60 protein-coding genes, 1 pseudogene and 2 other annotated features (2 of these 63 cut by a window edge) are annotated in these 57,671 nt (G+C 37.2%); of the genes and pseudogenes, 45 read left to right on the top strand and 16 right to left on the bottom strand.

Going from position 1 to position 57,671, the window contains the following annotated elements; translation table 11 throughout:
• Positions 1-838 carry the 3' portion of a helix-turn-helix transcriptional regulator gene (locus BLS02_RS15145; protein WP_092493853.1) on the top strand. Its footprint begins 128 nt before the window's first position, so 838 of the gene's 966 nt are visible here — the last part of the coding sequence; the start codon falls outside the window, past its left edge; it ends in the stop codon at positions 836-838.
• Positions 839-939: 101 nt separating this feature from the next.
• On the top strand, positions 940-1,422 hold the full coding sequence (locus tag BLS02_RS15150) for a DinB family protein (protein WP_092493854.1): 483 nt from the start codon (positions 940-942) through the stop codon (positions 1,420-1,422).
• A gap of 19 nt (positions 1,423-1,441) precedes the next feature.
• Here the strand turns inward: BLS02_RS15150 and BLS02_RS15155 are convergent, their stop codons facing one another.
• Positions 1,442-2,434 (bottom strand): DUF3231 family protein, encoded by a 993-nt coding sequence (locus BLS02_RS15155; RefSeq protein WP_175476861.1) that lies wholly within the window; start codon positions 2,432-2,434, stop codon positions 1,442-1,444.
• A 202-nt stretch (positions 2,435-2,636) separates the two neighbouring features.
• Here BLS02_RS15155 and BLS02_RS15160 point away from each other — a divergent pair, with 202 nt between their 5' ends.
• The 8 genes from BLS02_RS15160 (at position 2,637) to BLS02_RS15195 (ending at position 10,444) form a co-directional block, all read left to right on the top strand.
• Entirely contained in the window at positions 2,637-3,173 is a 537-nt protein-coding gene (locus BLS02_RS15160) for a sigma-70 family RNA polymerase sigma factor (protein ID WP_092493856.1), read from the top strand.
• Positions 3,166-3,810 carry a hypothetical protein gene (locus tag BLS02_RS15165; protein WP_092493857.1) on the top strand — a complete coding sequence of 215 codons (645 nt, stop codon included), beginning with the start codon at positions 3,166-3,168 and terminating at the stop codon, positions 3,808-3,810. Before BLS02_RS15160 ends, BLS02_RS15165 begins: the two co-directional genes overlap by 8 nt.
• 87 nt (positions 3,811-3,897) lie before the next feature.
• Positions 3,898-4,290 carry a hypothetical protein gene (locus BLS02_RS15170; RefSeq protein ID WP_092493858.1) on the top strand — a complete coding sequence of 131 codons (393 nt, stop codon included), beginning with the start codon at positions 3,898-3,900 and terminating at the stop codon, positions 4,288-4,290.
• Positions 4,291-4,341: 51 nt separating this feature from the next.
• Positions 4,342-4,542, top strand: a complete 201-nt coding sequence (locus BLS02_RS15175; RefSeq protein WP_425445168.1) for a PspC domain-containing protein — start codon at positions 4,342-4,344, stop codon at positions 4,540-4,542.
• Between the two features lie 114 nt (positions 4,543-4,656).
• The gene (locus tag BLS02_RS15180) at positions 4,657-5,193 is read left to right on the top strand and encodes a GNAT family N-acetyltransferase (protein ID WP_092493860.1); all 537 of its coding nucleotides are present in this window, start codon (positions 4,657-4,659) and stop codon (positions 5,191-5,193) included.
• Positions 5,194-5,921: 728 nt separating this feature from the next.
• Positions 5,922-6,620 carry an ABC transporter ATP-binding protein gene (locus tag BLS02_RS15185; protein ID WP_092493861.1) on the top strand — a complete coding sequence of 233 codons (699 nt, stop codon included), beginning with the start codon at positions 5,922-5,924 and terminating at the stop codon, positions 6,618-6,620.
• Positions 6,613-9,825 carry an ABC transporter permease gene (locus BLS02_RS15190; RefSeq protein WP_092493862.1) on the top strand — a complete coding sequence of 1,071 codons (3,213 nt, stop codon included), beginning with the start codon at positions 6,613-6,615 and terminating at the stop codon, positions 9,823-9,825. The genes BLS02_RS15185 and BLS02_RS15190 overlap by 8 nt, the downstream gene beginning before the upstream one ends.
• A gap of 178 nt (positions 9,826-10,003) precedes the next feature.
• Positions 10,004-10,444, top strand: coding sequence for a GNAT family N-acetyltransferase (locus tag BLS02_RS15195; RefSeq protein ID WP_092493863.1), 441 nt, complete (start codon positions 10,004-10,006; stop codon positions 10,442-10,444).
• A gap of 342 nt (positions 10,445-10,786) precedes the next feature.
• Here the strand turns inward: BLS02_RS15195 and BLS02_RS15200 are convergent, their stop codons facing one another.
• Positions 10,787-11,272: a ferritin-like domain-containing protein gene (locus tag BLS02_RS15200; RefSeq protein ID WP_092493864.1), complete on the bottom strand. Its 486-nt coding sequence runs from the start codon at positions 11,270-11,272 to the stop codon at positions 10,787-10,789.
• A 248-nt stretch (positions 11,273-11,520) separates the two neighbouring features.
• On the opposite strand from BLS02_RS15200, the gene BLS02_RS15205 reads away from it, so the two are divergent.
• Positions 11,521-12,444, top strand: a complete 924-nt coding sequence (locus BLS02_RS15205) for an MBL fold metallo-hydrolase (protein WP_092493865.1) — start codon at positions 11,521-11,523, stop codon at positions 12,442-12,444.
• A gap of 45 nt (positions 12,445-12,489) precedes the next feature.
• Here the strand turns inward: BLS02_RS15205 and BLS02_RS15210 are convergent, their stop codons facing one another.
• Positions 12,490-13,329, bottom strand: coding sequence for a YitT family protein (locus BLS02_RS15210; RefSeq protein WP_092493866.1), 840 nt, complete (start codon positions 13,327-13,329; stop codon positions 12,490-12,492).
• A 198-nt stretch (positions 13,330-13,527) separates the two neighbouring features.
• Between BLS02_RS15210 and sspO the strand changes: the two genes are divergently transcribed.
• From sspO to BLS02_RS19025, 8 genes are all read left to right on the top strand, one after another.
• Positions 13,528-13,677 (top strand): small acid-soluble spore protein O, encoded by a 150-nt coding sequence (sspO, locus tag BLS02_RS15215; protein ID WP_092493867.1) that lies wholly within the window; start codon positions 13,528-13,530, stop codon positions 13,675-13,677.
• A 61-nt stretch (positions 13,678-13,738) separates the two neighbouring features.
• Positions 13,739-14,398 (top strand): reverse transcriptase-like protein, encoded by a 660-nt coding sequence (locus BLS02_RS15220; RefSeq protein WP_092493868.1) that lies wholly within the window; start codon positions 13,739-13,741, stop codon positions 14,396-14,398.
• A gap of 238 nt (positions 14,399-14,636) precedes the next feature.
• A complete protein-coding gene (locus tag BLS02_RS15225) occupies positions 14,637-15,851 on the top strand; it encodes an EAL domain-containing protein (protein ID WP_092493869.1) in 1,215 nt (404 codons plus the stop codon).
• A 246-nt stretch (positions 15,852-16,097) separates the two neighbouring features.
• Positions 16,098-17,288, top strand: coding sequence for an HD-GYP domain-containing protein (locus BLS02_RS15230; protein WP_092493870.1), 1,191 nt, complete (start codon positions 16,098-16,100; stop codon positions 17,286-17,288).
• A 155-nt stretch (positions 17,289-17,443) separates the two neighbouring features.
• Positions 17,444-18,628, top strand: a complete 1,185-nt coding sequence (locus tag BLS02_RS15235) for a peptidase (RefSeq protein ID WP_092493871.1) — start codon at positions 17,444-17,446, stop codon at positions 18,626-18,628.
• A gap of 23 nt (positions 18,629-18,651) precedes the next feature.
• Complete coding sequence (locus tag BLS02_RS15240; protein WP_092493872.1) at positions 18,652-18,954, top strand: DUF3892 domain-containing protein; 303 nt, start codon at positions 18,652-18,654, stop codon at positions 18,952-18,954.
• Between the two features lie 453 nt (positions 18,955-19,407).
• Positions 19,408-20,316 carry a homoserine O-acetyltransferase MetA gene (gene metA, locus BLS02_RS15245; RefSeq protein WP_092493873.1) on the top strand — a complete coding sequence of 303 codons (909 nt, stop codon included), beginning with the start codon at positions 19,408-19,410 and terminating at the stop codon, positions 20,314-20,316.
• 127 nt (positions 20,317-20,443) lie between these two features.
• Positions 20,444-20,587: a hypothetical protein gene (locus BLS02_RS19025; RefSeq protein ID WP_175476862.1), complete on the top strand. Its 144-nt coding sequence runs from the start codon at positions 20,444-20,446 to the stop codon at positions 20,585-20,587.
• 51 nt (positions 20,588-20,638) lie between these two features.
• On the opposite strand, the gene BLS02_RS15250 is transcribed toward BLS02_RS19025, so the two are convergent.
• The 3 genes from BLS02_RS15250 to BLS02_RS19030 all read right to left on the bottom strand — a co-directional run bounded on the left by BLS02_RS15250 (position 20,639) and on the right by BLS02_RS19030 (position 22,441).
• On the bottom strand, positions 20,639-21,685 hold the full coding sequence (locus BLS02_RS15250; protein ID WP_092493874.1) for an FUSC family protein: 1,047 nt from the start codon (positions 21,683-21,685) through the stop codon (positions 20,639-20,641).
• 176 nt (positions 21,686-21,861) lie between these two features.
• Positions 21,862-22,227 carry a DUF1360 domain-containing protein gene (locus tag BLS02_RS15255; RefSeq protein WP_092493875.1) on the bottom strand — a complete coding sequence of 122 codons (366 nt, stop codon included), beginning with the start codon at positions 22,225-22,227 and terminating at the stop codon, positions 21,862-21,864.
• 58 nt (positions 22,228-22,285) lie between these two features.
• Positions 22,286-22,441: a hypothetical protein gene (locus tag BLS02_RS19030; RefSeq protein ID WP_175559505.1), complete on the bottom strand. Its 156-nt coding sequence runs from the start codon at positions 22,439-22,441 to the stop codon at positions 22,286-22,288.
• Positions 22,442-22,660: 219 nt separating this feature from the next.
• Here BLS02_RS19030 and BLS02_RS15260 point away from each other — a divergent pair, with 219 nt between their 5' ends.
• Positions 22,661-24,436 (top strand): Xaa-Pro dipeptidyl-peptidase, encoded by a 1,776-nt coding sequence (locus tag BLS02_RS15260; RefSeq protein WP_092493876.1) that lies wholly within the window; start codon positions 22,661-22,663, stop codon positions 24,434-24,436.
• 109 nt (positions 24,437-24,545) lie between these two features.
• On the opposite strand, the gene BLS02_RS15265 is transcribed toward BLS02_RS15260, so the two are convergent.
• Both BLS02_RS15265 and BLS02_RS15270 read right to left on the bottom strand, forming a co-directional pair.
• A complete protein-coding gene (locus BLS02_RS15265) occupies positions 24,546-26,471 on the bottom strand; it encodes a vWA domain-containing protein (RefSeq protein WP_092493877.1) in 1,926 nt (641 codons plus the stop codon).
• A gap of 44 nt (positions 26,472-26,515) precedes the next feature.
• Positions 26,516-27,391, bottom strand: coding sequence for an AAA family ATPase (locus BLS02_RS15270; protein ID WP_092493878.1), 876 nt, complete (start codon positions 27,389-27,391; stop codon positions 26,516-26,518).
• A gap of 101 nt (positions 27,392-27,492) precedes the next feature.
• Here BLS02_RS15270 and BLS02_RS15275 point away from each other — a divergent pair, with 101 nt between their 5' ends.
• Positions 27,493-27,900 (top strand): hypothetical protein, encoded by a 408-nt coding sequence (locus tag BLS02_RS15275; RefSeq protein WP_092493879.1) that lies wholly within the window; start codon positions 27,493-27,495, stop codon positions 27,898-27,900.
• Between the two features lie 287 nt (positions 27,901-28,187).
• A complete protein-coding gene (locus tag BLS02_RS19035) occupies positions 28,188-28,346 on the top strand; it encodes a hypothetical protein (RefSeq protein ID WP_175559506.1) in 159 nt (52 codons plus the stop codon).
• A gap of 296 nt (positions 28,347-28,642) precedes the next feature.
• On the opposite strand, the gene helD is transcribed toward BLS02_RS19035, so the two are convergent.
• Entirely contained in the window at positions 28,643-30,928 is a 2,286-nt protein-coding gene (gene helD, locus BLS02_RS15280) for an RNA polymerase recycling motor HelD (RefSeq protein WP_092493880.1), read from the bottom strand.
• A gap of 410 nt (positions 30,929-31,338) precedes the next feature.
• Here helD and BLS02_RS15285 point away from each other — a divergent pair, with 410 nt between their 5' ends.
• The 17 genes and pseudogenes from BLS02_RS15285 to BLS02_RS15355 all read left to right on the top strand — a co-directional run bounded on the left by BLS02_RS15285 (position 31,339) and on the right by BLS02_RS15355 (position 45,722).
• Complete coding sequence (locus BLS02_RS15285) at positions 31,339-32,070, top strand: gamma-glutamyl-gamma-aminobutyrate hydrolase family protein (RefSeq protein ID WP_092493881.1); 732 nt, start codon at positions 31,339-31,341, stop codon at positions 32,068-32,070.
• Between the two features lie 48 nt (positions 32,071-32,118).
• Positions 32,119-32,754 (top strand): hypothetical protein, encoded by a 636-nt coding sequence (locus BLS02_RS15290; RefSeq protein ID WP_254788787.1) that lies wholly within the window; start codon positions 32,119-32,121, stop codon positions 32,752-32,754.
• Between the two features lie 110 nt (positions 32,755-32,864).
• The gene (locus BLS02_RS15295) at positions 32,865-33,077 is read left to right on the top strand and encodes a hypothetical protein (protein WP_245736151.1); all 213 of its coding nucleotides are present in this window, start codon (positions 32,865-32,867) and stop codon (positions 33,075-33,077) included.
• Between the two features lie 174 nt (positions 33,078-33,251).
• Complete coding sequence (locus BLS02_RS15300) at positions 33,252-34,424, top strand: iron-containing alcohol dehydrogenase (protein ID WP_092493882.1); 1,173 nt, start codon at positions 33,252-33,254, stop codon at positions 34,422-34,424.
• Between the two features lie 18 nt (positions 34,425-34,442).
• On the top strand, positions 34,443-34,841 hold the full coding sequence (locus BLS02_RS15305; RefSeq protein ID WP_092493883.1) for an acyl-CoA thioesterase: 399 nt from the start codon (positions 34,443-34,445) through the stop codon (positions 34,839-34,841).
• Between the two features lie 37 nt (positions 34,842-34,878).
• Positions 34,879-35,025 (top strand): hypothetical protein, encoded by a 147-nt coding sequence (locus tag BLS02_RS19450; RefSeq protein WP_368073027.1) that lies wholly within the window; start codon positions 34,879-34,881, stop codon positions 35,023-35,025.
• Positions 34,997-35,566 (top strand): annotated as a pseudogene (locus BLS02_RS15310) (GNAT family N-acetyltransferase). Before BLS02_RS19450 ends, BLS02_RS15310 begins: the two are co-directional and overlap by 29 nt.
• Before the next feature lie 529 nt (positions 35,567-36,095).
• Positions 36,096-37,154, top strand: coding sequence for an LLM class flavin-dependent oxidoreductase (locus tag BLS02_RS15315; protein ID WP_092493884.1), 1,059 nt, complete (start codon positions 36,096-36,098; stop codon positions 37,152-37,154).
• Positions 37,155-37,166: 12 nt separating this feature from the next.
• Entirely contained in the window at positions 37,167-37,733 is a 567-nt protein-coding gene (locus BLS02_RS15320; RefSeq protein ID WP_092493885.1) for an NADPH-dependent FMN reductase, read from the top strand.
• 621 nt (positions 37,734-38,354) lie between these two features.
• Positions 38,355-38,627: a hypothetical protein gene (locus BLS02_RS15325; RefSeq protein WP_092493886.1), complete on the top strand. Its 273-nt coding sequence runs from the start codon at positions 38,355-38,357 to the stop codon at positions 38,625-38,627.
• 249 nt (positions 38,628-38,876) lie between these two features.
• Entirely contained in the window at positions 38,877-39,095 is a 219-nt protein-coding gene (locus BLS02_RS15330) for an SHOCT domain-containing protein (RefSeq protein WP_092493887.1), read from the top strand.
• Positions 39,096-39,100: 5 nt separating this feature from the next.
• Positions 39,101-39,706, top strand: a complete 606-nt coding sequence (locus BLS02_RS15335) for a class I SAM-dependent methyltransferase (RefSeq protein ID WP_092493888.1) — start codon at positions 39,101-39,103, stop codon at positions 39,704-39,706.
• Positions 39,707-39,746: 40 nt separating this feature from the next.
• Positions 39,747-40,652 (top strand): F510_1955 family glycosylhydrolase, encoded by a 906-nt coding sequence (locus BLS02_RS15340; RefSeq protein ID WP_092493889.1) that lies wholly within the window; start codon positions 39,747-39,749, stop codon positions 40,650-40,652.
• A 44-nt stretch (positions 40,653-40,696) separates the two neighbouring features.
• Positions 40,697-42,085 carry a sensor histidine kinase gene (locus BLS02_RS15345; protein WP_092493890.1) on the top strand — a complete coding sequence of 463 codons (1,389 nt, stop codon included), beginning with the start codon at positions 40,697-40,699 and terminating at the stop codon, positions 42,083-42,085.
• Positions 42,078-42,749 carry a response regulator transcription factor gene (locus BLS02_RS15350; RefSeq protein ID WP_092493891.1) on the top strand — a complete coding sequence of 224 codons (672 nt, stop codon included), beginning with the start codon at positions 42,078-42,080 and terminating at the stop codon, positions 42,747-42,749. The genes BLS02_RS15345 and BLS02_RS15350 overlap by 8 nt, the downstream gene beginning before the upstream one ends.
• Before the next feature lie 87 nt (positions 42,750-42,836).
• On the top strand, positions 42,837-42,998 hold the full coding sequence (locus tag BLS02_RS19040) for a hypothetical protein (protein WP_175559507.1): 162 nt from the start codon (positions 42,837-42,839) through the stop codon (positions 42,996-42,998).
• Between the two features lie 645 nt (positions 42,999-43,643).
• Positions 43,644-45,722, top strand: coding sequence for a heavy metal translocating P-type ATPase (locus tag BLS02_RS15355; RefSeq protein WP_092493892.1), 2,079 nt, complete (start codon positions 43,644-43,646; stop codon positions 45,720-45,722).
• A gap of 81 nt (positions 45,723-45,803) precedes the next feature.
• Here the strand turns inward: BLS02_RS15355 and BLS02_RS15360 are convergent, their stop codons facing one another.
• The 3 genes from BLS02_RS15360 to BLS02_RS15370 form a co-directional block, all read right to left on the bottom strand.
• Positions 45,804-46,220, bottom strand: coding sequence for a hypothetical protein (locus BLS02_RS15360; protein WP_092493893.1), 417 nt, complete (start codon positions 46,218-46,220; stop codon positions 45,804-45,806).
• 71 nt (positions 46,221-46,291) lie between these two features.
• Positions 46,292-46,672: a cupredoxin domain-containing protein gene (locus BLS02_RS15365; RefSeq protein ID WP_092493894.1), complete on the bottom strand. Its 381-nt coding sequence runs from the start codon at positions 46,670-46,672 to the stop codon at positions 46,292-46,294.
• A 207-nt stretch (positions 46,673-46,879) separates the two neighbouring features.
• Positions 46,880-47,113, bottom strand: a complete 234-nt coding sequence (locus tag BLS02_RS15370; protein WP_092493895.1) for an SPOR domain-containing protein — start codon at positions 47,111-47,113, stop codon at positions 46,880-46,882.
• 265 nt (positions 47,114-47,378) lie between these two features.
• Between BLS02_RS15370 and BLS02_RS15375 the strand changes: the two genes are divergently transcribed.
• Positions 47,379-48,140 carry an SDR family oxidoreductase gene (locus BLS02_RS15375; RefSeq protein WP_092493896.1) on the top strand — a complete coding sequence of 254 codons (762 nt, stop codon included), beginning with the start codon at positions 47,379-47,381 and terminating at the stop codon, positions 48,138-48,140.
• A 74-nt stretch (positions 48,141-48,214) separates the two neighbouring features.
• Here BLS02_RS15375 and BLS02_RS15380 read toward each other — a convergent pair whose 3' ends face one another.
• Complete coding sequence (locus tag BLS02_RS15380; RefSeq protein ID WP_092493897.1) at positions 48,215-49,099, bottom strand: GNAT family N-acetyltransferase; 885 nt, start codon at positions 49,097-49,099, stop codon at positions 48,215-48,217.
• A gap of 346 nt (positions 49,100-49,445) precedes the next feature.
• Positions 49,446-49,675: a binding site (T-box leader), on the top strand.
• Positions 49,676-49,723: 48 nt separating this feature from the next.
• Positions 49,724-49,958: a binding site (T-box leader), on the top strand.
• Positions 49,959-50,080: 122 nt separating this feature from the next.
• Here BLS02_RS15380 and BLS02_RS15385 point away from each other — a divergent pair.
• From BLS02_RS15385 to BLS02_RS15400, 4 genes are all read left to right on the top strand, one after another.
• Positions 50,081-51,157 carry a bifunctional 3-deoxy-7-phosphoheptulonate synthase/chorismate mutase gene (locus BLS02_RS15385; protein ID WP_092493898.1) on the top strand — a complete coding sequence of 359 codons (1,077 nt, stop codon included), beginning with the start codon at positions 50,081-50,083 and terminating at the stop codon, positions 51,155-51,157.
• A 245-nt stretch (positions 51,158-51,402) separates the two neighbouring features.
• Positions 51,403-52,179, top strand: a complete 777-nt coding sequence (locus BLS02_RS15390; protein WP_092493899.1) for a transporter substrate-binding domain-containing protein — start codon at positions 51,403-51,405, stop codon at positions 52,177-52,179.
• 164 nt (positions 52,180-52,343) lie between these two features.
• Positions 52,344-53,009: an amino acid ABC transporter permease gene (locus BLS02_RS15395; protein ID WP_092493900.1), complete on the top strand. Its 666-nt coding sequence runs from the start codon at positions 52,344-52,346 to the stop codon at positions 53,007-53,009.
• Positions 53,010-53,732, top strand: a complete 723-nt coding sequence (locus BLS02_RS15400) for an amino acid ABC transporter ATP-binding protein (protein WP_092493901.1) — start codon at positions 53,010-53,012, stop codon at positions 53,730-53,732. It begins immediately after the preceding gene.
• A gap of 54 nt (positions 53,733-53,786) precedes the next feature.
• Here the strand turns inward: BLS02_RS15400 and BLS02_RS15405 are convergent, their stop codons facing one another.
• The 3 genes from BLS02_RS15405 to BLS02_RS15415 all read right to left on the bottom strand — a co-directional run bounded on the left by BLS02_RS15405 (position 53,787) and on the right by BLS02_RS15415 (position 57,041).
• Positions 53,787-55,241: a Na+/H+ antiporter NhaC family protein gene (locus tag BLS02_RS15405; RefSeq protein ID WP_092493902.1), complete on the bottom strand. Its 1,455-nt coding sequence runs from the start codon at positions 55,239-55,241 to the stop codon at positions 53,787-53,789.
• A gap of 801 nt (positions 55,242-56,042) precedes the next feature.
• Positions 56,043-56,390: a four-helix bundle copper-binding protein gene (locus tag BLS02_RS15410; RefSeq protein ID WP_092493903.1), complete on the bottom strand. Its 348-nt coding sequence runs from the start codon at positions 56,388-56,390 to the stop codon at positions 56,043-56,045.
• Positions 56,391-56,579: 189 nt separating this feature from the next.
• Positions 56,580-57,041 (bottom strand): divergent PAP2 family protein, encoded by a 462-nt coding sequence (locus BLS02_RS15415; RefSeq protein WP_092493904.1) that lies wholly within the window; start codon positions 57,039-57,041, stop codon positions 56,580-56,582.
• A gap of 226 nt (positions 57,042-57,267) precedes the next feature.
• Between BLS02_RS15415 and guaC the strand changes: the two genes are divergently transcribed.
• A protein-coding gene (gene guaC, locus BLS02_RS15420) for a GMP reductase (protein WP_092493905.1) crosses the window boundary here: on the top strand, positions 57,268-57,671 show its 5' end (the start). 580 nt of this gene lie beyond the right edge of the window; 404 of the gene's 984 nt are visible here — the first part of the coding sequence; it begins with the start codon at positions 57,268-57,270; its stop codon lies off the right edge, out of view.

Here is a 57,671-nt window from a genome sequence, read left to right on the forward strand (position 1 = left end):
TGTTGCAGGAATACCAGTATTTTCTGAAAGAGGAAAAGCAGGTGGATGGCGACTTATTGATGAGTGGAAAAATAAACTGAGCTGGTTAACAGAAAAAGAGATTATATCTTTATTCCTGCCAGCTTCTGAAAAAGTTCTATCAGACTTAAATCTGAATATATCAACAGAAGAGATGAAACAAAAATTATTGTTATCTGTACCTAATCATGTAAGGCAGAATGCTGCCAACTTATGGGAACGCATATATATCGACACAGATACATGGCATGGTTCACAACAAAGTATAGGATCTATGAAGTTTATCCAACAAGCAGTTATGGAAAATAAAAAAGTAACAATGGAATATAAAAAAGCGGATAATGAAATGAAAACTTACATGATAAATCCACTTGGTTTAGTCTTAAAAGGAAGTACGTGGTATGTAATAGCTATTAATTCTCAAAATTCATATCGAAATTTCAGGCTATCACGTATTATAAATTTCACCGTATTGGAAGAGTCATTTACTAGGCCCGGCGGATTTATCTTGTCACAATACTGGAAAGAATCCAAGAAAGCGTTTATTCAAAATTTGCCTGCGTATCAAGTGGAGGTAGAAGTATCTCGACAGATCATTAACCGCATTATGTTTACGGGCCGTTTTGTTAGACACTTACACGAATCAACGAAGCAGCCAAACAGTAAATGGGTACAGTTAAGTCTTGAATTTCCGACTGAAGAAGAAGCTGTTAATTTCATTCTGGGGTTTGGCAATCAAATTAGGGTTCATTCACCGGTGCATTTACAGAGCATATTAGCAAAAAAAGCAAATGACATTTTGGAGCTCTACAATAGTTAGGGTCTGCAGATTTAATAAAGGAGTTTCTAAAGATAAACCGAATTAATATAAAGGTGGCTAATTATATATTCTAACCCAAAATTGCAGAAGGAGTGAAAGGGATGTCACATGTAAAAGATATTTTATTAAATCAGTTTTTAGAAAACGTAAATGACCCTAGCTGGTACCGCCCATTTACAGAATCAGTTGAAGGTTTGACAGAAGAAGAAGCATTTTGGAAGCCTAATGAAGATTGTCATAGCATTGCTGAAATTGTACAACACATTATCTACTGGAATGAAACATGGCAAACTAGGTTTGATAAATCTGATGTTAAAGCTGTTCCTTCTATAGAAAACGATAAAAGCTTTATCATCTCAGAAAATCAAACCTTTGATAATCTTAGAAACCGTTTGATAGAGGTTTTGATAAAATGGCAAGATTTCCTGACTGAAGAAAATGTAGAAAACAATGTGAAAGGATTTCCAGTCACTGCAAAGTGGTGGGAGTTACTCGGAAATGCAACAACACATAACGCCTATCACATTGGCCAAATTATTTATATACGGAAGCTGCAAAAAAGCTGGAAACGTAAAAATAAGTAGATCAGTTTATGCAAATTTTTTATATTTTTCTTCTTCTATCTACCGCCTGTGGTGGTTCCTCCAGCCAAGCGTGTTTAATGGTGATATTTGCGCCGTCTTCACCGTATTCTAAGCTTTCACCTAACACTCGCATGTAGTGGGAACCCAGGTCACGCCTTTGAGCGGAAGCCAATGATTGTCCATAATAACCAACACCTGCTTGTGTAGTTCCAGCAACTTCATACATCAATAATTTATCTGAAAAAGGAGAAACTGTTGTTTCTTCAATATTAGAAGACCAAATCATGGATGAAGGCAAATCTTCCTCCGTTAAAACAGAGTTGAAAACCTTTATGTGCTTCTCTGCAATATCAGCACCGCGACGCATATATTCCCGCACTTCTTTAGCCTTGGCAACTTGACTGAAACCTATTAGCAATGCGTGACCAATAGCATTACGTTGTATATTAAAAAACAATTGGTCAATTTCAATTGCGGTTAAAGGTCTACGGTTTCCCAGCCAACCTGTTAAGAAATTTTGTCTTTCTATTGTATCGACCGTTTTTGGTACTGGAATGAATGGTGATCTTGCATAGATTCCTTTTGAGAGCATTAAGTCTGTTGTTTCATTATAAATTTGTTCAGAAGTATCTATACATTGTGTGAAAAAGTCCCGTATATCAGAACGAGTTGAATGAGTCAGTCCCATGGTATAGGAAGTTAAGTTCATGGTAAATTTGTTTTGTAAAAATACTAAAAAGAAAGTATCTGCAAAAAGACGTGGAGCCGTTAAATCTACGTCTGCATCTGTAAAACCTACAGGAACTGCGTGGTCTTCATTTTCATAAATTTGTTTAATCTGTTCAATATTTTGTTCAGCAAATTGCTGTGTTTTTTCTGCAATAGGGCGTATTTCGTTGTCTTCCATAATAGCCAATACATATTTCATCTTGATAATCGTAGCAGCATTATCATTATAAGCAGACCATAGATTTGCAACTTCTGATGCTGTTAAATTCGCTTGTGTAGTCATAATAATATTACCTCCAAAAGATTCTATGTAGTTGTATGTACACAATAATATTATGTGCAAACATCCAATTTCTATACTGGGACGGAGGGACAGGTCCATCGTCCCGTGAGTTAATTTGTAATATCCAATTTTGCATTTGTATTTATAGTGGGACCTTAATGTATGGTGTGTCGTCAAATATAAAGGCGGGAGGGGTTGCTTGATGGAAGAAGAGGACTTGATCAGTGGGGAAATGATCTCTTTTAACGAGATTATGGAAACATACGGTGAGTCAGTAAAAAGGTTAATATATACATATGTTCGTGACTGGTCTGTGGCCGAGGATCTTACCCAAGATGTTTTTGTAATCGTTTATTTAAAATTAGAGACATTTGAACAGAGATCAAGTTTAAAGACATGGATATGCAGTATTGCAATCAATAAATGCAAAGACTTTATTAAATCCTGGAACTTTCGAAAAGTGAAATTAATTAATAACTTACCAGAAAAATATTTAGTTACTATAGATGATAATCCTGAAAGCCAAATGATACAAAATGATGAGGAATTGTTAGTAGCAAAATCTATTCTTTCACTTCCTGTTAAATACCGGGAAATTATAATTCTTTTTTATTACCAGGAGATGCAGATTGCTGACATAAGGGATACTCTTGGATTGAATGAATCCACTGTAAAAACAAGGTTGCAACGTGGAAGAGGAAAGCTAAAAAAACTGCTGGGAGGTGTGGACATTGAATAGGAGAGTTAAGAAAAGTTTAAACAAATATATGGGAGAAGAAAATGTTTTTACCGAGGATGATAAAAGAGCGATTCAAATGAAAATTGCAGAAGGTCATAAGCCAAAGAAAAATAGAATAATGTACAAAAGTATTGGAAATGGTTTCATTTTGGCATGTGCCTTATCTTTATTAATTGTGTTAATAAACCCTTTTTTTGAAAATACTGCTCAGGATTATGCGAATGAAGACGAGTATTTTACTTTTCAGCTAGGTGAAAAAGTATGGGATAGGCAGTATAAAACTCTTTTTTTTGGTGATCCAATTCAAACACCCCCATCGGTCGACACCACAAAGATTGAAGAAGGTATGGAAGTGCTTACGATTCCTATAACATTTACATCAACATTTACTGGGGTCTCCGATGTTAACCCGCTTGCTTTTGATTTGGTTTCCTCGAATGGTGAGGAAATGAACCCATATGACACTAAGATAATAGAGAATGATGGCTGGAAATCCGGTATCATTCGAGGTGGAGGATCAGTGACATTTGCCAACACCTATGTATTTCCCAAAAATGAAGGCTGGCATATCGAATTCGAGGACTGGTACTTTGTTGAAACCTTTGACAGATATTATATCGTGAAGTTTGATGAATAAAACGGCCCTATAAATGTCGAGTAGAAAATTACAATGGGTTCCGTTACCTAAAACAAACATTAAAAATTAAAGGGGGAAAAGTTTGAAATGGATAACCAGTTAAATGAATTTACTAAAATGCACGATGAATTTATCATGAATTGGAATGAAGCAATGATTTCAGGTGACACATCATCTTTAGAAAGAATGGCTGAAGATTATTATGTTGCTTTTTTCAAAGGTGTTAACGAAAAACCGATTATTTTCAATAGGAAAGAGGCGGTAAGTGGAATGCAACAGTCTGTTAAGCAATTATCAGGAGCTAAAAAGAAATTCAAAAATAGGGTTATTCGTTTAAAGGATATTAATAATGCTGTTGTATTTTATGAACAATTGATAGAAAGAGAAAAGAAAGTATTGGCGAGACTGTTCACTATTGAAAACTGGCAACTTACTAATGGAGAATGGATGTTAAAAAGGGAGATGGAAGAACCAATTTAATAATTATAATTAACAGGATCTTTAATTCAAGGAATATGTCTTTTGAGAAATATGAAAGGGGGAATTAGTTTGCAAAACAAATTAAGAAAATCATCAACAGATAAGTCTTTATCTGGTGTTTGTGGGGGTATAGCTGAGTTTTTTGGTATATCTTCATTTGCAGTGAGACTAATATTTATTTTTTTACCTGCTAATTTACTCATATATATAATTCTCGCTAACACAATGTCTGATAGCCCTCCGTCATTGTAAACGCCTAAATTATCTTGCATTAATAATATCTTTTTTCAATCATTGAGGGCGAAGGAAAATAGCTTAATGATTGAAGAGAGAGGTAAGTAAAAAATATAAGGGAGATAAGTTTATATGTTAAGCTCAAAAAGACTTCAGTTTCGAAAAATGATGGAAATTGACATTGAAAAGTATCATTCTTGGAGAAATGATTTGGATGTAATGAAAACAACAAGCACATCATTAGATTTATATTCTCTTGATGAAACAAGAAGTTTTGTAGAAAATATAATTCTTAATTCAATATCTTCTAAGAGTTATATCATTGAGGAGAGGGAAAGCGATACTGCAATTGGTGTAACGTCGCTAATTAATATCGATACAAAAAATAGAAATGCTGAATGTATTATTGATATTGGCGAAAAGGAATATTGGGGTAAGGGATATGGTACTGAAGCTCTACAGATGTTACTTGAATATGCTTTTTTAGAATTAAATCTACATCGTGTTTCACTTAGGGTATTCTCTCTTAACGAAAGAGCAATACATATTTATAATAAACTTGGATTTGAGAAAGAAGGAGTAATGCGAGAGAGTTTATATAGAAATGGTAAATGGCACGACATAATCACCATGGGAATTTTGAAAAGGGAATACATGAGCAAACAATAATTTAAAAATGTGACATTCTTTACTTAAAGTAACTGGAGAGATTGTTCAAGAATGATTCTGGATTTTAGTATTAATCTGTATTGATACTAAATTATAATGTAAACGATAAAATTTCATTTGTTCCAGAGTGCCTACTATACTGGATAAAGATGACTTGATTTAAGGAGTACTAATGAACCTGCCAAAATGTAATGTCTGTAACATCAATTTTGGAGGGGAAAAATCAATACTTCACTATGGTTTTCTAATAGGGCAATACAATGCAGTATGTGCGGAACAAAGCTTGAAAAAGCTTTACGCTCGAGGCATTTTGTTATTCGTCCTTTATATATTGTTGTTGGTGTATTGTAAATTTTTCTTTTAGGTATTCTAAGTTCATTATTTTTACCCTTTTTGGTGAATTACAATTCAGATGTTTAAGCATTTTATATAGTATTCTTCATTACACTACTGGGTGCCTAGTTGAAGAAGCAATTGAATTAAATAGAAGGAAAATCTCAGCTCATTGAATTGAGATTTTTTTATTTGCAGATAAGAATATAAATCCTTTCTTAATGCATAAGTGCAACTAAGGCTTTCGCCATTAGGGATTGGCGATAAGCCAAGTTTACTAATCAATTACAAATACCACTACAGTTTATGCCATTCCGTAATAATGGGACCTTTTTCCTGGTGTGTCGTCAAATAATTAGAGAGCGAGCTAAGTATTATTTGAATGGGGGATATCAATGGTTACAAATGTAATGGAATGTAAGGGTGTAAACAAAGTATTTCAAGGTGATGGGATTAGTACATATGCTTTACAGGATATTAATGTTCGATTTGAAGAAGGTGAATTAGTTGCAATAGTTGGACCATCTGGCTCAGGGAAGTCAACTTTGCTTAGTTTACTCGGCGCACTTGATTTACCTACAGATGGAGAAATTCTTTATGGTGATAGTTCAATCATAAAGTTAAATCAGAAAAACCTAGCTGATTTTCGGTTTGAAAACATCGGTTTTATTTTTCAGCAGTTCCACCTTCTGCCTACTTTGACGGCAATAGAGAACGTCATGTCTCCATTATTTTCGCGAAAAGTATCTTATGACAAAAAAGAGCGAGCAGAAAACTTATTAATCCAAGTGGGGCTGGAGGATAAATTTAATTCCTTACCTGCTCAGCTTTCCGGTGGTGAGCAGCAACGTGTTGCGATTGCCCGTGCTTTAGTCCATGAACCTAGCTGGCTGCTTGCAGATGAACCGACTGGAAACCTCGACACCGATACAGGGGAAATTATTTTCAATCGGTTAACTACGCTAAATAAAGAAAAAGGATGTGGTGTTATTTATGTGACGCACGATCATGAATTAGCATCAAGAGCAGATCGGATTGTTGAAATGAAAAATGGGAAAATAATCAGCGATACCAGGAGTGAAGTCCATGCTTAAATTTATATGGAATTCATGGTGGCGCAATAAGGAACGTTTTATATTACTAATTATTGGTGCGCTAATTGTTAGTATCGGACTTAGTTATTTAGTGGGTATCACGCAAGCAAGCAATGCAACTGTCGTTGATGAATTACAAAAACGCTGGAAATCGTCGTATCATATTGTCGTTCGTCCTCCTGATTCCCGCAGTGTCACAGAGGACCGGAATCTGTTGGAGCCTAATTATCTCAGTGGTTTGGATGGCGGTATTACACTCGATCAATATGAAAAAATTAAAACCATGACGGATGTTGAGGTTGCGGCTCCTATCGCGATGATGGGGTATATGCGAAACTCTATTCAACTTGACAGTGTTACTTATACTGAGCCAGGTATTTACCGAGTGACGATAGAAAATACTACTAATACTGGTGTGGAACAAATTACAGACGAGTACACATATTATTTTACAGAAGGATGGGGAGGGATAAAAGAGAAGAGTGCAGGTGAATATGGAGTCACCTATTTTGATGGTATGTTTGAATATGGAACCGAAGTCCTGATTGCTGGCATTGACCCAGAGACTGAGTCGGCACTTGTAGGAATTGATGAAGCAATAATTAAAGATGGCAATAGTCAGTTCTTATCAGACGAAGATAAAGTGGAACAGGTTAAACTTGATACAAAGATTCCTGTCATCATGAGTAATAAGGAATTTGTGGATGGTAAACGAAGGACAACCGTTGAAAAACTGAACATTTCTTTTAAGGGAGATCCATCGTCCACGATGAAGAAAGTGAAAGAATATGGTGGAGAAGACTATTTGGAAAAACAGCCAGGGAAACGGGTAGATCAGTTTATACACACCACGGAAGATACTCACCAGAAAATTGTCAATCAAATAAGTGATGGAAGTTATTTATCCGGGAGCTTTAATTGGATGCCATTCAGACCGTCCTCTGTTAATTATCGGGAAGTAAGAAGTCCTTTCCGAGATCGATGGCCATTTGCCTATGAGGTAGAACCATATATTGTCCCAGAGGAATCTTTACTCGCTGTAAATCATGCGTACCGTCCAATTTCCATGTTCAGTGATGATAGCTCAAAATGGCCAAGGCTACAATTAGACTTTAAGGGAGTATTTGATCCACGGGAGTTGGATGTTTCTAAAGATCCATTAACAGAATTGCCAATGGAAACCTATTTCCCTTCCAAAGCAAAGTGGGTACTGGACAAACATGAACAGCCGGTTAACCCGCCACAGCTAATGAAACCACTTAACAACCCATATGGATTTTTGACCAAACCGCCATTAATGCTGACAACGATAGATGCGGCGGCAGAAGTCTTAGGAGATGCACCGATTTCAGCAATTCGTCTCAAGGTGAATGGAGTTGAAGAATTAACAGAGGATAGTGAACAGCTTCTTCAGGAAGTGGCTCAGGATATTGAAGATACAACTGGGCTGATTACCGATGTTACCTTGGGATCCTCTCCCCAGCCGGCGTTGGCCCACATACCTGGGGTGGAAGAAAAAGAAAACCTTGGATGGGTAGAACAGCCATGGATTAAACTCGGTTCATCGGTTACTATTTTCAAAGAATCACAAATTGGGATGTCCGGTGTAATTGGAAGTGTAATTCTAGTAGCAGTTGTTTATGTCTTTTCATCTAACATCATCATGATGTACGCAAGGAAAAAGGAATTTGCTGTCTTACTTTCGGTCGGCTGGCGACCCAATCAATTAACGAAACTTTTATTTATTGAGGCCGCACTCATTGGACTGTTTGTATCACTGATTAGTTGGCTTATTCTGGGGTCCATTTATGTGATGAGTGATATCCAGACATCGGCTTTGCGTCTGTTTCTCATAGGGATTCTTGGTATTACTATATATGTATTAGGTACCTTTATTCCAGGTGTATTGGTACGTAAAATATCACCGTACGAAACGATGAAGGCTGGAGAAGTGACGAATCGTGGCAGTCGGTTATTTAAGACGACGACAATCTTCCGTATGAGTTTAAAAAACCTACTCTCGAAGTGGAAACGCAGTATATTATCTATCATTTCAATTGCACTGCCAACAAGTCTGCTGATTTTCTTTTTATTTATTACCCTTCAGCTTCGGGGCACGATGTTTACTACATGGCTTGGGGAATATGTCGCCATGGAAGTAGGCACCATGCATTATATTGCGATGGGCGTTGCGATTGCAATTGCGATCCTTACAACAGCAGAAATTATTTGGCAAAATGTAGCGGAGAGGCAACCGGAATTAGCGGTATTAAAAGCGGTCGGCTGGCAAAATCATACGATTCGAATGCTTGTGTTAATCGAAGGCGGATTAAACGGATTATTCGCTGGAGTGATTGGATTAGGGATTGCGTTTGGTATGATTTATGGTATGTATGGGCAATTTCCGGTTGAACAAATTCCGTTTTTCCTTGCGACTATTCTAATCCCAGTTGTTACGGGAATAATCGGCGCGATCCTGCCAGCCCAAAAAGCCGGAAAAATTCAACCGTATCAAGGACTAAATGGTGGGTTGTTCAATTCTAAAAAAACCGAAAAAAGTTTTAAATATGCGTTTGGTGTGACTGGAACATGTTTGTTTTTGGGCATTGTAATTGTACTTACACAGGCGATTCCAGATGTACAGAAATCGGCTACTTCTAAACCCGTTGATACATCAGCGGCAGAAGGAACAACTGGGGACGTGCAGGAAAGCTTCTCGCAAATAGAAGAGGAATCACCACAAGAGGAAGAATTGGAAAAGGATGACTCTGAAAGGGATTTTATTCAAGATAAAATAGATAATGCTTACAGAGTTTATGTGCTAGGGGAGCCTTTTGAGTATGGAGAAGATGAGGTGACTGCCTTTAATTTGGTTTCAAACCCTGAAGGTATTCAACCTGAAAGTGATGATACTGACCTGATTACTGTAGCATCTGAGAGGATACGTAGAGGTGGTGAATCAGGCGGCACCCAATACCAGCCTCATCTTGGTTACCATCTATTCGATGAACAAGGTAATGAATATGAGGCGATTGATTATGAGGTAGTAGAGGCGGAAAATTGGAACAAAATATCCCTTCGGAGACCAGGGAAACTAAAAATATTACTGACTTATGAAGTTCCAAAAGACGCTGAAAGACTAATTTTGTATGGCTATCATTCATGGATGCCTAGGTCAGGGGAAATTGTTGTTGAAATTAAGTAGAACATTTAAAATATCATGTTTACACAAAAAACTCTGAATCCGTTCTCGGATTCAGAGTTTTAGTTAGCGAATCTATCAATCTTGTAGGATTCCTTCTTATAGCAGGCTTTGATAATATGGAGTAAGGATTTATTAGGTGGCGGAATCAAAGCAGGAAACTAGATGAGGAGTTTTAAAAGTGGACACATTAAAAATTAAAGAACTTATATCACGCAAAGAGATTGTTCAAGCATTTCCAGTTATGAATCAGCTTCGTACTCACTTGGATGAAAAAACTTACTTGGAATTAGTTACTGAGGCCCAGGAAAAAGATATGTACAGATTATTTGCATTGTATGACCAGGAGGGAATTGTTGCAGTCACTGGATTCAAACCAATGATTACGCTTTATTATGGCCGTTTTGTTTGGGTTTGTGATTTAGTTACCAGCGAAAACAATCGTTCAAACGGATATGGTGAGAAGTTGCTTTCATATGTACATAAATGGGCAAAGGACAACGGCTATGAAAGTGTCGCATTATCATCCGGGTTGAAACGGGAGAACGCACATCGCTTTTATGAAGAGAAAATGGACTATGATAAGGTAAGTTATGTGTTTAAGAGGGTTGTGGGACAATAGGGACAGGTTCATCGTCCCGGACAGGTCTTTAGTTCTATTAGGATTCTATGTATTATCACAGATTCCAGGCCGATGTTTTTCTTAGAAGCAGAGATTTCTTGCCCCAGGAGAATCCTCGTCTATATTGACAGTATAAATATTTAATAAGAATAAGGTATCGATTAGCTTCAACTACTCGATACCTACAACTACAGACCGCATAAAGAGCGGTTGACCAATATAAAATTGTAGCAGAAGAAGTAATCGCTTACCAATTGGTGCTGGGGCGATTACTTCTTCTGTTTAGGTAGACTACAATAGTTACAATTTGACAGGTTGGTGGGACAAGGTTCCTGTCCTCTATCAATCTCGTGCTAAACCTCTTTCAAAAGCAGCCAGATGGTTCAATGATGCATTGCGCAGTTGTGTGAATACCATGCGTACATCAGAGGGGATATTCTGTGCGAGAAATTTCTCGTACATATTGATATTGTCGACTTCTCCTTGAACACCTTCTGCAAAAGCATTTTTAATCGTTTCCAGTGTCGTAATGAACATACTTGAAATATCTTGCGGTACTGGTACCTGATATCGATTAAAGAGAGGTAGTAATGCATTAATGTGTCTCAGTTCCGCCTCCTGAATTTGAGCAAAGGTACGCACATATCCAAAGTTTAAAAGTACATTCTGATATCTCTGTTGTGCTAGGAATTCGTCCTGCAATGCAAAAGTTAGCATCTCAGGTAATGTTAGTGATGCAGCATTTAAAGCTCCTTTAGCACCATAACTTTCGGCAGTTTGACGATAAGAGTGATAAGGATGGTTCGTGTCAAAATAATAGGGATTCATGGATGCTAGCCTCCAATTTTCTTAAAATAAGTCATTCATATTATATGTGTTTGAAATAATTGGGTGACCGCTGCATGGTAGGATAAAAAGTCTGAGGATTGTTTGGTGATAAGCCAAGCCTCCTTCTTGCATTTCAAAAAACTGAAGTTAAAATTACTATTATAAGTTTTTTGATAGTTAAGAAAGTATACTGCATAAGTAAGAATGGTGGTAAACTGGGTTTTTCTAAGAGAGAAGGGAAATGTAACATGTTGGAAAAAGTAACTGAAAATATATATAAACTAGTCATCCATTTTAATTCTGGAAAAAATGATGTTAATTGTTATCTAGTAAAAGGGGATAAGGGTTACACGGTTATTGATACCGGCATAAACACAAGAGAAGCAAAGAACGAATGGAAAAAGGTGTTGGAATCCAGTATTGAAATTGAAAAAGTGGTATTGACGCACACCCACCAGGATCATATTGGACTTGCTAAATGGTTTCAACAGGATCTTGGTGTTCCTGTTTACATATTCGAATTAGGAATGAAGGAAGTCGAAAAGCGCCGTGTTCCTGGAACCAGAGAAAAACTGAACTTTCTACTTAATACACATGGTGGTCCAGGCTTTCCTGTGAAGGGGGAAGAGGATACTTCCATTTATGATTTCGACCCGGATGGTCTGATTAAAGAAGATGAGCAAATCAAAATAGGAGAAGATTACTATAAACCTATTTGGACACCAGGACATGCGCCGGATCATTTCTGTTTATATAACGAAGAGAAAGGAATCATGTTTGTCGGTGATCATATGTTAAGAGATATCTCTCCCGTAATCGGATTATGGGCTGGTGAAGAAGGTAATATTCTGAAGGATTATTACAATTCGTTAGATTATATAAAAAAATATCAACCAGTTGTAGCTCTGCCTGGCCACGGCAATTTAATCTATAATTTCAGTGAACGTATAAGCCGATTAAAATCCAGACATAATCACCGTTTGCAGGAAGTATTTGAATCGATAAAATATGAAAGTAAAACAGCTTATCAATTATGCCAGGAGGTATATGGTGATAAAGGTTTATTAATTGCACCATTTATGGCAATATTAACACGCCTAATCTATTTGGAAGCAGCTGGGAAAATAAAACGAGAAATCTCTGATGGAGTAGCCGTGTTTCAGGGACAATAGGGTCAGGTTCATTGTCCCAGTTCGGGGTAATGTTCCAGTCCTTGTTTATTTTTTGGTTGGCCAGGAAAAACTGCCGCCAAAAACGTCGCGAACGTCATGGATAACCACAAAAGCTCGATCATCGACAGAATTTATGATGCGCTTCAATCTCATCAATTGAAATTTATTGATAATGATATACGTCATATCTTTATCTTCTTTTAAATAACCACCATATCCTTTAAATACGGTTGCACTTGTTTTCATTTCTTTGATTACTTCGTCGGCTAAAACCGATGCTTGGGTAGAGATTACGCTGACTGCCTTTCTTGTGTCTAAACCTTCCATTATGAGATCTGTTGATTTTTTTCCAACAAATAGAGAAACAATGGTGTACATGGTATTCAGTGGACCGATTACTAGTAGGCCGGATAATACGATACATGAGTCTAGTGCGAAATTTGTTCTAGTTAAATCCCATCCTAAATTATAATGGAACATTCGGGCGATAATACTTGACCCACCCATGGAGCTGCCGGTACGAAAGATTAACCCGGCACCGATCCCAATAATAAAACCGGCGAAAATTGCCGAGACAAGTGGGTCGCCTAATGGTTCAGCTTTTCCCTCAGATATGAAAATAAAGAAAGAAATAAGCGGTGCTGTTAAGACTGATAGAAAAACCGTCCGTCTAGGTAATACACGGTACCCAACTAGTAAAATCACTGAAGTTAAAACAAAATTCACAATTCCGGGGGACCAGTCGAATGCGTAGTGTAAAATAATCGATGCTCCGGGTATGCCGCCTTCCGCTAATTGGTTTGGTATCACTAACAATGTTAGAGCCAATGCGTAGATCATGGAGCCAATAATAATTAATAAAATGTCACTAATGATTTTTGACATAGTTTTTTCTCCTTAATTTAAAGGCTAAGATTCGTTTTCGTCGCTATGCATTAATGTTCCCACAAACACTGAACGTAAAACGGCTATATTTCACACTGATAGGAAAATCGCATTCTACTGGGACAAGGAACCTGTCCCTTACGTCCCTGCATATAAAGCCTTTATTGTTGCCAAACTACATGTGTGGAGGTGTATTATATGGGTGAAAGAAGGAAAAATGATAGTGGTGTCAGCGATGAGCAGGCTGTTAGAAAAGACTTATCGAAGGATTTTGACCATGAATTTGCGAATGAGCCGCTAACTGAAGCTGAGCGACAAAATAATAAGAAAACGAAAAAACGACAATAGCAGTTTTTGGGGGATGTATTAAATCTACATTCCTCATTTCTTTAAAAAAGGGGATATTGGTATGAATGTGAGACTTGAATTAACTTATAAGACTCCAAAAGGAACGGAAACAACATTCAGTTCAGAGGAGATGCGTGCCAAAAAAGCACTGTTATTAGCTGAAGATTTGGAAAAAACAGGACGAATGAAAAACATAATGTTTATCGACAATCATGAAAATAGGTGGAATCTGAAGGAACTCAGGAAACAGATGGAGGAAATCAAAACGGAGCCTCATAATGTGACGATTTATTTTGATGGTGGATTTGATCTGAAAACTAATAAATCTGGCTTGGGCTGTGCGATTTATTATGAGCAAAATAATAAGTCATATCGGCTTAGGAAGAATGCTATTGTCGAGGAGCTTGAAACGAACAATGAAGCAGAATATGCAGCGTTGCATCTTGGATTACAAGAACTGGAGCTTTTAGGTGTCCATCATTTACCTGTTACATTCATTGGAGATTCTCAGGTTGTCATTAACCAGTTGAAAGAGGATTGGCCATGTTATGAAGAGGAACTGGCCAAGTGGGCTGATCGAATTGAAAGTCATGTCAGCCAGCTAGGGATTGATGCCGAATACAAACTAGTTTCCAGAAAAGGAAATAAAGAGGCAGACCAGTTAGCATCCCAGGCGTTAAAAGAAATTGAAATAACGAGTACGAGTGAAGTGAAGGCTTAATTAATTTCTACATATTTTGTTCTTATTCCATTAACAACCAAAATATACTCGAATTAAGTATATAGAAAATGATTTTCCTGTAGTAACCTCCAAATAATCTTTCTATGTAGTATTGTATCTTAATCAGTAGTAATGCATAAAAACTATCTGTCAGCAGATAATTATCAAAATGATTAAAAAAGTTCTATAATTAGAGTAGAATTAAGTAAGGAAAGGGTAACTTGGGGGAGGCAGACTCATGGATCCATTAGATATTGTTGATAATCTACATAACGTAAAGCCTGTTTATCAGCCAATCATCAGTGCTGTTCGGTATGATGTGATTGGTTATGAAGTATTGGGCCGGTTTCACGATGGTCATGAGTGGAGAAGTCTTGGCGCATTTTTTCACGATACCGAAGTCCCAGAAGAATTCAAAGTAGAAGTTGACCAGTACATATTAGAAATAGCAATTTCAAAAATGCTGGAATTAAATAAGGAAGGTTATTTATTTATCAACCGAAATGCCAAACAATTAATGATAGATAATGGCGAGCGTTTGTTGGAAACGCTGCTTACCTTCGAGCAAAGAGGATTTTCTATGGAGAGAGTTGTTATAGAAGTGACAGAGAATGACTTTGATGAAGAGGCGGATTCCCTAAGTCATTTGCTTCAATATTACAAAACCTATGGTATAAAAATTGCTATAGATCGCGTGGGGGCCAAGAGCTCTAATATTGACCGAATCCGACAGCTTGAGCCTCATATTCTAAAAATAAATACTAAGATCATTCGTACTTATAACACGGAAGGCTTTCAGGATATTATGCATTCACTATCCATGCTGGCCCGCCGAATAGGGGCAGCTATGCTGTTTGAAAATATTGAAGTTGATTCTCAGCTTCACTTTGCCTGGAAACACGGAGGGCGGTATTATCAAGGACATTATCTTGCGCAACCAGAATTTGATTTCGCATCGAGTGATTCACTTTCGTTAAATCTTGAAAAAGAAGTTGATGTATATATTCAGCGTGAGAAATCATTGGTAGAGCAACGGTTAACCTTAGTCTTGTCATGGGAAGAAAAGATTAAAAAGTTGCTTTCCAAATGGGAGGGTCCTGATAAGGCAGACATGTTTATTCAGGATGTTACGGATCAATTTAATGAAGAAAGCTTTCGTATGTTTATTTGTAATGGTAATGGCCATCAAGTATCTTCAAACTTTCGAAAAAGGGACGAAATTTTGGAGCAGGAATCACACGAAAAAGGTTCAAACTGGGCGTTTCGACCTTATTTCCTGGAAAATGTGATGCAAATGAAAACATGGAGAAAAGGAATGCTTTCCGACATTTATTCGGATATTGAAACAAGGGAAATGGTCCGTACGTTTAGTTACCCATTGACCAATCAACATTTTTTGTTTATTGATATAGGCTATACTTTCATCTATGAAAATGAATTTTTACTGATTTAAAGGATGTTTGGTAGATGAACCCACCTCAACAAACTTTTGAGGTAAATTGCGAAAGGAGTAATTTGATTTACTATTTTATGTTAATATAGGCATATAGTTACAAATATTTTTTTATTGTGTGGAATTCCTTTAATATCTTACCAATATTTACATATATCGACACTTCGCTTATACTACTAAGTAACTAGTCAATAAAGATTAAAAAATGATAAATGATGGAATACTAGATTCAGAGAGGATTACGAAATGCAGAACCAACTAAGAAACTCTACTTTATTGAATGAGGAAAAACGAACCACTATATGGTTTTTATGGTTATTTTATATCATATATTTTGTTTATGATATACTTTATTACTACATTATACCGCAAAATCCATGGAGTTCAGGATTGAGCACACCATCTTATGGATTAAATTATTTGATGTACATAGCTATTTTTATTCTTTTGCCAATAACCTATTACTATATGAAAAATCAAAACCCTTGGATAATAAAGTATATTTATTTTTTAACTTTTACAACTATGAATATTATTAATGACATTTGGATTTATTGGGGAAGCGATCTTTCTTACGGTAGTGGTAATGTGATTGAAATTGCCATAGTACTGTTTTCACCAATATTTGTAAATAAGAAGTTTTTTTACCTAGTATCTATTGGTACTGTTATTAAATTTGTAGTTGTAGGTATTGTTATACAAGACTCATTAGTAATGTTGCCGTTGCTAATGGTAATTGTGTTGGCACTGATATCCTTTCTTTTGCTCAATCGTTTTTTAAGCTATGTTTCGGCGGTAGAGAATTCCTATGATAAACAGTTGGAAGGTATCGTAAAAGGAATCATCGCAACATTAGAGCTAAAAGACCCCTATACACGTGGACATAGCGAACGAGTTGCTGAATATGCAATAAGATTAGCGAAAGCAACAGAAGAAATTAAAGAAGATGAAATAAAATCTTTTTATTATGCATGTCTTTTACATGATATTGGCAAAGTTCATATTCCGGATTATATATTAACTAAGCCTGGTAAATTAACTGCCGAAGAATTTGATTTAATTAAAACTCATCCAAGTGTTGGTGCGGACGCGGTTCAGCAGGTGGAAGGAATTGCTGACAACATTAATGTTATCTATCATCATCATGAGCGTTGGGATGGGAAAGGATATCCTGATGGTTTAAAGGGTGAAGAGACACATCTGCTACCGAGAGTGACAGCTATTGCGGATGCTTTCGATGCAATGACTTCCTCCAGATCATATCGGTCGGCATTACCTTTAGAGGAAGCTTATAACCAAATTATTTCCGGTAGAGGTACTCAGTTTGATCCTAAGTTAGTAGATCTTTTTGAACAAGTATTTCCTTCCTGGGCAGATTATCACAATAATTATTATAATGAAGATGAAGGTTTAGAAGAAACTGCAACCACAAATTAAAGGGGGTGAATTTAGATGAAAATCCGTAAGCTTAATAAGATTAAAGTTACTTGCTGGTGGTGTGGTTGGTTACGTTAATCATTAAACCTGGTTAGGTTTATCATGGATGCTAAAATTAGCATCCTATTTTTCCTTTTTACAGTGGTGGTGTGAACATGAATATAACCTTGAAATCCCAACTAACCTTACATCCTCTAACGATTCGAGAGGATAAAAAGCATTATATTGTCGAAGAAAGCCTTTCTGGTGATTTTTTTGAGATGCCTAAAATATGTATTGATGCCATCCATTTAATTAAAAAAGATGTTCCATTAGACTATATCGAGCAAAACCTGAAACCACAATATCCAGAGGAGGAAGTGGATTTAGTTGAATTTGCTGAACAACTTGTAGAGCTTGGCCTTGTTAAGGAAATTGATGGTGAAACGCTTCAGATTACCAAAAATAATGATTCTCCTCGAGGGTTTACGTGGCTTTCACCTAAAGTCGGACAGTTCTTTTTTAATAAAGTGACAACAAAGCTTTTTATGGCAATTATAATTCTAAATTTCCTTCTTGTAATTGTAAATCCACAGTTACTGCCTACATACCAGGATTTATTTATCTTTGATGCCATGACATTTAACATTTTAACGTTTATGGGCATTAGTTTATTGTTAATTGTTATTCATGAATTTGGTCATATTTTGGCTGTTCGTTCACATGGCTTACCAGCTAAGCTGGATGTTGGGCACCGATTATTATTTGTAGTGTTCCAAACAGACTTATCACCAGCATGGAAACTGCCATCGAAGCAACGAAATGTTTTGTATCTCGCTGGGATATGTTTTGATCAACTGATGATTCTTATTGCATTTACTCTAAAACTGTCTTTTCCGGAGGCTAGTTCACTCTTCATTGGTTTCCTGGGAATTGTCGTGCTTGATATCTTTATTAAAACGATTTACCAATGCTGTTTTTATATGAAGACAGATATATATTATCTTTGCGAAAATCTGACAGGGTGTTACAACTTGATGGAAAACGGGAAACAGTATTTAAACAAATGGCTGCCATTTATTAAGCAGGAATCCACTACTGAAACGTTTGAGGACGAAGCGAAATTTGTTCGTATGTATAGTTTTTTCTATTTAGGTGGGGTTCTTTTAACGTTTAGTATATTTATCATTTATTTTATACCACAACTATATTATGCGTACTCACAAACGTTACCTGAATTATTACATCCTGGTGGGAACGCATATTTTTGGGATGCGGTTGTTTTTCTTGGGCAAACAATAGTGGTGTTTGGCTTACTGATTTATTCCTGGCATAAATCCAATACCTCCAGAACATACTAAGTATAAGTTTTGGAGGTGTTTTTATGGATAACAAAGATTTAGAAAACGTATATAATGATTATAAGAATCAGACGGAAGCCCCAGCACAAACTGAAGCAGATCCATTTCAGGAACAAATAGTTGCTGTTCGCAAAAATGATGATGGTGATATCATCGCATTTAAAACGGAAAGTGGAAGAGAGCTTGATTATGTGATGGCACTTAGTGAAGCAAAAGAAGGTAAGCTAGCTCATGTAGATGTATTCCATAAGTATGGCAGGGATATTATCCGAAGTGAACCGGATGGTGTGAAAGAGAATAACTTGGATAACCTGGATACGTTTTAATTAAAATTTTAAGGAACAAGATGAAACTGCAATCTAATGTATAGCTGAGGTTGCGGTTTTTGATTTGATGGCCAATCAAAGAAGGTAAGTATAAGTCTACTAGTGAAATTATTGACTCCATGTATAACGAGGATTTCAAAAAGTAATGCGAGTTGTTAGTCAGAATCTGCTGAAAACAGGGCTGTTCATTATAAAGGTGAACATTTTTCGTTTGAAGAAACACGATGTTTTATCGCCCAGTTAATGATAGATGTATAAGAACAAAGTAAAAGTTACGCTTAACAATACAATTCTTCCACAATAATTCCCCCGTCATTTGATATCTTCTTCTTAACTGTTATCGAACTAAAATCAGTTATCCTTCATAATTTATTCCTCAAAATGATTGCCAACAATTTGATTGAATTCTATAATGGAAGAAATGTCTGAATCTTTTAAGGGGAGTGATGTCAAATGCCAATTAATATTCCAAAAGAATTGCCTGCCAGTGATTCTTTAAAGCAGGAAAAAATCTTTGTTATGGATGTAGCACGTGCCAAAACACAGGATATCCGTCCTCTTAATATATTAATCTTAAATTTAATGCCTGAAAAGGAAAAAACGGAACTTCAGCTATTACGACTGCTGGGGAATACGCCGCTGCAGGTAAATATCAGTTTTCTCAGGACTGCAACACATCGGTCAAAACATGTTAGCAGGCACCACCTGGAAAACTTCTATACAACCTTTGAAGATGTCAAAAATCGCCGCTATGATGGAATGATTATTACAGGTGCGCCTATCGAAACATTGGAATTTGAAGACGTAACCTACTGGGAAGAACTAAAGGAAATTATGGATTGGGCGAACAGAAATGTCACTTCAACTCTACATATATGCTGGGGAGCTCAGGCAAGTCTGTATTATCATTATGGGATTGAAAAATTTATGATGCCGAAGAAAAGCTTTGGTATTTTTAAGCATCGCATATCCGATCCTACCGTTAATCTTGTGCGCGGTTTTGATGATATTTTCCATGCGCCACATTCAAGGTATACGAATGTTCCAAGGGAGGAAATTGAAAAGAATCCGGACTTAACACTTTTGTCCGTTTCTGAAGAGGATGCACCGTTTATCATCATGTCCAAAGACGCCAAAAATATTATGATTACTGGCCATTTGGAATATAATGCAACAGCTCTTGCTGAGGAATATGAACGTGATATTGACAAAGGGCTGGAAATCGATATACCAGCCAACTATTATCCAAACAATGATGTCAACGAACAGCCACCAAATATATGGCGTTCACATAGCCATTTACTTTTCTCAAATTGGCTGAATTACTATGTCTATCAGGAAACACCGTTTAAATGGGATTAACTTCATTCGGTAAAGCAGTCATATAAATTGTTAAAACTGCAATCTCATTTTACCGTGAGAATTGCAGTTTTTTGATTGGAATAACGTTAAATATATTACACAACCTAATATATGGAGGTGAATTCATATGGCAAAAGGTAAAAGCAAAAAAGATTTTGCTGATGAAAATAAATTATATAATCCAGAAGCAAAGTATTATGAAAATCAAGGCAGTGCAGATACTTCTAACAAAGTTGCTGGAAACAAACAGATGAATCGGAAAAATAAATAAGCCCAAAAGTTGCGCATGGTACCCTGGAGTGGCAGTCCATGGTATCATACGCTAATTTTCTCTCTTCAATTCTATTATGCGCACCAATCTTTCCAGTTTATCCAACTCGATAAAGAGTTCAATAATACTGTTTGCAATGGGGAAAACAAAATTCCATTTATCAAGCTCAGCCCCTTTCAGTTCCTCGACAAGATAATTGACTGTAATTTGCATCGCTGTCTTGGTTTCCTTCTGCAGATCTATATTGGGGATGATTTTATTTTCGTATAAAAGCAATATATTTTCGCTGTAGCTGTTCATTTCTTTTACCAGTTTTTTTATCACGTTAGATTTATTGTCTGGAATTGCCTCAATTTCGTTGATGTTTTTCTCTAACTGGCGAATTAATGTCTGTTTTTTGCTTAGCATCCGAATCATATGTTTATAAATGATAACGTTCCTGTAAAAGTTTCGCCGATTTTTAATGAACAGACGGCCTCTCTCGTCAGATATAATGTCATAATATTCTGTTGCATCATTAATTAATTGTTCAATTTCTCTGTCTTCCTTTTTCATTTCAGGAATGTTCATTGTCTTATTCGGTAGTACTCTCAATAGGAAGTTTGTTTTTTCGCTGGCACTTTTAATCAGGCTGAATAAATTCTTCTGATGATCCGGTGGAAAAACAATCATGTTAATGATAAAGGCAGAAAACACCCCAATTGTAACCAGTGATAAACGATCTATAACATACATAATGCTTAACCCATTTTCGTTTCCGAGCATCAATGCGATGATGGTTAAGACCGTTAAGCTTACAGTTTTATGCAAACCAAGCCTAACGTTAACTGCAATGGATATGATAACGATTAAACCAACTGAAAGTGGATGATGTCCGAGCAGAAAAGTCCCCAGCAAAGCAAACGCAAGCCCAACCCCATTGGAAACAATAACCTCTTTAATATAATTGTAAGACCGCATAATGGAGGGCTGCATAGCCAGAACAGCAGCGATCGCCGCCACAATTTCCAAGTCGAGTTCTAGCATACCTGTGATCAGTAAAGTTAATACAACTGCAAGGCCAGTTTTCACCATGCGTGGGCCGATATTGAATTCCATGTTTAGCACCCCTAAAATATAACGTATATTGTTATTTATATGCAGGGGACTTTGGGACAGACCTATGGAATAAGTGTATGTAATGACAGAAGAAGCTTCTTAAAACTAAAAAAGGGTCATTCCAGGATTATGTCCTGGAATGACCTACCAAACGAAATGCATATAGTCTTTATTCCTCATTTCAATTCTTTCGTTTCTTCTGTATACAGGGCTGTTTGTTTTATGTTTACTCCAACAAACGATTCTAATATTGCCTGGCCACCAGCAATAGCCAATATAAAGATGAGATATTTAGCAATAAAGGGAATCCACAAAAAAATCACCGCTAAGAATGTGGCGCACCAAATCCCGGCACACCAATAGCAGGTTAATAGGTAACCAATTTTCGATTTTGGCACCTCTTTTGATTCGTTAGCGGAAATCTTTTTCTCCGTTAAAAAAGGTTCCCGGATAAATTCGGTTATTTTATCAAATACGATTAAGTGTGTTAGGCGGTAACTGGCGAGTATAATCATCACAAATGAGATCCAAGAAATTTCCATTTAACCAGACCCTCTCCATTAGTACATTATATTTGTTTACCCTGTAAAGGCGACCATTTTAATACTCAATTTCCTCAAAGTCATCTGGTTTGGGAGTTGGTTGTTTCTGTTTTAACTTATCGTTTTTTGCAATTTCCTCGTTCGTTTCCTGATATGGTTTAACTTTGCCAAATTGTTCTTTTGCCGGTTTATCGTTTAATTTATTATCATTCATTGAGATACATCCTCCTAAATGAAATGTATTTAATTTCTGGATATCAAGTTTAGTTTTCCAAATTTATATCTTTTTATAACAGTAAAATCAGAAGTGACTGGGTAATAAACACTATAATAGGATAATAGTTTTATCTTTCAATCTTTCTCCAATAATCGACAAAATTTTCTTGCGAATTGTGTTAAATTAATTGTCATATTAAGGAGGAGGAAACAGAAGATGAAAAAAATATTGTTATTCACCGTATGTTTACTAAGTGTTTTTGGCATGAACGTTGCTGCTGAACCAGCGAATCCAGACGCAGAACCACAAATTAAGGTTGAAGACGGGGTTACACAAGAAGTATTCTCCAAGGAGGATGCAGTACGTGAAACCGTTTATATTGAAACAACAGTTGATAGTGATGGCGATGGGCAAAATGACAGAGTTCATGCTGAGATTATACGTCCGAAAGAAACGGAGGAAGGGTTGGAAGTACCAGTTATTTTTGAAATGAGTCCCTATCGCGCCGGACTTTCTTCACTGGATTTTCATGACGTAGATGTCGAATTAAATCCAGTAGAAAGAAATGGGCATGGTAAACCTTATGCTGCAGATTTACCTGGCTATTATGACGATTATTTTGTCCCGCGAGGATATGCTGTCGTCCTTGCTGAGAGTATTGGCAGTGGTCTTTCTGATGGTTGTCCTACTGTTGGGGACGAACGGGAGATTCGTGCTACGGAGGCTGTCATTGATTGGCTAAATGGCCGGGCAGATGCATTTACGGAAGATGGACAAGCAGTATCTGCTGATTGGTCAACAGGGAATGTTGGCATGACAGGTGTATCCTATAACGGCACATTGCCAAACGGCGTGGCAACTACTGGCGTGGAAGGGCTAAAAACCATTGTTCCAATTGGTGCGATTAGCAGCTGGTATGATTATTATCGTTCCAATGGGGCTGTTGTTGCTCCAGGAGGTTATCAAGGTGAGGACGCTGATGTATTAGGAAAAGCAGTACTTACTCGTGATAATCCGGAAGTCTGTTCAGATTTAATGAATCAAATTGAGGATGATCAGGAACGAGAAACCGGGGATTATAACGAATTCTGGGACGCACGGAATTATTTGAATGATGTTAAAGATATTGAAGCTAGTGTTTTTGTTGTCCATGGCTTAAATGATTGGAATGTAAAAACACAGCAGTTCTCACAATGGTGGGAAGAATTAAAGCAGTATAATGTTCCAAGAAAGTTATGGCTGCATCAAGGCGGGCACTCCAGTCCATACTACTTCCGAAATGAAGAGTGGTTAAAAACACTAAATAAATGGTTTGATCATTGGTTATACGATATAGATAACGGAATAATGGATGAGCCAGTTGTTGATATCCAACGTGAAGATGATTCATGGGAGACAACACAAGCATGGCCAAATGCTGATGCTACTGATACGAAACTGCATTTTACCGCTGGCAGTAATGATGCAAGTGGTTTAAGTGTTCAACCTGTGCCAAATAAAAATAAAGAAGCAGATAGTTTAATAGATAATGCGCTAATAGAAGCTAGTGAATTAGTTCAAAATCCTTTAATGGAATTACCAAATCGCCAAGCTTATTTGAGCGAGGAATTAACGGGGTCCTATCGTATGAGCGGTACACCAAATGTATCTATTCGTGCCAGCATCGATCAGCCGACTGCTAATTTAACAGGGTTGCTTGTTGATTATGGACCAGATGGTGCTAAAATTGTTACGCGTGGATGGATGGATCCACAAAATATCAACTCGATGTCTAAATCAAAGGCACTCGTTCCAAACCGTCAATACACTTTTGACTGGGATATGCAACCAGATGATTACCAGTTTGAAGCTGGGCATCAAATTGGTATCGTTATTATTTCCAGTGATAATAGATATACGATACGTCCTGAATCTGGAACGACAATTTCCATTGATCCCGAGCGCAGCCATGTGACGCTTCCATTAGTAGGTGATATAATAGAGCTGCGATGAAAAGAGCAAAAGCGATCATCCTAAACAGGTGATCGCTTTTGCTATTTCAGTGGGTAGGAAGCCCACTAAAGGGAGAGCTGGGACAAGGGACCTGCCCCCATTGTCCCGGTTAGATTGTCCGCAATAGCAGTTTTTTCAGGAGTGGGGCGAAGTGTTCTGGGAGTTCGTCGACGCTTGGGATCATTAGGCGTTCTTTTCCATAGATATTCTTCATTGTTAAATCTTCTCTTTCGTCGATTTCTCCGTCTGCTAAGAACATTCCGATGACATCTATTCCTTTTTTGCGTGCTTCAGACACAGCCAGATTTGTGTCAATGATTCCATTCTGATCATAATTGGCTGCAGCTGGTTCGCCGTCTGAGAATACGAGCAGAAATTTATTCTTTTCTCTTCTGGCTGCTAATTCCTTTGTAATAACACGTATGCTAAAACCATCCCGGTTATCTTCTTGTGGCTCAAGCTGCATAATTCTTGCTCCGTTGTTTTGATAAAGGGAATCTGTGTAGGAATGAATCTCGTGAAAATAATTTGGCTGATAGTTTTCCTTTACGTCATTTGCATCCTCCCAGAATCCAACGATGGAGTGGGGGATCTTGAGTTGTTCTAATACTTCGTGAAACAGAACTACGCCACGTTTTGTTTCTTCCATTTTATTATGCATGGAAGCGGAACAGTCGACAAGCAGGGTGAAAACAGCATCGATGTCTTTGGATTCCTGATTTTTTTTATAGAATACCCTTGGGTTTTCGTCAATAATAACGGGCAACAGTTTTTTTGATAATCGGCCAATGATTAAATCTTTCCGAGGTGCATTCATTTTGTGCTCGAGTACTTTTTCAATGGTGGTCGCAAGCTTGCGTTTGTAAGCTTCAATCGTTTCAACAGCATTCTCGTAGGCTAGAAGTTCTTCCTTCGATGGTGTGTTAGCTTTTTCGACAATTGCTACTGCATTTTTATTTTCCTCGCCATAGTTTAGATCGTTGTCATTCGAATGCTTTCCTTTGTTGGAGCTTTGTTTTTCAAGTGAATCGACTTTTGAGTAGTCGTTATTATCACTAGTCCCTGAAGCACCTTGAATTGTACCCATGGCTTGGTCAGCATCCTCAGTTTCTCTTGCTCCACTGCCGATAATACTTGTCTTCGTACCTGATTCTAATTCAAATTGCAGGAAGTTTTGTTTCCTGTCACTGTTTTCATTTTCCTGGTGCCAGGAGGGTAATTGTTCATCCATAGACTCATTATTTTCTTCATCGATATCTTCTTTTTCATCGTTTGGTATGTCATCTGTCCGGGTTAATTCATCGAATAATGTATTCTTTTCATACTTTTCAATATGTGAAATCGGAAAAGAAAAATAGACATTTATCATGTCTTTATAATCATCTTCTATTTGCAAAACCATTTGTTCGGCAATAGCTGTAATATCTTCCATATTTTTTGCTTCAAACGAGGCATAGATATGCGGTTTAAGTTTTGCCAGGCTGCTAAGCTGCTGCTTATTCGCTTTAGGAAAATTTGGGTCCGGCTGATCTGTTTGAATCAATAGGTAGATAAGACAAAATAATTCATCAAGTGAATGATTTCTTGTCACGTTGGTTCCTAATTGAGTTTCAAAGTAGTGCTTCAGGTGTTTTCTTCGGACGGCAAAGTCTCTTTTTGTGCCTGGTCTTATTTTGGTTATGATTTCTTCCAATCGTATATCTTCCAGTAATGTAATAAGTTGAGCAGCGAAATTCGGCATGCCTGATTCGTTTATTTTTTCAATATATTCTTTCATAAAAGGGACTTGTGAATAATGCAGTGTTCCAATTGTCCGCAAAAACACATCCGTTTTATAACCCCGTTCCTTAATTTCTTGATTGCTAATATCCCACAAATGACTGCCTGTAACATTACCATTCGTGAGGTCAATAAACGAACCATACTTATAGTCGAATTTTAAGTCCGGATTATCCGATAATATGGTGGATAGGTCCTGTAATTGCAAATAAAGATCGGTATCTATCTTGGAATCATCCCAACGGTTATATTTCATTTAGTATCCTCCTTTCTCATCTGTTTGTGGAATTAATTTTCCTATTAAAATAGGGTGTCTGCTAAATTTTTCACGAATTCTTTCTCACGTTCTTCTTCAAGTTTATCCACGATTGACCTTAAAATAGCGCGTTTCGGCGGGATAATCGAACTCAGATCACAGGCATCAAGCAAAGCACGGATGGACGCTGCTTCTTCGGATAATTTCCCTTGAGCAACTGAACGAATCAAATCGCTGGACAACGTGACAAATAAGTCAATTATTGTGTTGTTGGTTAGCCTTGTGTTTGATTGAATCAATTCCTTTAATTGTTCACCTTCAAGATATGGAACATCAATGACAATAAATCGGTTTTTCAACGCTTCATTTAATGGGACGGTACCAACATAGCCTTCGTTTATCGCAGCAATAACATTAAAGCCTTCTTCGGCAGTTATGATTTCGTTAGTGAATGGATTCGTCACCGTTCTTCGATAGTCAAGTACACCATTAATTAGCGGTAATGTTTCGGGTTTCGCCATATTGACTTCATCAATGTAGAGGAAGGTTCCACCATTCATTGCGCTCGTTACTGGACCTGGTACGAAATCAATTACTTGTTTTCCGTCCTCATATGCCAGGGTTTTAAAACCCATTAAGCTTTCTGCATCTAGATCGACTGAGCAATTGACATTAAACATTGGCTGGTGGAATAAGTTTGACAGCGTTTCAGCGAACTTTGTTTTTCCAGCCCCAGTAGGACCTTTCAGTAAAATATTTTTCCCCATGCTTAGTGCTGAAATCGCATCAATTAGTAAATCTGTATGAGGTGGCACATAGCCGCCTTGTCGGATTAATTCCTGAAATGTATTATCATCCGTTCGTTGGTTAGTATTAAGTATATTAGTAATATCTTTGGGAAGATTGTAGTTTGTGTGCATTGATAAACTCCTTTCAAGGATAGTTTAAACCTTATCGGAGGAGTTGACAAAGATTGCGGGACGAGGGACCTGTCCCTATGTCCCAATAGAGGAGGGGTTGTATGTTTTCTTTTCGTGGCGATGCGCATAAGTTATTCCTGACTTTAAAGAAACTGAAGGATATACATTCGAATAAGGATCTCAAAGAAGCTGCTGAAATAAAATCGTTTTATGAATCCCTTGAAAGCGAAACCCTCAGATTAATTTATTATCGCATGGTAAAAGAGCAAAACGGAACAGGTATTATTCCTATATTTGTCACGGCAATTCCCTGGCTTTTATTTCTATTTTCTGACAAAATTCAAGACTTTTTATTTAAGGATGGTATTTTAATTTGGGCTATTTTCATTACAATATACTTGATCTTACTAACAGTGAGCGCCTTTTTTCATTTTAAAGAAAAAGCATGGGCTGCGTTACATATTGAGATAATTAAGGATGTTCTGGAGGAAAGGGATAATATCAGTTAAGTTTCTATTCCAGTGTAAGCTTTTGTCAGGAGTATTAAAACGAATGATTTGTTAAAACTAATTAGAAAACTTGGCTTATCGCCAAGTCTTTATGGCGAAAGCCTAAGTTGCACTTATGCAGTAAAAAAGTATTTATACTTTTCTTAACTGCCAAATAAAGGAGGGATTTATTTTGAGTAAGGGCAAGAAGAAGAAGAACAAGAGCAAGGAAGAGTTAAACGATATGAAGGATGATAAAAAATATCGGCAAAACCGGCCGCCAAGATAACCAGCAGGAGGTTAATTACATGTCAGAACAAAATAAAAACCACAATCGGGATACAGGTAAGCAGCAGAATGTATTGAAGTATGATACAGAACCGAAGCGCGAGAAGAATGACACAGATATAGCAGAAGACACCGAATTTCTAAATCAGGAAAATAAAAGAAACAAGAGAAAGCGATAAATGGGAGAGCATGTCCATAGTGGCATGCTCTTTTAACTCGTGTTGAAGTGCATTTGCCGCGCAATGCTGAAGTTCACACTGATTTCGCTGAAGTTCACAAATAGGCTGCTCGAAGTTCACAATTACCCCGCCGAAGTTCACAAACTGAAAAGATAATCGGAATTAGAAAACTTGGCATTCGCCAAGCCTTAATGGCGAGTGCCTTAGTTGCACTTATGCAGTAAGAAAGTATTTATACTTTCTTAACTGCCAAAAAAAGTGCCGGGGATATAATATCCAGCCGGCGCCTTTTCGTATTATATGTGGAAAACTTCAAATGTTTCCGGTTCTGCCTCTTTAATAAATTTACAAGGTTCTTCCGAAGTGATCATATGAAGTCCATGCATCGCTCTAGTGCAGGCAGTGTAAAAGAGTGCACGATCTGACTCTTTGGCATAGTGCCCGGCAGAAACCTCAGGGATAATAACAGCATCAAATTCGATTCCTTTGGCCAAGTAAATAGGCAGAATAAGCAATCCTTTTTCGAATGAATAAGTCTGCTCTGTTATTTGTCTAATTACTATTTTATCCTGAAGCTTTTGGTAAAGTTCATCGCATTCCTTTAGTGTTTTGCAAATAATTGCGATTGTTTCATTTCCATCATTGCGAAGTTCTTCAATCTCGGCAATTACCTTATCGGTTCTATTCGCCTTATTCTCCAACTTAATCAATTTAGGTTTGTTGCCGGATCGCTCAAATGATTCGATTACTGCTTCACCAGGGGCAAAGTCCTTTGTGAATTTTACGATTTGTTTCGTTGATCGATAACTTTTTGTAAGGGTAATTTGTTCATGGTTCTGCTCTAGTGTCGCAGGTATTAGCGGATTATCCTCAGTAGCGTATGCGTATATTGCCTGATTAATATCACCAAGTAATGTCATCCTGGTGTAAGGGAAAATATGCCTGATATATGCAAACTGGAATGCTGAATAATCCTGTGCTTCATCGATGAACAGGTGACGAACTGACCGTTCTGAATCATCACCAAGTAGTCTGCCTTTAAAATAAAGATATGGTGTTGCGTCTTCCCAGGTTAAAAACTTCTGCGACAAGTTGGCAGCGGTATGTGCTCGGATTTTTCCCCAGTCAGCAGGAGTTTGGTCGGTTTCCCAATTCAAGAACATTTCCTGGTATGTCACCAGCACATGAACGAAGTCAAAGCGTTTCACCCGTTTTTTAATCTGGGCAAAGTGGCGCTTCACAACTTCTTTACGCAGGAATTCTTCTTCCAAACTTGAATTTTCTTCATCTTTCTGCTGGCTGGAATGGTATGCCTCTAAATACTCGTCCTTGTCCAGCAGTTCAACCTTTTCCATTACCCAGTCCTTATCTTTTTCCTGCTTTTGGCTTTTTCGTAATTCATGCAACAGCCACGTAACAACAGCTTCCATTCTGTTTGGAAGAGAAATCTCCTCCAGTGAATAGAAGTAGTCAGAAATTTGCTCTTTTGAAATAAGGACTTCGTGATGTAACGTAATATTCCTAAATCGAATACCGTGATAGTTCAGTTGGAAGATGTACTCATCCAATAGCGACTTGAAATCCAAACTTGATTTGTATGTCATGTTAGTAAGACGACTATCATAATCTTTCTCGTCCATTTCCGTTAATGTATATTCCATTTGGGAAAAAGGGGACTCAATTGTAATACCCTTTTCGATCCGCTTTTCCAAAAAATCATAAAAGGTGGATTGCTGGATATTTTCTTCCCCTAATTCAGGAAGTACATTGGCGACATAGCTTGAAAATAACGGGTTCGGTGAAAAGAGCAGTAAGTTGTTGGCGTTAAGCTCTTTTCGAAATCGATACATAAGGTACGCTATTCGTTGCAGGACTGCAGATGTTTTTCCACTCCCGGCAACACCTTGGACAATTAAAAGATCACTCCGTTCATTACGGATGATTTTATTTTGTTCCTTTTGGATGGTTGCGACAATACTTTTCATTGTTGTACTTGCATTATCTCCCAGGGCTTGCTGGAGAAGCTGGTCACCAATTGTAAGTCCGGTGTCAAACATGCTTATAATATTGCTTTGTCTGATAATGAACTGCCTTTTTAATGAGATTTCCCCGGTTATTGTTTCATCCATTGTTTCATATTGCGCTTTCCCGGGAGCGTAGTCATAATAAAGGCTGGAAATGGGAGCACGCCAATCGTATATAAGGAAGTTTTCTTCTTCCAGATCCATCAGGGAGGAGGTACCAATATATATTTTTTCATTTTCATTTTCATTTTCAATAAAATCAATTCGTCCAAAATAAGGGGAGTCCTTTAATTTCTTGAGTTTTTTCAGTTCCTTGTCCATGTTCCCGTGGAGCTGTTCCCGTTCAATCAGCAACTCGGCCTGTTGTTTAACGCTTGCTTGCGTTTCGATTACGTCATCAGGTTCATCCAGGTTAACCGTCACATCATCCCAAAAATTCTCGCGCAGATTGATGATTGTGTCTTTTAATCCTGCAGATTTTTTATAAATCGTTTCCTCTTTGTTGTTAATTTCATTGATAATTTCATTGACTCGATGCTGTTCAGCTTCCCGGCTCATGCCACCAACCCCATTCTTAAAAACTTTTTCATTGACTTTAAATATAACTGATGATATAATATAATTGGATATATTTATATTCATCTATATAAGTAATGATCATTATATTAGTTTACCATAATTAGCTATGGGCAGCAATAGTTTTTACTGTTGTTGTCTTTTTATTTTGTATTAGGCTATTTCCATCATTAGTAGCGAAGCCCCTGTAACCCCTTTTCTTATATATGCCCAAATTAATGTAAAAACATCTAAGCTATGAGTTATCTAACATCTTTCAACTAATTTTAATAAGGTGGAAGATTCTGTTTCTGTGTCCATATGAATTGTCTTTTGACTATTGGAAAACATAAATGAGTGTGAATAATTATTTTCCTAACTGATTTGAGGGACATGGAGAAGGAGATTATGAAATGAAACAGTCAATCAATCCTGTTATTGGAATTACCAGTTCTATTGTCAATCACAATAATATTAAGAGTGTTAATTTGCACGAGAGGTTTATTCGTTCAGTAATACAGGCAGGTGGAACCCCAATTATAATTCCAACTGGTACGGAAGAAATGCCAAAAGTATGGGTCTCCAACTGTGATGGAATTATTTTAAGCAGTGGAGAAGATGTCGATCCAAATTCGTATCGAGCAAATCCTGATCCAAGAATACAAAAGACCAATGAAAAACGTGATAAAACGGAGATTGGGCTTGTGGAACATGCTCTAAAACAGAAAAAGCCGATTCTTGCCACCTGCAGAGGGGCTACAATGCTAAACGTTGCGTTAGGCGGAACAGTTATACAAGACATAGAATCCAATAATCCAAATGCTATTAATCATTATCAGCAAGCAGCAAGACCGGAGCCCACTCATGAAGTTCAAATTGAGAATAACAGTTGGCTTTATGAAATTCTAAATAATACAACCTACAGAGTTAATAGCATTCATCACCAAGCTATTGATAAAATCGCGTCTGGCCTTAGAATTGTTGCGGTCGCTCCAGATGGTGTCATTGAAGCAGTTGAAGGAACAGGCGAATACACCAAACTGTTATTGGGGGTTCAATGGCACCCTGAAGAGATGGCTAGCGAGGATTCAAACATGCAAAATTTATTTAAAGCGTTTGTCGGTGAGTGTATAAACACAGTATAGTAAAGGTAATAGCTTTTCTAATATTATAAAGATTTTTAGGATGTGATTGTGATTGATTCCAGGCTGGAAAATATAAAATACGTATGGTATGCGAGCTATGGTTCTAATTTAAGCAGAGATAGATTTTTATGTTACATAAAAGGTGGTAAACCCAGAGGATCTGAAAAAGTTGAGGTTGGGTGTAAAGATAAGTCTCTTCCTATAAAAGAAACGACATATATAATGCGTTATCCTTTATATTTTGCAAAATCATCAGAGCGTTGGCAAAACAAAGGGGTAGCTTTCATCGGATTAAATAAAGATGAAAAACATCATACATACAGCAGGAAATATTTAATAACAGTAGAGCAATTTATGGATGTGGTAAAACAGGAAAATAACGGTGCTGCATTAGATATAGATTTAATTGAAATTATAAAGGATGGATCTAAAACATTAAGAGATTCTTGGTATGGAACTATTTTATATTTAGGTGAAGAGGGTGGATATCCAATCTTAACTTTTACAGCAGATTGGGATTTAGATGTTCCTTATAATAAACCATCTGAAGAATATCTAAGTATGATCATTAATGGTTTAAAAACAACTTTAGAGCTTGAAAATACTGAGGTATTAAATTATTTAAGTTCAAAACCAGGTGTAGCTGATAATTATAATAGAAACGAGATTGAAATACTATTGTAGTGAGAATTGGGCAGAATGGCTGAATATTTATGCTGGATGTACGTCAGTCTGTCCTTTCAGGCAATAGCAGGATAACATCTTTTTCGCTGGGAAAGTTAGGAGTTATGGAGGTGAAAAAGTTGGCTGACCAAAAAAAGAAGAAAACGAAGGAAAATGTAAATACCGAGCTTGGTGGTATGGGGCTGTATGGAACCACTGGAAATGTAGAAGTTGAAGGTTATGAAATGTCTGGAGATATTGAAAATGCCGGGCAACTTGACAAAGGATTTAATAAAAAGAAAAAGAATATGGGAGCTAAAGCCTCATTGGAAGATTCTCCTTAATTTAAGCAAAGCAAGTGGTCAGACAAGGAGGCAAAAAGCTCCTTGTCTGACATTCATCCTTTTGGCAGTTAATACTAATATTCCTTTTATAAAAAGCTAAGTTTTCTAACTAATCTGCTCCAATTCTGATAAAATATAATTATCAGAATTATTTGGATAGGAGTTGGGTAATTGATGGATCAGTTTATATCTCCGAAGAAAATCTATCATGGTGAGGGAGCCCTAGCTAAGTTAGAGGATATTTTGCAAGAGTTAAAGGTTGAGAGAATTTTTATTTTAACAGATCCTATTTTGAAAAGTCTTGGGGTTATTGACCCTTTATTGAAGATTATGGATAGAATTGATGTAAGAGTTGATGTTGTTACAAACGTTGTACCGGAGCCGCCTCTGGAAAGTGGTAATCAAGTAGTTGAAGAAGCAAGAGATAAACAACCGGATTTAGTTATTGGAATTGGTGGTGGCAGTGCGCTTGACTTAGCAAAGATTGCTGCAGTACTTGCCGGTAATAATGGCCGTGTGGAAGATTACTTGAATTTGAGCGGAACAAGGAAATTAGTGAACAAAGGGCTGCCAAAGGTATTAATTCCAACAACATCTGGGACTGGTGCTGAAGTCACGGATATTGCTGTATTTTCACTCGAGAATACCAAAGATGTGATTACACATGAGTATCTGCTGGCAGACTACGCAATCGTTGATCCTGCATTAACCTATACGTTGCCGCCTAGAGTAACTGCAGCAAGCGGGATTGATGCGCTTACTCATGCAGTTGAGGCTTATACGTCTGTGAATTCAACGCCTTTAACTGATTCGCTTTCACTTGATGCAATGAAACGAATTGCCGGTAATATTCGAACAGCTGTGTGGAATGGCAAGGACGAACATGCCAGAGATCAGATGGCCTTAGGTAGTTTGCTTGCTGGATTAAGCTTTTATAATGCGGGGGTCGCGGGTGTTCATGCCTTAGCATATCCGCTTGGTGGATTATTTAAAATCTCGCATGGTGAATCGAATGCCGTTCTTTTGCCATATGTGTATGATCATATTTGGATGGCATGTATGGACAAAATGAAAAATATTGCTGTGGCTTTATCGCTGCCAATAGATGGGAAGACAGACAGGGAAGTGGCTCAACAGGTAGTAAGAGGTTTTCTGGATTTAATCAAGGATGTCGGGTTGCCGGCAACAATACGAGATTATAATATTAAATCAACTGATATTGACGTTTTGACTGAAAACGGAGTACAACAAACAAGACTGCTTGCGAGAAGTCCTAAAGTGTTAGATGAGAATTCCATTAAACAGATTTACACGAATGCATATGAAGGTCTATTGCAAAATTCATAATAGCGAGGTTGAGAGCAGATGTACCAAACAGTTATCGAGCCAAGAGTCTCTGAAACGGATGGGGTTGGACACATCAATAATACGGTGATTCCAGTTTGGTTGGAAGCCGCACGGATTGATCTGTTCCGATTATTTACGCCTGATCTTTCTTTTGAGGATTGGAAAATGATTATTTTAAAGATGAATGTTGATTACATTGGCCAGATTTTTTTTGGAATAGATGTAATCGTTTGTACATGGGTGAAGAAGATAGGGAATTCCAGTCTGCAGTTATATGAGGAAATTTGGCAGGATGAACGCTTATGTGTAAAAGCAACCGTTACATATGTGAATTACGATTTAAAGAAGCAAAAGTCTGAACCAATACCTGATCCTATTAAACAAGAACTGGAGCAACACTTATATCAAGAGAATTAAAGGATGGAAGGATAACTTAGAGGAGTCATTTCAGCAAATCAGTAGTGATTTTGAAAAAAGTCACGAGATAACTAAAGGTTATGTAAGTTCAGCGCAGTCCCGATTGTTTTCGGTAAAAGATGCCGTTGACTACGCAGAAATGTGGTTAACTAGTTATGACCGGGGGAAAAATAGAGGTAAATAATATTTCAGCAGATGATTTCAAATATAAGTCCAAAAGTGGTAAAACCATCACGATTCGTGAAGCGAAACAACAGGATGCGGAAGCAATATTGGCTGCTTCCTCAGAAGTATTAGTCGATGCGCCATATATGCTAAGTACTGCGGAAGATGCAAAAAAGGTTAAATTAACAGATATGCAAAAGCTAATCGAGGCTTTTACCCAAAACCCAAATCATATTCAGTTTATTGCTGAAGCGGGCAATACTTTGGTGGGCGCACTAGAATTTAAAAATGGAGAAAAAGATAAGATAAGTCACCAAGGTTCTATTGGGATGACTGTACTACCTACCTATCGTAATCATGGTATTGGAAAGGCATTATTACATACGTGGTTAACTGGGTAAAAGCTAACAATACTATTGAGAAAATCTGTCTAGAAGTGATGGAATGTAAAGTAAGTGCATTATATGAAGTTTGGATTTCATGAAGAGGGAAGAAAAGTAAAGGGAGTAAAACTGGATAATAGTTATCAGGAACTAATTTTAATGCATTTATTCGTCTGATGCATATGGGACGAGGTTCCTGTCCCTCTTGTCCCGTGGTTAAATAATGTAAGGAAAGATAAATCTACAGCAGAATAAATAAAAATGTGTGTTAGTTAGCTGTAAGCAGTTCGGTTTCGGACTACACAGACGTTATGTACTCTTAATTGGGCTGCTTTTTTAGTGGCTTGTATGGTAAACGGTGAAAAATGGCTCCTATTCAGTTTTGATTTGTCATTTGTACAATTAATCAGTTTTCAACGGAGCTTATTCAGTCGTCATTCATGTTTATTCAGTTTTCAGTAGCTTTTAATCTGCAAGCGCAGTTCCATCCGCTACAATCTCAGCGATGGCTTATACTCAGACTAAGTAATTGATTAAATTTACTTAGTTTGAAATAATTGTACTTATGAAAAATAACTTTGTTTCAAAGGAGAAGTGAAGGGCCTTTGAGTTTATTTGGCGTTTGCGATGGTTCTAAACGGCACAAATAGTAAACCTTAAGTACAAACTTGTTCCTCTATAGGCAATTAAGAAAGGTAGGAAAATAATGCAAAATTATCGAATCGATCAAAGTAAAGGAATGGAGTTAGGTATATATACATTAGGTGACCATTTACCAGATCCTTCAACGGGAGAGAGAATACCTGCGGGACAACGCGTTAATGAAATTATTGAATATGCGAAGCTTGCTGATCAGGCAGGTATTGATTTCTTTAGTGTTGGTGAAAGTCATCAGGATTATTTTGCAACGCAGGCACATTCTGTTGTATTATCAGCTATTGCTCAGGCAACAGAAAATATAAAAATATCCAGTTCATCAACGATTATCAGTACATTGGATCCTGTGCGTGTATATGAGGATTTTGCAACAATCGATTTAATTTCAAAGGGACGTGCGGAGATTATCGCTGGCCGTGCATCCAGAGTAGGGAACTTTGATTTGTTAGGCTATAGCCTCCGTGACTACGAGGAATTATATGAAGAAAAGTTTGATCTACTGCTGAAACTTAATGAAGAGGAAGTAGTCAATTGGAGTGGAGAATATCGACCACCATTAAAGGATGCTAGGGTTATTCCGCGTCCGCAAAATGGATCAATGCCAATTTGGCGTGCTGTTGGTGGTTCACCTGCCAGTGCCAGAAAAGCTGGTAATGCTGGAGTAGGGATGTTTTTAGCTCATTTAGGTGGTCCAGTTACTGCTTTTAAACGAGCTGTTGATGCCTACCGTGATGCTGCGCAGCGTAGCGGATTTGACCCAGCAGAACTTCCTGTTGCGACGGCTGGTTTTTTCTATGCAGCAGAGACTTCACAGCAAGCTTTAAAAGATATGTATCCTCACATCAATGAAGGAATGAAACGAACCAACGGACAAGGGTTTCCTAAGCAGCACTTTGCACAGGGTGTAGATCCGCATAATGTCATGAACATCGGCAGTCCGCAAGAAATCATTGAAAAGATTCTCTATCAGCATGAAGTATTTGGTCACCAACGTTATATTGCACAAATCGATTTTGGTGGTGTTCCCTTTGAACGGCTAATGAAAAATATTGAGCTGATTGGTACAGAAATTTTACCAGCCATTAAAAAATATACTGTAAAGAAATAGGGGGCAGAGAACATGAAGATTGTTGGGTTATCTGGTTCAATAGTTGGTTCAAAAACTAGAACAGCTATGGATTACACAATGAAAGCAATCGCTGAAAAATATCCGAATGTGGAAGCGACATTAATTGATTTAGCAGAATATAACGTTCAGTTTAGTGATGGACGCAATTATTTGGAATATGAAGGCGACACAAAATATATCACACAAACAATGATGGAAGCAGATGCAATCATTATTGGTACACCAATTTTTCAGGCATCCATACCAGCCACATTAAAGAACATATTTGATTTACTTCCTGAGAATTCATTTCGCGATAAAGTTGTCGGTATGCTTGTGACTGCAGGTTCACCCAAGCATTATTTGATTGCAGAAAATCAAATAAAGCCTATTTTAGGTTATATGAAAGCACAAATTGTTCAGACGTATGTATTTATCGAAGAAGAGGATTTCTATCGAAAAGAAATTACCAATGATGATGTGTTATTCCGCATTGATCGTTTAGTGGAAGATACAGTCGTATTAACAGAAACATATACGAGTATTCGTGAGGCAAAAGAAGCGGAATACGACTTCTAGTAGAGTAATTGCTATTAGAAAAGTGACCGGGACAAAAGTGTGTTAGTCAAGGTAAAATCCGAACTAGGATTCAAAATTCTTGAAATAGAATTTGAATTAGTTCGGATTATTTTGTGCTGATTAGATATAAAATGCGACACAAGTTAAAAGAAAATTAAGAGCTATGACACCGCTCCGGAAATACACTTCGCGCACCTAGGGCGGCTGGCAAGCCTCCTCGTGCTGCGCACTGCGGGGTCTCGCCTATGCCTTTCCTCCCGCAGGAGTCTACGTGTATTTCCTGCGCTGGATATTGCTCTCTATATCCTATAGTTAACAAAATTTATATTAATGGATAAAACAAGATTTTAACCTTTTAAACCATTCCAACTTCGTGGTCAGAGGGTCACACTAAATACTACAAATCGGTTATCTTAAGTTACTTTGCAGTTTATATCAACTACATATTAGGTCGAACTATTGAAAATGAACGATCAAACATCCTATATTGTTGTTATTCGTCTTTAAAGTTGAAAGTATTAGTTATGTCTCAGCCACTTTCTTTAATAGCATAAAACCTCCAATACAAGGAATAATATAAATGAATTTTATTGATCATTAAAACTAATGGAGGATGTTTCTATGGTACGACAGAACTTGCATCAACAGTTACAGCAAGCGAGTCATCAGATACAGGATGCCCAAGAGGCTGCAAGGCTTGCCCAAGGCTCAGATCCTCAATTGTTAGAGCAAGCTGAAAAGCAGTTACAGCAAGCAGAACAGGTATTGCAAAAGGCTCAGCAGGCGGGAACTGAAGCTACAGAGAACCCACAATTTCAGCAAGCATATGAACAGCTGCATGATACGCGTCAGCAAGTGCAGGAAGCACAGCAAAATAATAGTGATGTGTTATAAAGCTATTTAGGTCAAGCGCTTATCCTTAATGAAGGAAGGCGCTTTTTTTGCAGCTAAGCAAGTATCTACTGCATAGTAGGCTTGGTGATATCCCAAGTTTTCTAAATACAACTAAAATATTGAGTTTACCGTAGGAGTTTGAAATAATTGGTATTAAATAGTTGGTAAATTATAGGACCTCTTAGCAAATTTGCATACTTTCTTGATAATTTTGGGATATACTGAGAAAAGCTAGGAGGTGGTTATGCGATGCACATGATGAATGGTTATGGATTTTTTGGATGGATAATGATTATATTTTGGATTGGATTATTTATTTTAGGCATTCTCCTAATTACAAATTATCTTAATGGCGGTCGCAAGAGAACGCCATTACAAATTCTAAAGGAACGTTTGGCAAAAGGAGAAATAAGTGAAGCAGAGTATGAACAGTTAAAATCTGTACTAGAACGGGATAAGAGGGGGTGATGAGCATGAACCGACATACAGACATCATTAAGAAAAGGTATGATAGGATATCATCTGTGTTTGATGTGATGGATCATATGATTAGGTCATCATGGCGTGAAGAGTTACTTGGTAATTTGCATGGAGATATTTTGGAAGTAGGGGTGGGTACTGGGTCCAACCTTCCATTCTATCCTTCAAATGTAAATGTCACTGGAATTGACTTTAGTCCCAAAATGCTGGCAAAGGCGTATGGTAAAACGGACAAGACTGCGGCTGATATTACATTGAAAGAAATGGATGCACAACAAATGGATTTTCCTGATAATACGTTTGACGTTGTAGTTTCAACATGTGTGTTTTGTTCAGTACCTGATCCGGTTGCCGGATTTAAAGAAATTCGTCGTGTAGTGAAGCCTAACGGTAAGATAGTAATGCTTGAGCATATGCGGAGTGAGCATCCGTTTGCAGCCAGGATACTTGATGCTGTGAACCCGCTAACAGTAAGAATTGTAGGTGCTAATGTAAATCGTAAAACGATCGAAAACATAGAAAAGGCTGGCTTAACAGTTAAGGAGCAAAACTATTTAATGACATCCATTATGAGAAAGCTGGTATTGACTCCTAATTAATAAACGCTGCACATTAATAACTGAATGGAGGTAGTACCAAATGATAAAAAAGTTAGTATTTCTTATTATAATTTTAACGGGAATTTTAATAACCGGATGTAACAGTAATGACGATCAAGCATTTGAAGAGTCGTTTGATGGGAGTTTAGAGCATGTTCATGGTATGGGGTATGCTGGAAATGATGGCGGATTATATTTTGCATCTCATACTGGCCTGAAAATTTATCGGGATGGTGAATGGTTTGAAACGACGAAGAATTTTAACGATTATATGGGATTTAGTCCAGTTGATCAAGGTTTCTACACATCAGGACATCCTGGTAAAGATTCAGACTTACCGAACCCGCTAGGTATTCAGCGTAGCTTTGATGGTGGAGAAACTTTAAAAAGTATCGATTTTGTAGGTGAAACAGACTTTCATGAAATGGCTGTAGGTTATACTAGCCATGATATCTTTTTAAAAAATCATAAGGAAAATTCTAAGCTGGGTTTAGGTTTTTATATAAGTTCTGACAATGGAGAGTCGTGGGAAGGCATAGTTGCTTCAGGTATAGAAGGTGAGGTTTTTGCATTAGCTATTCATCCGTCTGATTCTGATTATTTAGCAGCAGCGACAACTACTGGTATTTATCTGTCCAATGACAGAGGAAAGAATTTTAAGATGATAACAGAAGGTGTACAGGGGACAGCTGTTTATTTTAATGAGGAAAATTTGATTTATGCAAGCTATGACTCTACACCATCCCTTGCTAAATTTAACATAAAAACTGGCGAGCAAGTGACAATTAATCTTCCAGAGTTAACTGAAGATGGTCCTGTAAATATTGCCCAAAATCAACAAAATGATCAAGAGTTAGCTATATATACTACAAAAGGAAATGCTTATATATCTGAGGATTCAACTGAAACGTGGTTGCAGATTCTGGAAAATGGAAAAGTAAAATAATGTTATAAGTCTGTCATCTATATTTAGAAATAAAGAGGTAGTTTATGTTTATTAAACTTTCATTTAAAATTGGATTTCTATTTTTTGTATTTATTTTAATTATTGAATCGCTTTTATTTTTTGTACTATACACGAATATAGCGAATGAACGAATTGAAGATGTGCTTGACAATTTATTAGCACGTGCCAATACACATAGCGAAGTATTGGAGCTGAATTTTAACGAATCGACCTTGGAACATGTTGGAATAATGGAATCAGCTTCTGATTTTGTAGTTGTCATTACAGATGAATTAGGTAATGTAATCAATCATTCTGATACTATTCAGCAAGAAATGAGGCCAGTGCTTGAAGCCGTTAATTACAATGCAAACCAAACGGAAGGACGAGTTGTTGAAGATCGTTGGGATGATAAACAATATATCGCAGCAGAAAGTCCTGTGAATGTTGGTGGGGACCAAAGAGGTCATGTCTTTATGTTTGCAGATACAGCCGATGTAAAGAAAAACGTCAATCAGCTCAGCAACCAGTTTATTGTAATAGCTCTACTTACATTTGGTCTAACGATTATTACTATCTTTATTTTATCCAGGTTTATTACCTATCCCTTAATTAAAATGAAAGAAGCAACAGAGCAATTAAGTTTGGGAAGAAACAAAGTTGAGTTACACACGGATAGAAAGGACGAGTTGGGAGAGTTGGCTAAGTCTATTACAAAATTAGCCAACGAACTTGACCAGCTAAAAACTGCCAGAAATGAGTTTTTAGCCAGCATTTCACATGAACTTAGGACTCCTTTAACCTATATAAAGGGATATGCTGACATTATTAATCGTCAAGACATAACCGAATCTGAAGTGAAAGAGTATACCACAATCATTCGTGAAGAGTCAGAACACTTATCGGTACTAATCAGGAATTTATTTGAATTAGCTAAGATGGACAGGAATAGATTTACAATTCAGCGTGAAGAAGTCTCTTTGCATAAGCTTATTCATTCTATAGCTGATCGGATTAAGCCTGCTTTTGCTGAAAAAAATATCAACTTTACAATAAACTGTCCTGAAAATACAGTTGCCTTTGTTGATCCTGAAAGATTTGAACAAGTTCTAGTAAATATACTGGATAATGCCAAAAAGCATTCTTCTGAAGGTACAAATGTTCAGCTTGAAGTAAGTCAAATAGGAAAAGAAGTAATCGTTGCCATTACCGATGAAGGAGAAGGTATACCTAATAAAGATTTGCCATATGTTTTCGATCGCTTATATCGTGTTGAAAAGTCGCGATCAAGGCAAAGTGGCGGATCTGGTTTAGGGCTAACAATTGCCAAGGAAATAATAGAAGCACATGGTGGTCAGATAGAAATTAAAAGCGAACAAGGCGAAGGTACGAGCGTTATCATAAGATTAATAAGAGGTGGCAATGATGTATAGTGTTCTTATAATTGACGATGAAAAGCGTATGTTAGATTTATTAGCATTGTACTTAAGACCGCATGATTATACGTGTAAAAAAGCACAAGGAGCTAATGAAGCATTACTATTTTTAGAAGAGGAAGACTTTGATATTGTCTTACTTGATATTATGATGCCTGAAATGGATGGGTGGGAGCTCTGTCAGGAAATTAGGAGTATATCTGATGTTCCAATCATTATGGTAACAGCTCGTGACCAAAAAGAAGACATTGTTAAAGGCTTAAAGTTAGGTGCAGATGATTATATTGCAAAACCTATTAATGAAAATGAATTATTGGCCAGAATGGAAGCTTTGTTACGCAGAAGAACTCCAGCAAATCGCATAGAAACGAATGGACTGGTATGGGACGAGGAAAGGTATGAGCTTTCTTATAAAAACCAGCCTATTAAAGTAACCCCTAAGGAGTTTGCTATGGTTGGTCATCTGTTGAAAAAGCCAAATCAAGTTTTTTCCAGGGAGCAGCTAATTGATTTGATTTGGGGATTTGATACAAATACGGAAGGAAGAACAGTTGATTCACATGTACGGAATATGAGAGAGAAAATCAGGCAAGTAGGATTCCCAATTGATGATCATTTTAAAACAGTTTGGGGAGTTGGGTATAAGTGGATTAACAAGTAGTTATAAAAGTTCATTATGTTGTAACATTTTCTTGATATGTTCTCGAAATCTCTTCTTTATAGTAGTGAATGAAGGGAGGAACACATAATGAAAAAGAAACTTTTGGCAATTGCATTGGCTGTTTTTGTGGCATTAGGTGTAGGTAATGTTGTTTTCGCACATGGTGCTGCTGATAACGGTGGTGAAAATGGGTGGAGTTTTGAAGAGATGGTTCCTTTTATGAAGGATATGCACCCAAACATGAACTAACAAGAGATGGAGCAATTGTATCAAGACTGCCATGGTTCCAATGGTAATGAATTTTCTAATCGACACATGGATAACCAATTTTAATGTTTATTATATTAGCTAACGACATGAATGGAACTATCTTACTTAGAGATGGTTCCATTTTTTAGCAGTTAGGAAAGCAAAGCAAAATCCGTTTTCATAAGAACGAATGCCACATTTTTTAAGTTTAAAAATGGAAATCAATTTCATAATTCAAAAAATAAAGCAGTAAATTCAAAACTATTTATAAATGTTCTAGGCCTGTTGACCTCCACTGCAGGCGGACGCTTTCACCCTCCGGGTACAAGTGCGACATCTGTTCAAGCTGAAGCTTTCACAGTGTTTTCTATGACGCCGGGCATGGCTTGAGCCTCCTCGTGCTATCGCACTGTGGGGTCTCAAGGCTCATGCTATTCCCGCAGGAGTCGCCGCCCTCCGTTCCAATCAACGATATTAGTACTTTGAATTCACGAACGATAGAATATTAGTTCGCGCAATTCGAATAAATGATGAATATAAGTATTTATGAAATTGACTTATGGAAATAATGATTAAAAATACTGTATAGGGGTATAGTTCCAAGTAGATAATAAATATAGTTAGTAAATTTGAGGAGGCCAATGTATGGAACGGAAAGATGGTAAATCTATTGAACATGACCATAAGCAACATGAACATCAGAATCATGATCATCATGAACAACACCAACATGATGAACATAATCACCATGATCACGGTGAACACGGCGGTCATGGTCATCATGATCATGGTGATATGGTCAATGATTTCAAAAAAAGGTTTTATATATCCCTTATTGTAACGATCCCTATTCTGATTTTGTCTCCGATGATACAGGATTTTATTGGCGTTGATTGGGGGTTCCCGACTGATCAATACATCCTGTTCGCACTGGCGACATTCGTATTTTTCTACGGTGGCTGGCCGTTTATTACTGGCGGTATTAGTGAACTGAAAGATAAAAACCCTGGTATGATGACATTGATTGGCCTTGCAATAGTAGTTGCCTATGGCTATAGTTCACTTACTGTTTTTGGTTGGGAAGGCAAAGACTTCTTCTGGGAGCTGGCCACGCTGATTGATATTATGCTGCTTGGTCATTGGATTGAGATGCGATCAGTAATGGGAGCATCAAATGCACTTGAGGAACTTGTCAAACTAATGCCAAGTGAAGCGCATAAATTGGATGAGAACGATAATATAGAAGATGTAGCAATATCTGATTTGCAAAATGAAGATAGAGTACTCGTTAAACCGGGCGAAAAAATTCCCGTAGATGGGACAATTCTTGATGGCAAATCCGCAGTTGATGAATCTATGCTTACTGGTGAGTCTGTTCCAGTTGAGAAATATAAAGGTGATGAAGTAATAGGTGGATCAGTTAACAATGAAGGATCCCTGACAATTAAAGTAGAGAAAACGGGTGATGATTCCTATTTATCGCAAGTAATAGAATTGGTTAGAGAGGCACAAGCATCACGCTCGCGGACACAGGACTTCACGGATAGAGCTGCTAAATGGTTATTTTATATTGCATTAGCTTCCGGGTTCATTACCTTGTTTATTTGGCTTATTTTAGGATATTCTTTTGTTATTGCACTGGAACGCATGGTAACTGTTATGGTTATTACTTGTCCACATGCACTGGGACTTGCGGCACCACTTGTTGTAGCAGTTTCCACATCACTTTCAGCAAAACAAGGCCTGTTAATTCGTAATCGTGCCAATTTTGAAGGTGCACGGAATCTAAATGCTGTTGTTTTTGATAAAACTGGTACATTGACAAAAGGAGAGTTTGGTGTAACAGACATTATCCCTTCTGCTGATATAAAAAAAGAAGATATACTAGTTTGGGCTGCAAGTCTGGAGCAAAATTCCGAGCATCCTCTTGCAGAAGGCATTGTAAATGAGGCAAAAGAGAAGGAATTGTCGTTGAAAAAAATAAGTGACTTTGAATCGATAACCGGAAAAGGTATTGAGGGAAAAGTAGATGGAAAAAAAGTGAATGTTGTCAGTCCAGGGTATGTCGATCAGCAGAATATGGAATATGATCATGAAACATTCAATCAATTGTCCGAAGACGGAAAAACAGTTGTATTTGTACTTGTTGAAGATAAATTGATTGGAATGATTGCACTTGCTGATATGGTACGCGAAACAGCAAAAGAAGCAGTTGCATCTTTAAAAGAAAACGGCATCCATTCCATTATGCTGACAGGTGATAATCAAAAAGTGGCTGACTGGGTCGCTAAGCAATTGGACATCGATGAGGTATATGCAGAAGTGTTGCCTGATGATAAAGCAAATCAAGTGAAGAAAATTAAAGAAAAAGGCTGGAAGGTTGCCATGACTGGTGACGGTGTTAACGATGCACCTGCACTGGCAACAGCCGACTTAGGAATTGCAATTGGTGCAGGAACAGATGTAGCAATGGAAACAGCCGATGTTGTACTTGTGAAGAGCAATCCAAAAGATGTTGTTTCTTTAATGAATTTATCGAAAAAAACGTATCAGAAAATGGTACAAAACTTATGGTGGGCTGCAGGCTATAACATTTTCGCCATTCCATTGGCAGCTGGTGTTCTGGCACCAATAGGCATTATATTGAGTCCTGCAGTTGGTGCGGTATTAATGAGTTTGAGCACGATTATTGTTGCGATTAACGCTAAGTTATTAAAAGCTTAGACCCCTTATACTTTCCTACTGCATAGTGAAAAACGGTGTCCTAAAAAGCAAAATTGCTTTTGGCACCGTTTTTTTACTTCATTACAATTCCATCAATTTAACTGTTACCTTACCATTTTGACTTCGTGATAAATGAACTGTTTCGCCAGGTCTCAAGCAACGGTTGTTTTTCATGTTATGGGGGTTAACAATGGTGACTTCCTTGTTTGAGTCTACTAGTTCTATGTCGTTATGGCAGCGGCTGATGCCTTCTTCGTCTGGTGTACAGTCAGTATCATTAAGTACTTTTCCTTCTGATTCTTGACCAAAGTCTCCGGAAATAAGGTTGACAGTATATGTTCCGTTGGCCCCGTTCTTCTGTAAGTCCAGTCCACTTTCTACTTCTTCCTGTGTCAGACTATCTCCAGCACCGTCATTTCCTGATGTTAAGGTAACGAATAATACAAGCGTTAGTCCAATGACTACTATAAGACCAATTCTAATTGTCTTTTTATGCATTTTTGCTCTCCCTCACTTTATGTACAAAAATAAGAAGCTATTCCATCAGAACAGCTTCTTAGTACCTGCATTTATTCAACAACTAATGTTGTTTGCATGTCAGCATGCCCTTCACCACAAGGGATGTTACAGTAAATAGTATATTCGCCTGGTTCTTCAGGGGTAAAGGTTGCTTCGCCTTCACCTTCAATCTTCACATCAAATTCATCAATCGAAATACCGTGCATGCCTTCTTCATTTGAAAGAGAAACTGCAACTTCCTCACCCGCAGTAACGGTATATTCATCTTGATCAAAATCAAAATTGGATGCTGTTATATTTAGTTCATTGCTGGCAGCTGATGCTGATGAACTGTCATCCTCATTGCCAGAGTCACCTGAGTCACTTCCACCACACGCTGCAAGAAATAAAATAAGTCCAAGAGCCAGTACTGCTAATAATCCTTTTTTCATATAAATCCTCCTCAAACTTTAAGTCTATTTGTTTACTACAGTGTTAATTGTAATTACTAAATATCCATTTTTTATGGAGAAACTGAGTCAAATGTGTGAACTTATTTATTTTTCATATTATATGTAGATAACAGTGCAAAAAAGCAATTTTCTACTATTAATAGAAGATTGCTTTTTAAAGGAGGGTACTATTTTGGAGGTCAAATCCTATCCATTTGTAATAAAGGCATTAGTTATTCCTAAGCTCTTAATTTTATCAACATCTTGAAGAACTTGCTTTTTCCCTGAATATGGTCCAACTTCTACACTATAAATTTCTCCACCATCAGTTTTATATGTCTTAATGTCAGCATTTATTTTATTTCTAGTAATTAAGTTGTACCGTTTTTGTGCACTTTTTTTCATTCCAGTAGTTTCAACTACTATTTTATACTTTCCCATCAAAAGCCTCCCTAACTTGTTTTAATAGTATACTCGAATGTTAAGTAAAGGAATGGTCATTAAACATGGATCTTTATAAAATGATTAAATAATCTATTGAATTATTGTGGTGGTAGTTAAGTAGTTTATTCTGAATATGCGAGTATTATTATACTAAAGTTATAGTATACTAAGTTTATGGAGTTAAGGGAGGATAGCGTTTTCAATATGTAGAAAACGGATCATGAACTTTATTCGAAAATATCAATTTACAGGGAGGAATAGTATGAAATTAGATGGGAAAGTAGCAGTTGTTACAGGGGCAGCTTCCGGAATGGGGAAATCAATAGCAGAGCTCTATGCAAAAGAGGGAGCTAAAGTTATATTGGCTGACCTAAATCTTGAAGGTGCTGAAAAGGTTACGGAGCAGATTACTAATAATGGTGGAACAGCTAAGGCAGTAAAAGTAAACGTAGCAGAACTTGCAGACATTGAAAATATGATTGATACAGCCGTAAGTGAGTATGGGACGCTAGATATTCTTGTTAATAATGCTGGAATAATGGATGGAATGGAGCCAGTCGGTGAAATTACAGATGAAAGATGGGATTTGATTTTTGATATCAATACAAAAGGTGTAATGCGAGCAACACGTAAAGCGCTGCCAATCTTCTTAGAAAAAGAAAAAGGTGTCATCATTAATACCGCATCCACTGGTGGGCTAAATGGCGCTCATGCTGGTGCTATTTATGGTGCCTCAAAACATGCAGTCGTTGGTTTAACGAAGAATACAGGGTTCATGTATGCAGAGAAAGGCATTCGTTGTAACGCTATTGCACCAGGTGGAGTAGAAACAAACATTGCATCCAGCATGAAAAATATTAGTGAGTTCGGAGCAAGCCGTACCCAACTCGCACATGCAGTAATGCCTCGATCGGGTCAACCGGAAGAAATTGCACAAGTTGCACTGTTTTTAGCTTCTGATGAATCTAGTTTTGTAAACGGGACCGTTGTAACAGCTGATGGTGGCTGGACTGCTGCATTTTAATATCGTTATTTCATTAAAAAGACTGAACTCTTTAGGCATTGAAGTGTTCAGTCTTGTTTTTTGGAATGAAGGCTCTAAGCAAGAGCTTGCGCCATTTCCCAATTTGATTTATCAATTCCATATAAGATCCATGGTGATGGCAATGCGAACTTGTGATTTGCAGGGAGGGCGTTGACCTGCTCTTTTGTTAGATCCATCCATATATATGTTTCTTCTTCTGTCTGATTTCGAAGCTGCTGGTAATCATTTGCGATTGTCTCCCATAGCCCTTCCTGTGAAGCTATGTCGTTCCATGGGTATATGGCATGTAAATAATGATGTTTTTTTTGATCAGTTTTTGTAATAAGCGCTCGTGTTTTTAATCGATTTTCATAAAAAGACCATTTCATTAAGTCATGTTCTTGAAATAAGTTTTTTGAAACCGGAAACGAATAGTAGCATTCGTATGGGAATATTGATGTCGGTTTACTATACATTTCTTTAAGCCAGTCTTTTTTTTGCTGTAGATCTGTAACAGGTGTCCATGGTTCTGATCCTGTCTCGAGTGCAGTGGTATCTTTTGTCTGAGCAGCATGTTGTGGAATATACGGCGTTAATCCGATTCTTTCCATTACACGTCTTGCGGGTGTATTATGCTCCTGTGTATTTGCCCCAACCCATTGTATTCCGTTAATTTGAAAAGCTTTGTTCATCATATGGTACATCAGTTCTGTTGAAAAACCTTTTCCCATAAATCGACGATCTGTCCTTAATCTGCCTAACATTGCGTAACGGCTGGCATAAATAGAGTATCCTCCCAAACTAACCATTTGGTCATCCAGGAATAATCCATATAAACGATTCTTTCCGGTTATGAGTCTATTAAAGATACGTTTTATATAATCATCCTCAATTCCTGTGTTCATCTTCTCTAAGTGTTTAAAATCATTACTATTAAGAACTCGGATGGTTTTGTCCATATTACTCCACTCCTTAAATGTTTCCTTCTCTCAAAACATAATTTTACCACCTTACTTATTTAATGATAAACCTTTTTTGTAGTTAAGAATATATACATAAGTGTAACTAAGGCATTAAGGATTGGTGATAAACCATGTATTCTAATTTGGGCACTTAAATTTTTGTTTTGCATATAGTATAGTACCCTCCTGTAAATATAATCGAATGCCAACCTCAAAAAGTGTCATGACAACAATAGTTTACAATTCATTTTTTTCTAGTTTTACAATTCAAAAAAGAGTTGACAAATTACTGAATTTTAGAATATAATTGTGAAACTATAATTTATAGAAAATAAATTAATATAATCCGGCAATGATAGGATTTAGTAGTGTTATATTTCCCTGTTCCAGAGAACTGATGGTGGTGAGAATCAGTCAAAGATAAACATGAATTACAATCCTTGAGCTTCTTTTTCGTAGTAAGGAGAAATTCTTATGAAGGGAAAGACGGTAAATTGTGCGTTAACAATTTTTAAGTGGTGAAGCGTGATTCTTCACAACTAGGGTGGTACCGCGATATCAATCGTCCCTATTGGTTATTAACTGACCAGTAGGGACTTTTTAGTATAATTTAATAATGCGCTATAGGCAATGAAAGGAATCAAGTAGTGTCTTATCTCCCTGTTTAAGAGAGCTGATGGTGGTGGAAATCAGTCACAGATAAGCATGAATTACAATCCTTGAGCTTCTTTCTCGTAGTAAGGAGATTCTCTTTATGAAGGGAAAGACGGTAAATTAATCGTTAACAATCTTAAAGTGGTGAACTATTTTGTTTGTTCACAATATGGGTGGTACCGCGTGTTAAATCGTCCCTGTCGTTTATGACGGCAGTGGGCGATTTTTATTTTTTAGGGAGGTGATGCTTCTGGAGAAGCGGAAGCAGGTTGATGGTTTATGTGATAAGAAAAGAAATAAAACGAAATCAGGAGGAATTAACTTATGTCTACAAATGAATTAAATGAACTACGCAATAAAATTGATGAAATCAACTTGGAAATTTTAACATTATTGAACCAACGAGCTGAAGTTGTGCAAGAGATTGGTCAGCAAAAGGAAAAGCAAGGTACAGTCCGGTTTGATCCTGTTCGTGAACGTCAATCACTTGATTTAATTGATGAGCACCACGACGGGCCTTTTGAGAGATCAACTATACAACATATTTTTAAGGAGATCTTTAAAGCAAGTTTAGAACTGCAGGAAGACGACCATAAGAAGGCATTATTAGTCTCACGAAAAGCACGTCCCGAAGATACAATTGTAGATATAAATGGCGAGAAAATTGGTAATGGTGAACAAGGATTTATAATGGGACCATGCGCTGTTGAAAGCTATGAACAAGTGAAAGAAGTTGCCCTAGCAATGAAGGAACAAGGCCTTACTTTAATGAGAGGTGGAGCGTTCAAGCCTCGTACTTCTCCATATGACTTCCAGGGCTTAGGAATAGAAGGTTTGCATATTTTGAGAAAAGTTGCTGACGAAGTAGGAATGTCAGTTGTTAGTGAAATTCTTACACCACAGGACGTTGAAGAAGCCTTGGATTATGTTGATGTTATTCAGGTAGGCGCCCGCAACATGCAAAATTTTGAATTACTGAAGACAGTAGGGAGAGTCGAGAAACCTGTATTGCTGAAAAGAGGTCTATCTGCAACAATTCAAGAATTTATTAATGCAGCAGAATATATTATTTCACAAGGAAATGATCAAATCATTTTATGTGAACGTGGAATTCGAACTTACGAAAAAGCAACAAGAAATACATTAGATATTTCTGCTGTACCTATTTTGAAAAAAGAAACTCATTTACCAGTTGTAGTTGATGTAACGCACTCTACCGGAAGAAAAGATTTGCTATTTCCAGCGGCAAAAGCAGCTTTGGCGATTGGAGCAGATGCTATTATGGCGGAAGTTCATCCAGATCCTGCAGTTGCATTGTCCGATGCTGCCCAACAGATGAATATTCCTGAATTTAATGCGTTTATCGAGGAGTTAAAGGTCTTTAAAGGGAAACTAGCGTAAGGTTTATAATAGATTTTAAGTTTTCTTCCATTGCATGTAATATAATCTGCCAATTATTGCATGTATTATAGTTATATCGTGTATATCAGAGATATTGTACACAAATACAAACTAAATTTCTAAGAGTCTGAAATATACCAATTTTCATAGGTATATAGCCTTAAACAGGAATTTGAAAAGTGTGAATACTATGAGAATATATAAAAATACACTATAATTATAATTTATAAGGGGGAATAGTTAACGTGAAAAAGAAACTAACGTTATTATTTATTGCAATTATTTCAATCAGCTTACTTGCTGCTTGTGGCTCAAGTGAGACTAGTGGCGATGGAGAAGGAAAGACTTATTCGGTCGCTACGGATTCTAACTTTCAGCCTTTTGAATATAAGAATCCTGATACTGGTGAAATGGAAGGCTTTGATATTGAATTGATTAGAGCTATCGCTGATGAAGCTGGTTTTAATGTAGAATTTGAAACCATGGAATTTGATGGTTTACTTGCATCAATGAGAACAAGTAAGAATGATATTGGTATCGCTGGTATTTCTATTACGGAGGAACGTGAAGAGTTCATCGATTTCTCTGATAAATACTATGATTCTGGTTTAATTCTTGCAGTCCCTGCTGATTCAGACATTGAGTCAATAGAAGATGTAGGCGGATTAAAAGTTGGGGCGCGCCAAGGGTCGACAAGTAACGACTATTTAAAAGCTAATACCGATGCTGAAGTTGAAGCATATCCGGAAATTGTTACTGCATATATGGACTTGGAAAGAGGACGTCTTGATGCCGTGCTATATGATTTACCAAACGTGAAATATTATATTAAAGAAAATGCTCCAGATAAATTAAAAACAGTTGGTAAAGTATTAGAAGGTCAGCCATATGGTATTGCACTACCGGAAGGATCAGATCTAGTTGAGCCTGTAAATGAAGGTTTAGCGGCTGTGAAAGAAAACGGAACATATGCAGAAATTTATAAGAAGTGGTTTGGAACAGAGCCTCCAGAAACAGAATAGTCATCTTTGCAGACTACAAATCAAGCGTAACAAGTAATTGCTTGTTACGCTGTTTTATTAGCAGTTAAGAAAGTATAAATACTTTCTTACTGCATAAGTGCAACTAAGGCACTCGCCATTAAGGCTTGGTGAATGCCAAGTTTTCTAAAGGAGAGAGATACAGAATGATTTATACGACGTTTATGGAATCAGCATATGTTCAAAGTTTGCCTTTCTTAATAGATGGTCTGAAAATAACAGTAATGATTACGGTTATTGGTTTGTTTTTTGGGATGATTATTGGGTCGTTAGCTGGTTTAGGGAAACTCTCTAAAAACAAAATAATTAGAGGGTTTTGGTCGGTTTATGTTGAGGTTGTTCGTGGGACACCAATACTGGCTCAAGCACTATTTCTATATTATGGTGTTTCCGAAGACCTAATAGGTTTGAACATATCTTCATTTAATGCCGGTGTTATTGCAATAGCCGTTAATGCTGGTGCATATATTGCTGAAATTGTTCGTGGCGCTGTTTATTCAATTGATAAAGGACAGCATGAAGCAGGACGCTCGATGGGATTAACCGAAAACCAAACGATGCGTTATATTATTTGGCCACAAGCATTTAAACGAATGATTCCACCTCTTGGAAACCAATTTATTATTAGTTTAAAAGACACGTCTGTATTTTCAGTTATTGTAGTACATGATGTTGTGTTTATGGCAAAAGAATACTACAACACTACCTTTGAAATTTTTGAAACATTAGTTATGGTTTGTTTACTTTACTTATGTATCACAGTGCCAACAGCACTCTATTTGAACAGACTAGAAAGGAAGCTGGATGTATAAATGATTACAGTAAAAGATTTACACAAATCGTTCGGTGACTTAGAGGTGTTAAAAGGGATTGATGCTAAAGTTGATGAGAGTGAGGTTGTGTGCGTTGTTGGGCCATCGGGTTCCGGGAAAAGTACATTTCTTAGATGTATTAACCTTCTCGAAGATATCACAGCAGGAGAAATTACGATTGACGGAGATCAATTAACAGATCCAAACGTTAATATTAATGAAGTCCGCTCTCAAGTGGGAATGGTCTTTCAGCACTTCAATCTATTTCCACATAAAACGGTCTTGGAAAATATTACGCTAGGTCCTATCAAGGTAAAAAATCTATCCGAAAATGAAGCGAAAGATGTCGCACTTTCACTTCTCGAAAAAGTAGGACTATCTGATAAAGCAGATGATTATCCGGATAGTCTTTCTGGTGGACAAAAACAACGTGTAGCAATTGCCAGGTCTCTTGCTATGAATCCGAAAGTTATGCTGTTTGACGAGCCTACATCTGCTCTCGATCCTGAACTTGTTGGAGATGTGCTTGAGGTAATGAAGGATTTAGCAGAAGAAGGAATGACAATGGTTGTTGTGACACATGAGATGGGTTTTGCTAAGGAAGTGGGGGACCGTGTGTTATTCATGGATGAAGGAATTATTATGGAAGAGGGGAATCCACAACAAATTTTTGATAACCCTCAAAATCCTCGAACCCAATCATTTTTAAGTAAGATTCTCTAATTTAAAATCAATGGCAATCCCACTGTTAGCCTGGGATTGCCTTTTTGTTTGATGTCAAAATAGTATTGGCACAAGGAAAAATGCACTGGCTGCCAGCACGCCAGCTCCTAAATTATATGGAGACATAGCTTTTACATATTTCATATGATCTGCTTCAGCGATACCAGCAGACATTGCAGTCATTCCTGATACTGGCGAGGTAACATCTCCAAATGTTCCGCCTGATAATACTGCTGCCACGATTATAGGGATGGAAGACCCAGTTGCGACAGCTAATGTAAATGCAACAGGCATCATTAAAGCCCAACTTCCCCAAGACGAACCAATAAAGTAAGAGACAGTCGCTGTTGCAACAAAAGTAATTACCGGGACAAAAGTGGTGCTAATCGTATTGGAAAGGGTATTTTCAATGAGTGTCGTTAAACCAAGGTCTTGTGATACCATTGAAATTGGCCAAGCAACAATTAATATACCTATAGTGACAATAAGTTTATTACCACCTTTAATAAAATTATCCACTTGTTGAGCTAGTTTAAGACCTTGAAACAAATATAAAAGAAAGGTCACAATTAGTGTAAGAATCAGTGCTACTAACATTGCTTTTGATGATTCTTCGCTCCCAATCATTAGAAAAAAACTCAGTGGTATTAAAGTTAATAAAGGAATTATAAGATTAATTAACTTTGGCTTAAGGGAGGGTTCCTGATCCATATCATGGTTATGTTCCATATTACCTTTCACTGCATTACCAGTCTGGTCTTTACTTGTTTCCGCTTTGTGATGGTGGGACATATCTTCCGCAAATTCTGTTTGCAAATCTGCCTTTGTGGAGGAGTGATTTCGAATTAGTTCCTTCATTGGACCCAAATTTAACTTGGGCATTATCGTGGCAAGTGCAATGAGAATAGAAAAGTAACTAAAAAATTGATAAGGAAGTGACTGCAAGTAAAATGAAAATGCTGATCCCTCAATACCAGTAGTGTCCATTCCATTTTGAACAACTCCGATAATATAACCTACAAAGGTTGTTGCAATAGGAATTAACAAAACGACAGGACTCGATGAGTTATTTAACATGTATGCCAATCTTTCTTTAGCTATTTTATATTTTTCAGCTAAAGGTTTAATAATTGCTCCAGTAGCTACAACGCGAAAACCGCAATCAACAAATGTAACAGGCAATAATGCCCACAATGCGATAAACGTTTTCTGACTACTGTTAATATATTTTCCAACAAACTCTGCGAAGGCTTGTATCCCTCCTGACACCTGGATAAGAGCAACCAGACCACTAAAAATATATAGAAATAAGACAACGTGAATATTGCCGGAGGTGGTTAAAACACCTGTTATGTAATCAACGGTTTTAAAAAACGATCCAAAAAACGACTGTGTTAAAATAAAACTGCCAATCCAAAGACCGATTAACAAGGATGGTATTACTTGTTTCGTCCATATAGCAAAAATAATTGCCGAAATTGGTGGGATCACTGATAACCATAAATCCATACTATCTCTCCTTTATATTAATGAAGAAAGTGGCTGGGACAAAAGTGTTTAAGTCAAAGTAAAATCCGAATTATGATTCAAACTCTTGAGATAGAATTCGAATTAGTTCGGATTTTTGCAGGTAAGAAAGTATAACTACTTTCTTACTGCATAAGTGCAAGTATGGCATTCACCAAAAGGCTTGGTGAATGCCTTGTTATCTAATGTTGCTTATTAGATATAAACTGCGAAGTAACATGGAAAAATACTCAACCGGGGCTCATAACTTCGATATGAGTGACCGTTTCTCACTATTTAAACAGAGTTCGGGTTCTCATAACCCTGATGAAGACACGTTTCACGCTATTTGAACAGCGTTTGTGCTCTCATAGCCCCGATGAAGACACGTTTCACGCTATTTGAACAGCGTTTGTGCCCTCATAACCCCGATGAAGACAATTTTCACGCTATTTGAACAGCGTTTGTGCTCTCATAGCCCTGATGAAGACACGTTTCACACTATTTGAACAGTGTTCGCGTTCTCATAACCCCGATGAAGATACGTTTCACGCTATTTGAATAGCGTCCGGGTTCTTATAACCCTGATGAGTGAGCCCATGACTAGTAAGACTGCGAAAGTGCTAGCTTGAGCAGATGTTGCATTGGTACCGGAGTGGTGCAAAAGAAAATTTTCACTGTGTCGCAGTTTATATCAACTACGTATTAGATCCAACCATTGATAATGAACGTTCTAAATAACCTATCCTGTTATTATTCGTCTTTAAAGTAGAGATTTTTAGTTATGTACCAGCCTCTATAAAATTAAGAAGATACCATATTCCTGCATGCTTCCGCGCATTCACGACAAATTTTTGCACACTCCTGGCAATGGTTATCCTTAAATTTCTCACACTCGACTGCACACGCATCACAGATAGTTGCGCAAATCTGGCAGTGCTGATTGGCGAAAGTACTGTTTCGAGACATGTAAGCTGCTGATTGAAAACAAATTTCAGCACAATCATTTAACGTTTGAATACATCTGATTCTAGCCTGAACATCTGGTTCTAGTAAGCAAGCGGTTGTACATTCTTCACACGCTCGAGCACACTTTAGACATGCTTCAATACAATAATCCATGTTTGTTGGTGATGCTGATAATACTCCCATTTTAAAACCTCCAAAATTTTAGTCGTTGTTAATATGTGTAACTCGAAACTATTTCATACCGTTTGTAGGTCAAAAGAATAATTTTGTTGCCCTTACAGCCTCTTTAAAAAACAAAATCAATTATAAAAAATGAGCTTGGAGGATCCAAGCTCGTTTTAAGGTACATCACTAATATGTATCAATTGTGTATTAGTTCTTTTCTGTTAGATAACTAATAGCTCCTATAGCAATACCTAATAGCGCGCCGCCAGCTACTTCAATTGGCATGTGCCCAAGCAGTTCCTCAAGTTTTTTCTTGCGTTCTTTGTGGTAAATACCGGGATGCTCATTTGCAAATCTTTCTAACTGTTCGTTTAGTACGTTTACTTCCATGGCGATTTCACCAGTTTGCCTGCGAATTCCCATTGCATCATATACGACAATTAAACCAAAAATACTGCTGACACCGAATTCAATGGAAGGAACACCTTTTTTAAGTCCTACATAAGTGGTAAGAGCTGTAACTGCTGAAGAGTGGGAACTTGGCATATCACCAGAACCAATCAACCTTTTCCAATCCCATGTACCTTCTTCTAAATATTTCATTGGTACCTTCAGGAATTGTGCGGAACCTATTCCTATTAACGCCGTTATCATGGATCGATTTAACATATGGTCACCTCAAGATTAGGATGAGAAAAAAATCTGCATTTTATACAGAAAAGTAATTCTTATTATTGTTAACAGAGTAGAGAAGAAAGGGGTTCGTTGAATAAGAATACTTATATTAAATAGTTACAAAATTCTTTGACACAATGCAAATAATGATGTAAATTAATTAATATACGAACATTAATATTAAATAAATATAAAATATTCGTTTTTAGGAGATGTTAATATGGAGAATGCGTTTGATTATGAGGATATTCAATTAATTCCCGCAAAATGTGTGGTAAATAGCAGATCCGAATGTGATACAACTGTAAATTTAGGCGGGTATATTTTTAAAATGCCTGTAGTCCCAGCAAATATGCAAACTATAATAGATGAAAAGATTGCAATCTCCTTAGCCGAAAATGGTTACTTTTATATTATGCATCGCTTCGAACCTGAAACGCGTATCGCTTTTATTAAAGACATGATTTCACGTGGATTAATTGCATCTATAAGTGTAGGTGTAAAAGCTGAAGAGTATGATTTCATACAACATTTAGCTAATGAACAGCTTGCACCACAATTCATAACCATTGATATTGCACATGGACATTCCAATGCAGTCATTAAAATGATTGAGCATATTAA

The organism is Virgibacillus salinus, assembly GCF_900102415.1.
In the GTDB taxonomy this organism is placed as follows: domain Bacteria; phylum Bacillota; class Bacilli; order Bacillales; family Amphibacillaceae; genus Lentibacillus; species Lentibacillus subterraneus.

Bases quoted from the DNA above. Each gene is read 5' to 3' on its own strand.
- BLS02_RS15260 (WP_092493876.1), top strand. From the start codon at position 22,661: ATGAAAAAAATATTGTTATTCACCGTATGTTTACTAAGTGTTTTTGGC.
- BLS02_RS15155 (WP_175476861.1), bottom strand. From the start codon at position 2,434: ATGACTACACAAGCGAATTTAACAGCATCAGAAGTTGCAAATCTATGG.
- BLS02_RS15320 (WP_092493885.1), top strand. From the start codon at position 37,167: ATGAAGATTGTTGGGTTATCTGGTTCAATAGTTGGTTCAAAAACTAGA.
- BLS02_RS15385 (WP_092493898.1), top strand. From the start codon at position 50,081: ATGTCTACAAATGAATTAAATGAACTACGCAATAAAATTGATGAAATC.
- BLS02_RS15300 (WP_092493882.1), top strand. From the start codon at position 33,252: ATGGATCAGTTTATATCTCCGAAGAAAATCTATCATGGTGAGGGAGCC.
- BLS02_RS15355 (WP_092493892.1), top strand. From the start codon at position 43,644: ATGGAACGGAAAGATGGTAAATCTATTGAACATGACCATAAGCAACAT.
- BLS02_RS19030 (WP_175559505.1), bottom strand. From the start codon at position 22,441: ATGAATGATAATAAATTAAACGATAAACCGGCAAAAGAACAATTTGGC.
- BLS02_RS15410 (WP_092493903.1), bottom strand. From the start codon at position 56,390: ATGGGAGTATTATCAGCATCACCAACAAACATGGATTATTGTATTGAA.
- BLS02_RS15170 (WP_092493858.1), top strand. From the start codon at position 3,898: ATGGATAACCAGTTAAATGAATTTACTAAAATGCACGATGAATTTATC.
- BLS02_RS15220 (WP_092493868.1), top strand. From the start codon at position 13,739: ATGAATGTGAGACTTGAATTAACTTATAAGACTCCAAAAGGAACGGAA.
- BLS02_RS15330 (WP_092493887.1), top strand. From the start codon at position 38,877: ATGCACATGATGAATGGTTATGGATTTTTTGGATGGATAATGATTATA.
- sspO (WP_092493867.1), top strand. From the start codon at position 13,528: ATGGGTGAAAGAAGGAAAAATGATAGTGGTGTCAGCGATGAGCAGGCT.
- BLS02_RS15265 (WP_092493877.1), bottom strand. From the start codon at position 26,471: ATGAAATATAACCGTTGGGATGATTCCAAGATAGATACCGATCTTTAT.
- BLS02_RS15230 (WP_092493870.1), top strand. From the start codon at position 16,098: ATGCAGAACCAACTAAGAAACTCTACTTTATTGAATGAGGAAAAACGA.
- BLS02_RS19025 (WP_175476862.1), top strand. From the start codon at position 20,444: ATGGCAAAAGGTAAAAGCAAAAAAGATTTTGCTGATGAAAATAAATTA.
- BLS02_RS15395 (WP_092493900.1), top strand. From the start codon at position 52,344: ATGATTTATACGACGTTTATGGAATCAGCATATGTTCAAAGTTTGCCT.
- BLS02_RS15370 (WP_092493895.1), bottom strand. From the start codon at position 47,113: ATGGGAAAGTATAAAATAGTAGTTGAAACTACTGGAATGAAAAAAAGT.
- BLS02_RS15275 (WP_092493879.1), top strand. From the start codon at position 27,493: ATGTTTTCTTTTCGTGGCGATGCGCATAAGTTATTCCTGACTTTAAAG.
- BLS02_RS15315 (WP_092493884.1), top strand. From the start codon at position 36,096: ATGCAAAATTATCGAATCGATCAAAGTAAAGGAATGGAGTTAGGTATA.
- BLS02_RS19040 (WP_175559507.1), top strand. From the start codon at position 42,837: ATGAAAAAGAAACTTTTGGCAATTGCATTGGCTGTTTTTGTGGCATTA.
- BLS02_RS15270 (WP_092493878.1), bottom strand. From the start codon at position 27,391: ATGCACACAAACTACAATCTTCCCAAAGATATTACTAATATACTTAAT.
- BLS02_RS15255 (WP_092493875.1), bottom strand. From the start codon at position 22,227: ATGGAAATTTCTTGGATCTCATTTGTGATGATTATACTCGCCAGTTAC.
- BLS02_RS15180 (WP_092493860.1), top strand. From the start codon at position 4,657: ATGTTAAGCTCAAAAAGACTTCAGTTTCGAAAAATGATGGAAATTGAC.
- BLS02_RS15415 (WP_092493904.1), bottom strand. From the start codon at position 57,041: ATGTTAAATCGATCCATGATAACGGCGTTAATAGGAATAGGTTCCGCA.
- BLS02_RS15200 (WP_092493864.1), bottom strand. From the start codon at position 11,272: ATGAATCCCTATTATTTTGACACGAACCATCCTTATCACTCTTATCGT.
- BLS02_RS15335 (WP_092493888.1), top strand. From the start codon at position 39,101: ATGAACCGACATACAGACATCATTAAGAAAAGGTATGATAGGATATCA.
- BLS02_RS15325 (WP_092493886.1), top strand. From the start codon at position 38,355: ATGGTACGACAGAACTTGCATCAACAGTTACAGCAAGCGAGTCATCAG.
- BLS02_RS19035 (WP_175559506.1), top strand. From the start codon at position 28,188: ATGTCAGAACAAAATAAAAACCACAATCGGGATACAGGTAAGCAGCAG.
- BLS02_RS15150 (WP_092493854.1), top strand. From the start codon at position 940: ATGTCACATGTAAAAGATATTTTATTAAATCAGTTTTTAGAAAACGTA.
- BLS02_RS15375 (WP_092493896.1), top strand. From the start codon at position 47,379: ATGAAATTAGATGGGAAAGTAGCAGTTGTTACAGGGGCAGCTTCCGGA.
- BLS02_RS15305 (WP_092493883.1), top strand. From the start codon at position 34,443: ATGTACCAAACAGTTATCGAGCCAAGAGTCTCTGAAACGGATGGGGTT.
- BLS02_RS15345 (WP_092493890.1), top strand. From the start codon at position 40,697: ATGTTTATTAAACTTTCATTTAAAATTGGATTTCTATTTTTTGTATTT.
- BLS02_RS15225 (WP_092493869.1), top strand. From the start codon at position 14,637: ATGGATCCATTAGATATTGTTGATAATCTACATAACGTAAAGCCTGTT.
- BLS02_RS15380 (WP_092493897.1), bottom strand. From the start codon at position 49,099: ATGGACAAAACCATCCGAGTTCTTAATAGTAATGATTTTAAACACTTA.
- BLS02_RS15205 (WP_092493865.1), top strand. From the start codon at position 11,521: ATGTTGGAAAAAGTAACTGAAAATATATATAAACTAGTCATCCATTTT.
- BLS02_RS15250 (WP_092493874.1), bottom strand. From the start codon at position 21,685: ATGGAATTCAATATCGGCCCACGCATGGTGAAAACTGGCCTTGCAGTT.
- BLS02_RS15190 (WP_092493862.1), top strand. From the start codon at position 6,613: ATGCTTAAATTTATATGGAATTCATGGTGGCGCAATAAGGAACGTTTT.
- BLS02_RS15365 (WP_092493894.1), bottom strand. From the start codon at position 46,672: ATGAAAAAAGGATTATTAGCAGTACTGGCTCTTGGACTTATTTTATTT.
- BLS02_RS15210 (WP_092493866.1), bottom strand. From the start codon at position 13,329: ATGTCAAAAATCATTAGTGACATTTTATTAATTATTATTGGCTCCATG.
- BLS02_RS15240 (WP_092493872.1), top strand. From the start codon at position 18,652: ATGGATAACAAAGATTTAGAAAACGTATATAATGATTATAAGAATCAG.
- BLS02_RS15235 (WP_092493871.1), top strand. From the start codon at position 17,444: ATGAATATAACCTTGAAATCCCAACTAACCTTACATCCTCTAACGATT.
- BLS02_RS15360 (WP_092493893.1), bottom strand. From the start codon at position 46,220: ATGCATAAAAAGACAATTAGAATTGGTCTTATAGTAGTCATTGGACTA.
- BLS02_RS15185 (WP_092493861.1), top strand. From the start codon at position 5,922: ATGGTTACAAATGTAATGGAATGTAAGGGTGTAAACAAAGTATTTCAA.
- BLS02_RS15285 (WP_092493881.1), top strand. From the start codon at position 31,339: ATGAAACAGTCAATCAATCCTGTTATTGGAATTACCAGTTCTATTGTC.
- helD (WP_092493880.1), bottom strand. From the start codon at position 30,928: ATGAGCCGGGAAGCTGAACAGCATCGAGTCAATGAAATTATCAATGAA.
- BLS02_RS15405 (WP_092493902.1), bottom strand. From the start codon at position 55,241: ATGGATTTATGGTTATCAGTGATCCCACCAATTTCGGCAATTATTTTT.
- BLS02_RS15350 (WP_092493891.1), top strand. From the start codon at position 42,078: ATGTATAGTGTTCTTATAATTGACGATGAAAAGCGTATGTTAGATTTA.
- metA (WP_092493873.1), top strand. From the start codon at position 19,408: ATGCCAATTAATATTCCAAAAGAATTGCCTGCCAGTGATTCTTTAAAG.
- BLS02_RS15400 (WP_092493901.1), top strand. From the start codon at position 53,010: ATGATTACAGTAAAAGATTTACACAAATCGTTCGGTGACTTAGAGGTG.
- BLS02_RS15175 (WP_425445168.1), top strand. From the start codon at position 4,342: ATGAAAGGGGGAATTAGTTTGCAAAACAAATTAAGAAAATCATCAACA.
- BLS02_RS15160 (WP_092493856.1), top strand. From the start codon at position 2,637: ATGGAAGAAGAGGACTTGATCAGTGGGGAAATGATCTCTTTTAACGAG.
- BLS02_RS15340 (WP_092493889.1), top strand. From the start codon at position 39,747: ATGATAAAAAAGTTAGTATTTCTTATTATAATTTTAACGGGAATTTTA.